A 57434-nucleotide genomic window follows, 5' to 3' on the forward strand; every position below is an offset into this window, starting at 1 on the left:
GCCGCCATCAGCGCTACGTCAGGGTCGGCGCTCCTGGAGAGTTCCTCGAGCCGGTGGTGGAAATCGGCGCCTTCGGATGGGTCGGATGCGAGCATCACCGTAGCCATCGCCGCCATGCGGGTGTCCGTTGTGTCACGGACGGGCAGCCTGCTGAGCAGGGTGGTCAGGCCCTCGTCGCGATTGTCGGTGAGGACCATGATGTTCATGAGAGTGACCAGCAGGGCCACTCGGGTCACGTCTTCGAGCTCTGGCGGTGGATACCAGCCGGTGACCGCCTGCGTGATCGCGTCTCTGAGGGCGATGATCCTGGGGTGGTCGCCGCGGACGGTCCACAGCGCACCTACTCCGGCCAGCAGTTGGACCGCCGTGGCCGGGTGGGGCTCAGCGAGCGCCTGGCGGAGCAGCTCGGCCAGGTTGCTCTCCTCGGCCCGCAGCGCGTCGACGGCCGCGAACTGGGAAGTGCCGAACAGCACGGCGGCGTTCTCCAGGGCGTAAGCGGTTGCCCAAGCCCGTTGCGCCGCCCGTGCTGCCTCATCCTCGCCGGTCTCCACCAGTCGCATCCGGCCGAACTCCCTGACGGTCTCCAGCATCCGGTAGCGAAGGCCGTACCTGGTCTCCCGGACGCTGAGCAGGGACTGCTCGGTCAGCGCGTGTACGGCATGCAGAGCGTCGGCCCCGAGCACGTGCTCGGCAGCGGCCAGCGTGAAGCCGTCACCGAAGAGCGAGAGCCGGCGCAGGGCCCGCCGTTCCGGCTCGTTCAACAGATTCCAGGACCAGTCGATGACCGCGAGGAGCGTCTGGTGCCGGTCGGGAGCGCTGCGATTCCCGCCGCGCAGCAGGGCGAACCGGTCCGCCAGGCGCCGCGCGATCTCCTCCACGGACATCACTCGCACCTTGGCCGCGGCCAGCTCGATCGCGAGCGGCAGCCCGTCGAGCCGGGTGACGATCTCGACGGCCGCCTTCTCATCGATCCGCACATCGGGGCGTGCGGCTGCGGCGCGCTGCCAGAACAGCTCCGCAGCGTCGCCGGGCCTCAGCTCGCCGAGAAGGTAGACCTGCTCGGCGGGGATCGACAAGGGGGCGCGGGAGGTGGTGAGCACCCGCAGGTCACGGGTGGTCGCGGTGAGGAAGGCGACCAGGTCGGCGACGGCCTCGATCACGTGCTCGCAGTTGTCCAGGATGAGCAGCGCCGGCGACTGGTTGAGGTGCTGGGCGATCCGGGCGCGAACGTCGGCGCGTTGCCCGGGGGTGAGGACGCGCCGCCCGCTGACCGAGTCGCGAACCCCGAGCGCCGAGCCGACCTCGCCGACCACGCCCTCGGGTGAGGAGACGCCGACGAGCTCGACGAAGTGGGCGATGGGCTGCGCGGCGTTCCTGCCGGCGACGTGGGCCAGCCGCGTCTTGCCCAGTCCACCCGGACCGATGATGGAGAGCACCCGGTTGTTCTGTAACAAGGCCTGGATCGCGCGGATGTCGTCGTCGCGACCGAGCAGTGAGGAGCCGTCGAACAGGATGCCCTCGCGCACCGGCCGATCCGCGGCCAGCAGTCCGGCATGTACGCGGGCGAGCTCGGGTCCGGGATCTGTGCCGAGGCGCTCGGCCACGCCGGCGCGATATCGCCCGTAGCGTTCCAGCGCCGCGGCCGCGCCGCGCACCGCGGCCTCGCTGCGCAGCAGGCATGCGAGCAGTTCTTCATCGTACGGGCGTACAGCCGCGGCCTCCTCCAGCAGGGGCAGCGCACCCGTGTGGTCGCCGCTCCGGCCTCGCGCGACGGCAAGTACGTGGCGCGCCTCGGCCAGCTGCCCGGCCGCGACGGCCACCACGTCTGCCAGCGGGCCGGTGGACGTCACCAGGCCGTTCGCTCCGAGGTCCATCGCCTCCTCGGCGAGACGCTGGGCGACGGCGGCTTCGCCCTCGCCCAGCGCTCTACGCGCTCGCTGCACCAGATCGCCGAGCAGGAGCGCGTCCACGTGCTCATCCGCGAGCCCGAGCCGGTAACCGCCCACCGTCCGCACAACGGCGTCGGCACAGGTTGCCGCCCGGGTCCGGGAGACCACCACCTGCAACGCCTTCGTGGGGTTGGCCGGCGGTTCGTCACGCCACAACTCCTCGATCAACCCCTGGTCACTGGCGCCTGATCGTCCGTGCAGCGCGAGCATCGCTAGCAGGGTCTGCGCGCGGTCGCCGATCACGCGCGAGCCTCGCCAGCGGACGCCGTCGAGCAGGGTCAGGACTGGATCCACACACCCCACCTTACGGGGCGGCTTCCGAAGGCATGATCGCCCGCCGCCGCGCGCGCCGGCCTGTTACCGACCCGGATGGAGCCCCGGCCATCCGGGGGTCGGTTCGCCCTTGACCTCGCCGAAGTACAGGGCGAAGGTCTGCTTCAGCTGCTCGACCCGAGCGCGGTCCTCCATGAAACAGGGGAACCCGGTCATCCGGGTCTCCGTTCACGATGGGTGAGGCGTCGAGCGGCACTACTGGCGGCTTGTCATTGAAGGGGCGGAACGCGGACAGCGGTACCGCAGCCTGGCCTGTACGGGATGGCGCCGAGCATGACGTGTCAAATGATGTGTCATCGACACTAGCGCAGACGATGTATGACATGTCAAGAGCTTGGGTGGACTCGCCGCATATGAATGAGCGGAACCCTGGGTGGCTGAGCCCGGCAGGCACGCACGCCTGGCGCAGCTTCATCCGCCTGCAGGGAACGCTCGCCGACGTCCCGGATGGCCGGGCAGCGATTCCAGGACCGCTCTCGACGCCGGCCAGACCGGCCACATGTTCGGCAAGATCCTGTGATCGCAGGCCAAAGGGTTTCTGGCCTGCGATTTCTTCCCCGTGGACACGATCGTTCTGAAGTTTTTGTACGTGTTTTGTTTTTTGCAACAAAAAAGGTCCCCCGCAGATGAATCCGCAGGGGGGACCCAAGGTTGCACGTGCTGGTTGGCTAGGCCGTGCGAACCCGCGCCGGCCGGCCGCACGGTGCCGCAGGTGGTGACGAGGTCGGCGTTTCGGCCCATGGCCGGCTGTGGCGGCGACTCGCGGTGATGCTTTCTCCTTTTCGGGTGGTTGTCGAGCTCGGATTACTGGATGGGTGCCTCAGCGAGTGACAGGCTGTTGCCGTCGGGGTCGAGGACTTCCACGTGGCGCACGCCGTTGCCGTAGGTTTCCATGGGCTCGTGCTCGATGCCGTGCGCGGCCAGCCGGGCCACGATGTCATCGAGGTCGGTCACGCCGAGCGTGATCATGGTGCCGCCCACCCGTGCGGCCCGCACGTGCCGGTCGTCGATGACGACCCACGCGTTCTCGCCGACCTGCCACAGGTACTCCTCGCCGATGATCTCGTCCGCCGGCCGCCCGAAGAACACCTCGAACCACTTCAGCGATGTCGCCCGGTCACGCACGCACACGACGCTGTACAGGTCCACCCGGAATCTCTCCTTCCAGTCGTTTCAAGAGTGAGACCACTCAAGCGACTGAAACTCATCGGCGTCAGGCTTGGGCCATCCCGGGGTGCTGAGCGGGCGGCGGCGTACGTCTCCTCGGGGCTGCGTTGCGGGGCGTTCCGTCCGGTGGTGGACCGGCTGTTCGCGTCAGGAGATTGCGCGGGCGCATCCGCACATGGAGTCCGGCCCGCGGTTCGGCAGATCGTGGTCGCGGTCTGATCAGCAGCGGGCGGGCGGCGTCGCCGGAGGCAGGGGAGTGGCGCCGTCCGGGCGGAGGGCGTCCAGCAGGAGCACCAGGGAACGGCGCCAGCCCCCATCCGGGCCCTTGGCCGGCCGCAGCGTGCTGAGCAGCATCACGAGCATCTGCTTCAGGTCATCCGGTTCCAGGTCCGCGCGGACCTGGCCGGCCGCCTGGGCGTTCCGCATGAGCTGGATGAGCGGCTGGACGAACCGGGGTGTCAGGTCGGCGGCGAGCGCCCCGGCGTCCCTGGCCGTGGCGAGGATGCCCGGTTGCCCCGACGCCAGGGCCAGCACCGTCTCCAGCATGATCGACATGCCGCGCAGCGGATCCTGCTCGGCGAGCGCACGGGTGATCGCCGGCTCGATCTCCTCGCGCATCAGCTCCTCGACGACCTCGCGGACGAGCCTGTCCTTGCTCGGGAAGTGGCGGTAGAGCGTGGCCAGCCCCACCCCGGCCCGCTGGGCGATCTCCTCCAGCGTGATGCCGCCGCCGGCCTCGGCGAACGCCGCCCGGGCCGCGCGCATGATCCGCTCCGCGTTGCGGGCGGCGTCGGCGCGCCGGCGGCGAGGCGCATCGGTACTCGTCACTCACCCAGCGTAACAGGTGAGAGTAGGGTCTCACTTCGTGTGTTACGGTGGGAAATGAGAGGTTGATATCAGTTAAGTGGACAAGGAGCCGGCTGATGACCGAGATCCCGACCATTCCGTTGCCGCCGCTGCACAGCGACCCGACCCCGTACCACGCCGAGGACTATCGGCGGCTGCGCGCCGAAGGGCCGGTCGTCCGCCTGCCCATCGCCACGGGGGGCCCGGACGTGTGGCTCGTCACCCAGTACGCCGAAGTCCGCAAGGTGCTCAGCGACCCGGCGCACTTCAGCAACGCCGCCCTCCAGCCGCAGGGCGGGCCGGCCGACCGCTCCGACGAGTCGTTGAAAGGCTTCGTCATCGGCAACCCGCTGATGTACGACCCTCCGGAGCACACCCGGCTGCGCCGCCTGCTGACCGGCCAGTTCACCGTGGCCAGGATGCGGCACCTGCGGCCGCGCATCGAGCAGATCGTGACCGAGCACCTGGACGCCATGGAGGCCGCCGGGCCGCCCGCCGATCTGGTGCAGGCGTTCTCGTTGCCGGTCCCCTCGCTGGTGATCTGCGAGCTGCTCGGTGTGCCGTACGCCGACCGGGAGGACTTCCAGCGGCGCAGCACCCGGCTCCTGGACATGACGCTGGACCGGGAGGCGCATGCCGCCAACACCGCCGAGATGAACGCGTACATGTCGGAGCTGATCCGCCGCGAGCGCGCGGAGCCGGGGGAGGAACTGCTCGGCCTGCTCGTGCGTGAGCACGGCGGCGAGCTGACCGACGACGAGCTGCTCGGCATCGGCAACACGCTGCTGGTGGCCGGGCACGAGACGACCGCCAACATGCTCAGCCTGGGCACGTTGCTGCTGCTGCACCGGCCGGACCAGGCCGCCGTCATCCGCGACGAGCCCGACGCCGTCACCCCGGCCGTGGAGGAGCTGCTGCGCTACCTGTCCGTGGCGCACCGTGGCGGGCCGCCCCGGCACGCGACCGAGGACATCATGCTCGGCGGATGCCAGATCAAGGCCGGTGACCTGGTGATCCCCTCGCTGCTGGCGGCCAACCGCGACGAGGCGTTCGTCAAGGAGTCCGACGAACTCGACGTCACCCGCGATGCCGGCGGGCACATCGCCTTCGGGCACGGCGTCCACCACTGCCTGGGCGCGCCGCTGGCCAGGGTGGAGATGCAGGTGGCCTTCCCCGCGCTGCTGCAGCGGTTCCCCGGGCTGAAGCTCGCGGCGCCGTTCGAGAGCCTCCGCTTCCGGCTGCAGTCGACCGTTTACGGGGTGGAGTCCCTGCCTGTGACCTGGTGATCAATGGGTGTTCGAGCAGGCGGCGTGGAGAGTCCAGGCGTGCCGTCGTCCCCCGCGGCCGGATGGTCGTCGATCACGCCGGACAGCCTGGTCGGGCGGGCCAGAGGTCAGGGGAGTGAGCGGCCCAGGCGGAGACGGACGCGGTCGCCGTGCCGCGCGGCCTCGCGTACCGTCCAGACGCGCTCGTCGATGACCGTGCCCCGGGCCGTCATGTACCCGCCCAGCCGGAGCACCGGCCGCCCCGTGTCGTCGCGCAGCAGTTTGGCCCGCGACTCGGAGTCGTCGCCGAAGAGCACGAGGAAGTCGTCGGTGTCCGCCGGAGCGTCCAGGATCAGTCCGGGATGGAGGTGCGAGTAGGGGACCTCGATGACGTATTGGCTCACATGATCACTTCTACCCAGACGTCGCGCTTTAAGCGATCACGCCGGAAGGCGGGCCGGGATAGCGCTTTCCGAGGTGATGAGGTGAAATATCACCATCGTTCTACACGTTTGGAGAGCCCGTGCCACTGTTCGACTTGCCGCTTGAGAAGCTCCGCAGCTACCTCCCCGACCGCGACGAGCCCGCCGACTTCGACGACTTCTGGGCCCGCACCCTGGCCGAGGCCAGGCAGTTCGACCTGGCCGCCGAGTACGTCCCGTACGACCTGCCCTTCGCCGCCGTGGACGTGTACGACGTCTCCTTCGCCGGCTGGGGCGGTCACCGGATCAACGGCTGGTTCCTGCTGCCGCGCGGCCTGGAGGGGCCGGTGCCGTGCGTGATGCACTACATCGGCTACAGCGGCGGGCGCGGGTTCCCCAAGGACCACCTGATGTGGCCCGCGGCCGGGTACGCGGTGTTCGTGATGGAGACGCGCGGCCACGGCGGCGGCAACGCCAACAGCCCCGGCACCACGGGCGACCCGCACGGCAGCGCCGGCCCGCAGGCTCCCGGCATGATGACGCGCGGCATCCTCGACCCCGACGACTACTACTACCGGCGCGTCTTCACCGACGCCGTCCGGGCCGTGGACGCGGCGCTCGAGCACCCGGCGGTGGACGGGGGCCGCATCGTCGTGGCCGGCGGCAGTCAGGGCGGCGGTATCGCCCAGGCCACGGCGGCGCTGCATCCGGCCGTCAAGGCGGCCCTCATCGACGTGCCGTTCCTGACCCACTTCCGGCGCGCCGTCGAGATCACCGGGCGCGACCCGTACCAGGAGCTGGTCCGGTTCCTGTCCACCCGCAGGGACAGCGCCGAGCAGGTGTTCCGCACGCTGTCATACTTCGACGGCATGAACTTCGCGGCCCGCGGCCGGGTGCCCGCGTTGTACTCCGTCGCGTTGATGGACGACGTCTGCCCGCCGTCCACGGTGTTCGCCGGCTACAACCACTGGCAGGGCCCCAAGGAGATCACCGTCTGGCCCTGGAACAACCACGAGGGCGGCGGCGGCTTCCAGTCCGAGGAGCAGCTGCGCTACCTGCACAAGCTGCTGGCCGGCAGCTGAGCGACGCTCCCCGCCGCGGCCGGGCCTGGCCGGCCCGGGCCGCGGCGGGTGCGCGTCAAGCCGGCTGCTCGGTCACCAGGAAGGACACGCTTCCCTGGTCGTCGGCTCCGGCGTCGAGAGACTTGTCCTCCAGTACGGTGGCGGCCACAGGGTCGAGGTAGACGCGAGCGCCCTCCGATTCCACGATCGCGTCTGCCGGTTCCGGTGCGGTGGCCAGGGAAAGGGTGAGCGAGGTCGCGCCCTCGCCCTGAGACGAGATGCGGATCCCGCTCTGGGTCGGCTCGGGCGCGGACGCGGTCAGGTCGCGAATCGCCTGAGCTGCGTTGGCTGTCAGGGTGAGCACTACGGCTCCTCCTCACGGTCGACGTTCAGGAGTTGCCTGCCCTTCCCCCTTAATCTCACCCCAACCCTTTCTGACTGTTTCTTTACCAAGAATTCCCGCGATCTCGTACGGCACTGGACGTGTGCCGCCCGCGTGGACAATGGGGTCATGGACTTCGCGACGCAGAGGGAAACCATGGTGGCGCTGCTGCGGCAGCGTCACGACGTCAGCGAGCCTGTGGCGGAGGCGCTGCGCACGGTGCCGCGCCACCTGTTCGTGCCCGGCGCCGACCCAGATGAGGCGTACCAGGACGGGCCCATCGTCACCAAACGCGACGCCGAGGGCCGGCCGATCAGCTCGTCGTCGCAGCCCGCCATCATGGCCATCATGCTCGACCAGCTCGGCGTGGAGCCGGGGCACCGGGTGCTGGAGATCGGCGCGGGCACCGGCTACAACGCCGCGCTGCTCGCCCGCCTCGCCGGGCCGGAGGGGCGCGTCGTGAGCATCGACATCGACGAGGACCTGGCCGCCCAGGCCAGAGAGCACCTGGCGGCCGCGGGGGAGTCCCGGGTCGAGGTGGTGTGCGCGGACGGCGCCGGGGGTCACCCCGAGCTCGCCCCGTACGACCGGCTGATCGCCACGGTCGGCGTGTGGGACCTGGCTCCCGCCTGGCTGGAGCAGCTGAAGCCGGACGGGCGGCTGGTCGTGCCGCTCGACCTGCGCGGCGTGCAGGTGTCGGTGGCCATGGAGCGCGAGGACGGGCACTGGGTCAGCCGTTCCGTGGCGCCGTGCGGGTTCATGCGGATGCGGGGCCCGTACGCCGGGCCCGAGGTGCTCACGGTGCTGCGGCGGGATCCCGAGCTGATGCTGGGACTGCCCGAACGGCGCGAGGTCGGCGACGTGGTCGCCGCGCTCGACGCCGTGCCCACCGAGATCACCACCAAGGTGGAGGAACCCGCGCCGGGGCCCGTGATCGGCATGGACATGTCGCTGTGGCTGGCCCTGCACGAGCCGCGCTGGTGTGTGCTGAGCCGGCAGGGGCCCGGCGGGCCGGCCATCACCGCGGGCATCGTCGAGGGAGACAGCATCGCCGTGCTCGCCGCCGAGGGTTTCCTGATCACCCGCGGTCACGGGGCCGGCGGCGCCAGGCTCGCGGCCGAGCTGGCCGGGCACGTCACGGCGTGGGACGAGGCGGGCCGCCCGCACGCCGGAGGCCTGCGCGTGGAGGCGTACCCGGGGCAGGTGGACGCCGAGGGGATCGTCATCCGCAAGCGCCACACCACCTTGGTGCTGAGCTTCCGCTAGGGGAGCACCACGTGGCGGGACGCGCCCGGGCGGCCCGAATACCGGTACGTCCCCTCATTCGCGACTACCCTGCGTAGTGGATCAGTGTCGCCATGTCATAGGAATGCCCATGCGTACTCGCCTGACCCTCTTGCTGGCCACCGCCGCCCTCGCCGGCTGCGCCCAGGCCCCGACGAACACCGCCGCCCTCGAGCCGAAGCCCGACACGCCGCCGTCCGAGCAGGACCAGGCCTGGCTGCGGACCATCCACGAGGGCAATCTGGCCGAGATCCAGGCGGGGCGGCTGGCGCGGGGCAAGGGCATGACGAAGCGGATCAAGGCGATCGGCAAGATGCTCGTCCAGGATCACGCCAAGCTGGACGTCCAGGTCACCGGCACGGCCACGCGGCTCGGCGTCCGGCTCCCCGCCTCTCCGTCCGCCGAGCAGCGCGCCGAGATCGCCCGGCTGCGGGACTCGACGGGCAAGGACTTCGACCAGGACTTCCTCGCCGCCATGACCAACGAGCACATGGCCGCGATCGCCGCCACCAAGACCGAGATCTCCGGCGGATCGTCCCAGACGGTCGTGGCCCTGGCCAAGGCGGCGGCGCCCAAGCTCCAGGAGCACCTGGACGCCCTGCGGAATGCCCACGGCGAGTGACGCGCCGAGCCGAAATCCCGCCCCGGCGAGGTGTACTCAGGCGGGCATATGGGGTATTTGTCCCTTTTGGGGAGGAATGTCGACGCGTCGGGGGATCGTCATGGCCACGCAGGCGGAGATTCGCAACCTGCTCGAATGCCATGTCGTCGGAGAGGACGGACGCCTGATCGGGAAGGTCGGCCAGGTCTACCTCGACGACCGCTCCGGCGAGCCGGAGTGGGTGACTGTGCGCACGGGGTTCTCCGGCATGAGGCAGACCTTCGTGCCGCTGACCGGCAGCCGGCGCTCCGCCGAGGAGATCCGGGTCCCCTTCGACCAGGAGAAGATCAAGGGTGCTCCGAGCATCGACGTGGACGGCCGCCTGACCGCGGAGGAGGAGATCGGCCTTTATCGGTATTACGGAATGTTGCCGATCGTCCCCGCCCAGCGCACCGGCGACCATGACGCCGACCGCCCGTGAGTGGCCGGTCATTTCCATTTTCACCTTCCCCGAACGGGAAATTCATCCGGCCGGTTGAAACAGCTCCACGAGGTTTCCCGAGGGATCCTCCAGCAGAATCTGAATGCCGCCCCGGCCTGTGACGAGGTCGCCGCGGAATCGTGCGCCGCTCTCGCGCAGCCGCGCCGCCTCGGCGGCGACGTCGGCCACTTCCATCTGGATGCGGTTCCATCCGCCGGGCTCGGGAACGCTGCCGTCCGGCATCGGCCGGGCCGCCCCACCTGGGCCGCGAGGGGCGCTGAGCAGCAGGCGCAGCCCGTCGCGGGCCACGATCGCGAACGCGGGGGACTGGTCCGCAACGGCCTCGAAACCGAGAAGGCCGGTATAGAAATCGACGGCGGCGGTGACGTCGTCGACGATGTATCGGACGCTGGGCGGGGCCATTGACGCCTCCGGTGGTTGACTCGTCATCTTCCACATGAAGGATATTTCTCAGTTCAACGGACTTGGGGTCCAATCGCTGATTTTTCCTGAAATAAAGGAATAGAGCTCGCCCCTGAGCATGGCGCAGGTAGGCCTTTTTCCGGACCGCAATCGGCGCGGGCTCCAAGGCGATCTTGACGTGCCCGGCCGGTCCGGGAGGCGCGGCCGGTGCGGGCCGGACGGCCGCCAGGCCGGTGCGGCCGGACAGGCCGTGGACCTGTGACCAGGCCCGCCCAGCCGCCGCGAGGCCGCCGGCCCTGTGCGGCGGGAGGCGGATCGGGATGAATCGAGTCTAGTGACGAATCACTATCGATCGGGTAAGGCACGGACTGCTGGGAGTGATCTGGTAGCGGTCAGTAGCGGGCCTCCGGCCTGTCCCGTGCCGGGCGCCGCGGGCGGTCCGGAGACCGGCGACAGGGCCGCGACCACGGCTCCGGGCATCGGCGGGGCCTGCTTTCCTCGCCTGTCCCTCGCCGTTCGCCGGACGGTGCGGACTCTAGATCATCCACGCTCCGTGACGCGGCATTCATCTGCGGGAAGCCCCCCGTTCACGCCGCCGCCCGCCTTCGCGGCAAGGGATCCATGCTCTATCTGTTAAGTGCCAGTTGACAGAAAACCGCCCGCTGCGCACGATCGGAGCGGCAGTATTAAGTGTGAATTTACGAAGATCGCATACGGCCCACGGGTCAGGAGGTGGCCTCAGATGAGCATCGAGCCAAGGGCGAAAGTGGCCCCAGAGCGAGTGCCGCCTGCCTGGGAGGTCCCGGTGCCGGTGGCGCCGGAGACGGCGGCTCAGCAGCGCGTGGTGCAGCGGATCTGCGCCAGGGTCGCGCCCGAGGGCATCGACGTCGGCGTCGGCGAGCTGCCCCCCGGCGGCCTGCAGGTGTGGATCGACACCCCGGCGCCGCCCGGCGAGCAGGAGGGCTGGGTCCTCTACCACCGCATGGCCCGCGAGGTGTCGCTGGTCGGCTGGCACTGCGAGGCCGACAAGGACCGCCTGCTGGTGCTCGGCTGGAGCGCCGCCTGCCTGCACAACCGCGTACGCCTGCTGCAGAGCGGCCTGCGCCGCCTGGCCGGCTTCGAGCACACCGCCCAGCGGGCCGTGCAGCTCGAAGGACGAAGCCCGGACGACGGGCCCGCCCCGGAGATCGTGGCCACCACGTGCGCCTCGATCGAGCGGCGCCTGCGCTGGCCCGAGCGCCTGGCCGAGCTCGACGGGTTCGAGCGCAGCTCGGAGCTGCCCCACCTGCAGCTGCTCCTGGCCCAGGTCATCGGGCTGGAGTCGAAGGTCGCCGCGGCCTGCCAAGAGCACCTGGTCATGGCCCGGGTGCTCGCGCGGGCCGTCTGCGAGCAGTACGCGCGGCACTGCGACCTGCGCCGTGCGCAACGAGACGTGCTGGCCGAGTCACGCCGATGGGTGCACGCCAGCTCCTTGATCCGTGGCTCGGCCGCACGGCCGAGCTCCACCGGCGGCGGCCGTCCCCACATGGGACTGGCGGAACGCCGGATCGCCGCGAGCGTCATCAACCACGGCGTGCCGCGGGCCACCCCCGCGGCCGTCACTCCACGGGCCGGACACACCGGCCACGAGGAGGGCCGAGCTCCGGCGCGCTGACCACAAGCCGCTCAACGGCGAGTGGCCACCCGGAAAACCCCATTTACATCCGGTAGGAGAGCTCCCGTCATGCGAACCCCCCCGCACCTGCCCGGCCGCACCAGGCACGAGTCCCGCGACACCGGCACCGCCGTACATCCGCACAGGCCCCGGCGGCACCCCTACGGCCTGCACGAGGTCCCCGTGCAGTCCCCGCCGCGCACGAGCTCAGGCACGCTCGATTTCCCCGACGCCGTTCCCGAGACGGACCTTCCCGAGACCGACCTGTACGTCGAGCAGCGGCTGCTCGGCATCAGGGAGATGTCCAACCAGGCCATCGGCTCCATCGACGACCTGCTCCAGCACACCGCCTGAGAAAGCCAGAGGAGAACCATGCAGGAGCTAACGCGAGTGGAGCTGATGCCGCGTGACGTCGGGGGTCACCAGCCTCGCTCCATAGTGGGCACCGAGACGCCGCGCACCCTCGACGAGGTACGCGCCCTCGTACGGCGTGCCATGACGACCAGACGCCGCCTCTACCCGATCAGCACCGGCAGGAACTGGGGGATGGGCTCGGCCATGCCGGTCACCGATGACAACGTCGTCGTCGACCTCAGCGGCATGAACCGGATCCGCAGCCTCGACCTGGAGGCCGGGTTCGCCGTCATCGAGCCCGGCGTGACGCAGGCGCAACTGGCCGCCGTGCTGCGCGACACCCCGTGGATGCTGAACGTCACCGCCTCGTGCGCCGACACCTCGGTCGTCGGCAACGCCCTCGACCGCGGCGACGGCTGCATCCGCTCCCGCGTCCATGACGTGGCCGGGCTGGAGGCCGTGCTGGCCGACGGCAGCGTGGTCACCACCGGCGGGCTCGACCCGTCCGGCCGTTACCACGGCCGGGTCGCCGGGCCCGACCTGACGCCCGCGTTCGTCCAGCACAACCTGGGCGTCGTCACCGCCATGGCGATCGCGCTGGTGCCGCGCCCCCAGACCGTCGGGCTCGTGCACGGGCGCATCCCGCGCGACCAGGTCGCCGTCGCGCTCGACGCGGTCGCCGGCTTCCTGCGCCGCGGCAACCCGGCCGAGGGGCTGCTGCGCGTACGCGAACTGTCGCTCTTCCCGAGCCACGGCGACTGGCTGCTGCCCGCGGGCGTCGACCCGAGCCTGTTCACCATCATGGGACCGCTGATGGGCAGCGACGCCACGGTGGAGCTGGCCGAGGAGCTGCTGCGCAAGGCGCTGGTCGAGGTCGAGGGCGCCGAGGCCCTGCGCGTCCTCGACGCCGCCGAGGTGCGGCCCGACGACCCGCTGTACCCCAGAGCGCTCATGGCCCAGGGCATCCCCACCTGCCTGGGCGTGCGCAACGCGCTCGGCGTGGCCTCCTGCGACGGGATCGACGAGGGCCCGATCGGCTTCCTCGCGCTGCTGCCGCTCATGCCCACCCACGCGCGCAAGACCGAGCACCTCCTGGCCGCCCTGCAGACGGCCGTGGACGCCCACACCACCGCCCTCATGGTCGAGTGGAACCTCGTCAGCAGGCACATGGCCAACGGCGTCATCCAGATCTTCTTCGAGCGCGGCGCTCCCGACGGGCCGTACCGGGCGCACCAGCTCCGCAACGACGGCAACTGCGTGCTGCGCGGCCACGGCTGCGCGATCTACCGCTCCGACATCGACCACGCCGCGGCCGACGTCTGGTCCGAGACCAGCACCGCCAGCCTAGGCATGCTCCACCGGCTCAAGACGGCGCTCGACCCCGACGGCCTGCTCTCGCCCGGCCGGTACGGCGCCTGATCACTTGAACCTGACGACACGTCCCTCTTCGCCGGCCGCACAGCCGGAGTGTGCCCGGCCGGCGGAGACCACTCATAGCTTGGAGGTGACCACGTGCGTTCGTCACCAGCGCGGGGGACGGGCACGCCCGGCCTGAACCGCCGCCAGGGAGTCATGCTGCGGCTGGTCGGCGCCGGCGTCATGCTGACCGTGATGGCCGACACCACGGCCACCACCCTGGCGGTCGGCGTGCTGCGGTACACACCGGCGGGCGCCGGCATGCCACTCGGCGACCTGGTCTGGCTGACCAGCGCGGCGTTCATCCCGATCGCGGCGCTGCTGGCCTCGGCCGGCCGCTGGGCCGACCTGTTCGGCCGCCGGCGGGTGCTGGCCGTCGGGCTGGTGGTGTTCGTGCTGGGCGGCATCGCCACCGTCACCGTCGAGTCCTGGTCGCTCGTGCTGGGCGCGCGGGCCATCCAGGGCGTCGGCGCCGCGGCGATGATCCCCGCCAGCCTCGGGCTGCTGCTCGGAGAGCTGCCGGAGTCGCAGCGGCGCGGCGCGATCGCGCTGTGGAGCTCCGCCTCCGGGCTCGGCTGCCTGCTCATGCAGGCGGGCGGCGGCTGGCTGGCCGCCACCGTCGACTGGCGGGCGCTGTTCGTCCCCGACGTCGTCATGGGCGTCGCGCTCCTGATCGCCTGCGTCGCGCTTCCGCCGGGTAAGCGCGCCGGCGCCAGGGGCCTGCCCGACGTGCTCGGCGCGTGGCTGCTCGCCGCCGGGATCGCGGTCGTCGTACTGGCCATCTCCAAGGCCATGGCCTGGGGCATGGACGTGGTATGGCTGGCGCTGGCCGCGCTCCTCCTCATCGGCGGGGCGCTCGCCCAGGCCAGGCACCACCGCCTGCCCGCCATCGACCTGGCGCTGTGGCGCCGGCCCAAGTTCGTCTGGGGATGGCTGGCCACGTGGTGCTTCGGCGCGCTGTCGTACGGCCTGCTGACCGTGCAGCCGCTGTACCTGCTCCACCTCGGCTACCCCATGATCGAGGTGGCCATGTGGCTGACGCCCACGTCGGTGGCCGTCGTCGTGACGAGCTTCCTGGCCGGAAAGATCGTCAAGCGGATCGGCGCGTACGGCCTGATCTACGCCGGCTCGCTGCTCTGCGGCGGCGCGTGCGTGCTCGTCCTCACCCAGGTCGGGCCCACCGTGTGGGGCCTGGTAGCCAGCGTCGTGGTCGGCGTCGGAGTGGGCGCGCTGGCGCCCGGCACCTCCGTGGCCACCACCCTGGCCGCCCGCCCCCACCAGTACGCCTCCGCCGTCGGCGCGGCCACCATGGCGCGCATGGTCGGCGGCGCCGTGGGCATCGCCGTCGTCTCCGTGGTCATCGACCACCCGTTCATGACCGGCCCCTTCGAGGGCCTGGCCGGCGCCATCGCGATCTGCGTCGCCATCTCGGTGCTGATCGGCGCGCTGGCCCTCACCAAGATCACCCGGCTGCGGCCCGACCCCGGCGACGTCATGATCAAGGTGCCGCGCCGGATGCTGCTGGAGTTGCGCATGACCCTCGCCACCGTCGCGGCGGAGGCCGACGCCTTGCTGCCTGTCGAGACCCGCACACCCCCCATGGACCATATCCCGCGGCCCCGGACGGCCGAATCCGGCCCGCTCGCCGGCACCCGCGGGCCTGCGAACTAGTTCAACCACCGAAAGGGCTCTCGTCATGGCAACCACATCGTGCGACGTAGCCATCGTCGGCGCCGGGCTCGGCGGCTGCTTCCTGGCGTTACTCCTGGGCCGCCGCGGCCAGAACGTCGTCGTCATCGAGCAGGGACCCTCCATCCCCAGCGCGGGCGCCGACTTCCTCAAGCCCCCCGGGTTGCGGGTGCTCGCCCGCCACGGGCTGGCGGACCTCGTCGAACGCCACGGCCTCAGGCGCGACCTCATCCGCTACTACCACGACGGCGACCCGATCAGGGAATGCCGCTTCCCCGACGGCGGCTTCCTCATCCGCCCCTACAAGGAGCTGGTCGAGCTCATCTACGCGAGCTGCGCGATGGAGGGCGTGGACTTCTGGTTCGACGCCGAGATCGACGACATCGCGACCGGCGACGGCCGGGTCGAGGAGCTGACGCTCTGCGACGGGCGCCGGCTGCGGGCCGACGTCGTCATCGGCGCCGACGGCACCAAGTCCGCCGTACGCCAGGCGCTCGGCATCGACCAGGTCACCATGCCGTACGAGCGGCTGCTCATGCGGGTGGCCACCGTGCCGCTGACCGCCAGCGTCGCCCGGCTCAACCGGCTCTACTTCAGCTCCGACGGCTGGCTCGCCTACCTGTACCCGCTCAACAGGGACCAGGCCAGGGTGTTCGTCGGCCTTCCCCCGGAGGATGACAAGGAGGTCTTCCAGGACGGCATCCCCACCCTGATCGACGAGCTCAAGAAGTTCGTCACCGAGAGCTCCGACGCCTTCGACTCCCTCCAGCCGGCCACCTGGCAGCGGATCAAGGTCTCGTCGCTGCGCGTGTCGGCGTACCACCAGGGCAACGCCGCGCTGCTCGGCTCGGCCGCGTTCGCCTGCCACCCGATGACGGGCATGGGGATGAGCTACACGCTGCACGACGCGGAGATCCTGGCCGACGTCATCTGCGCGGCGGGAGGCGACGGAGAACTGCTTGACCGGCTGCTGTACGCCCGCTACGAGCCGCGCAGGCACGCGCACCGGCAACTGATCGACTACGGCGACGCCCTGGCCGCGACCTTCCACGACCGGGACGCCTACCTGGCCGCCTTCCGCCCGGAGCTGCACGTCTACGGGGTGGCCGCCGCGCCGGCCGAGCCGCCGGCCCTGCAGCTCGTCTAGAGCCGCGCCCCCGCCGTCCGCCATTCCGAACCGGTGCGGTCGTCCTCATTTCCCACGCTGAGTGCGGTACGCCGGCCCGATCACCCAGGCGGCGGGGGCGCTCTTCTGTGGTAGGGCCTGCCCTACCACAAGGACGGGTGACTGCGGGGGTTCGCATAGACTCCGGCACAGCGATGCTGATGGGTATTCGCACACGACTCACCGGCATCGGAGAACAATGTGACCGTAGTCGACACGGCCCGCGCCAGGACATCGGGGGAGCGGGGGAGCGACTTCGCCAAGCTGTCACGCCGCGTCGCCCAGGCCGGGCTGCTGGACAAGCGGCCAGGCTACTACACCGCCAGGATCGGCCTCGTGGCGGGCCTGTTCGCGGGGACCTGGGCGTTGTTCGCCGCGGTCGGGGACTCCTGGTGGCAGGTGGCGGTCGCGGTCCTGCTGGCCGTGGCGTTCGCCCAGGTGACGCTGCTGGCCCACGACCTGGCGCACGGGCAGATCTCCCGGTCGCGGCGCTCGTCCAGGGCGGCCGGCCTGCTGGTGGGCAACCTGGCCATCGGGCTCAGCTACGGCTGGTGGATGGACAAGCACACGCGCCATCACGCCAACCCCAACCACGAGGACCACGACCCCGACGTCTCGCCCGACGTGCTGCTCTGGTCGGACAACCAGACGGAGTCCGCGGGCGCGGTGGCCAGGATCATCGGCCGCTGGCAGGCGTTTCTGTTCTTCCCCCTGCTCACCCTCGAAGGACTGAACCTCAAGGTCGCCAGCTTCCGCGCGCTGCGCCGCGAGTCGCTCAAGAGCCGGAAGGTCGAGGGGCTGCTGCTGGTCGCGCACAATGTGGCGTACCTGGGCGCGCTGTTCCTGGTGCTCTCACCCGGCAAGGCGCTGGTGTTCCTGGCCGTGCACATGGCCTGCTACGGCGTCTACCTGGGGTGCACGTTCGCGCCCAACCACAAGGGGATGCCCGTGCTCACCGCCGAGGACGAGCTGGACTTCCTGCGCAAGCAGGTCCTGACCTCCAGGAACGTGCGCGGCGGGCACCTGGTCACCACCGCGCTCGGCGGGCTGAACTACCAGATCGAGCACCACCTGTTCCCCAGCATGCCCACGGCGAACCTGCGCAGGGCCCGGCCCATCGTGCGCGAATACTGCGCGTCGATCGACGTCGACTACGCCGAGTGCGGGCTGTTCGAGTCGTGGGCCCAGGCCATGCGGCACCTGCACGAGGTCGGCCGGCCGCTGCGCCGGGTCAGGACGTGATGATCAGCTCCAGCCCGTCGAACTCCACCTTCACCTGATGGCCGGCCCGGACCAGGACCGTCCGCAGCGCTAGCTGGACCGCGTTGCGGACGGTCGCGTGCTTCACCAGCTGCTCGGCCGTATTGCCCCAGGTGACGATCACCCCCCGCAGGGGATCGTGCCAGACGCCGAGCCCGCCGTCGGCCGGCAACAGCGAAGGCTCGACGGTGAAACCCGCGGCCGTCAGCTCCCGGCGGACCAGCTCTTCCAGGTCCCGGCCGGCGCTCGAGGCGGTGTCCATCACGGTCCGCTGCCCCGCCCACGGGGGCGCGAACCCGGGGTGACGCAGGTGTCTCGTGCGAGGATGTGGGTTGTGTCCTTCGCGTCATCAGCGCCCCGCCGCCGACGGTGATCCGGCTGCTCGTCACCGCCCCGGTTCGCGTCGCGACGCCGTCGTGGCGGCCGGCAACCCCTCCAGAGATCCCCGCATGGGCGGGAAGGACCGTCTCCAGCGCGGTCGGCAGGCGAGGACCGCCCGGGTGCTTCCGCTGAAGCACGTCCCGGCGCGCCGGCTCCATCGGCGCGCGTCCTCACCTGTCCACCACATTCCGGAGATCCACCCGTGAAGTCCTTCCTGTGGCCGGCGCCGGCCTGCGTCGCCCTCCTCGCCCTCCTCGCCTTGATCGCCTCGCCCGCGTACGCCCACGACGCGCTCAAACGCAGCTCCCCGGCCAAGGACGCGGAGGTCTCCGCGGCCTCCGTCGAGGAGATCGAGCTCGAATACAACGCGAGCGTCAAGTTCCCGGTCGTCGTGCTGCACGACGCGGCGGGCGATCAGGTCCCGCTGGACAAGCCGCGGCTCGCCGGGCCGAAGGTGTTCGCCGAGGTCACCGAGCCGCTCGCGCCGGGCGCGTACGTGATCGGCTGGCGGGTCGTCTCATCGGACGGGCATCCCATCGAGGGAGAAATCCCCTTCCGCGTGAAAGGATCGGCATCTCCGCCGGTTTCGTCCACTCCCACCGGGGAGGGGCCAGCGGAGGGCGGCCCGCCGGCCTCGGCCGGGGCGGCCGAGCCGTCGCCGGTCGGCGGCGCGTCGGCGGGCGTGCCCGGCTGGCTCTGGGGCGGGCTGGCGGCCCTGGTCGCGCTCGGCGCGTTCGTCCTGGTCAGGGCCGCGCGCCGAGGTCCGGACGGAAAGGACGTGCATGCGGATTGAGCAGGCCAGGCAGGCCGCGCGGCGGTGGGTGCTGGAGGAGGGGGTGGCGCTGCCCGGGTTCGGCGGCGCGTTCCTGACCGGGTCCGCGTTGTGGGCGGACCCCGGCGCGGAGCTGGCCCCGAGCTCCGACGTGGACGTGATGGTGATCGCCGACCCGCCCGCCCGGATCGGGAAGTTCCGGTATGAAGGGGTGCTGCTGGAGGTCTCCTGGCTTCCCCGGCTCGGGTCCGCGCACGAGGTGCTCAGCGACTACCACCTGGCCGGCAGCTTCCACCTGCCCTGCGTGCTCGCCGACCCCACGGGGCGGCTCACCGAGCTGCAGCGGATCGTCGCCCGCGACTTCGCCGAACGGCCGTGGATCCTGGCCCGCTGCACCGACGCCATGGACCGGGTGCGCGGGTGGATCAACGCCATGGACGAGTCCGCGCCGCTGCACGACCAGGTCAACTCATGGCTGTTCGGCACCGGGGTCACCACGCACGTGCTGCTGGTGGCCGGGCTGCGCAACCCCACCGTCCGCAAGCGGTACGCCGCCGTGCGGGAGCTGCTGGCCGAGCGCGGGCGGCACGACTACCACGAGGTGCTGCTCGACCTGCTGGGGTGCGCGGAGATGAGCCGGGAGCGGGTGGAGCGGCACCTGGACGCCTTGGAGATCGTTTTCGACGCGGCCGCGCCGGTGGCGGCGCCGTCGTACCGGTTCGCCTCCGACATCAGCGCGGTGGCGCGGCCGCCGGCCATCGACGGGAGCCGGGAGCTCATCGGGTGCGGCCTGCACCGGGAGGCGGTCTTCTGGGTGGCGGCCACCTACGCGCGGTGTCTGGCCAAGCGGGCGGTGGCGGGGCTGGCGGGTTACGAGGACGGGTTCCTGGAGTTGCTGGGCGACCTGGGCGCGGCGACGTTCGCCGACCGGCGCCGCCGCGGCGACCGCGTCCTGGCCTCCCTGCCCGGCCTGTGGCAAACGGCCATGTCCCTCTGCTGACCCGCCACCCCAGCCCGGCCCGTCTGCCGGCGGCGGGAGACGTCACCCGGTGCGGGGCGGGTCAGCGGCCGTCGAGCAGGTGGACGGCGTCGCCGTAGATGTCCGGGCTGCGGTCGACCTCCTCGACGAAGTCGCGGGGGAAGCCGAGCCGGAACTCCACAGCCGACTCCAGCCGCCGCACCGCCTCCTCCGGCAGCACCGCCCCCGAGGCCCCCACGTTGTCCTTGAGCTGCTCGACGGTGCTCGCCCCGACGATCGGATGCACGCCCCGCCGCATCATCCACGCCAGCGCCACCTGCGACGCCGTGAGGCCCAGCTCGCCGGCGACCTCCGTCACCGCCCGCGCCATCGTCAGCTCCCGCTCGGTGAGGGAGCCGGGCGACACCCGCGAGCCCGCCGCCCCCGGCTCGTTGTAGCGGCCGGACAGGATGCCGCGCTCCAGCGTCCCCCACGCCGCCACGCTCACCCCGAGCGCCTGCGCCATCGGCAGCAGCTCACGCTCCACGTCCCGCCGCAGCAGGCTGTACGGCACCTGCAATCCCGCGAACGCCGTCCACCCGCGCTCCTCAGCGAGCGTGTTGGCGCGGCTGACCAGCCACGCCGGAGCGTCCGAGATGCCGACGTAGAGCACCTTCCCGGCCCGGACCACGTCATCCAGCGCCCGCATCGTCTCCTCGATCGGCGTGTGCCGGTCCCATACGTGCACCCAGAAGAGGTCGATGTAGTCGGTCCGCAGCCGCCGCAGGCTCTGCTCCAGCGACTTCACCAGGTTCTTGCGGTGGTTGCCGCCCGCGTTGAGGTCGGTGCGGTCGCGGGTGCCGGTGTACTTGGTGGCCAGCACGAACCGATCGCGGCGGCCCTCCAGCAGCTCGCCGACGACGCTCTCGCTCTCGCCGTACATCGAGGCCGTGTCCACGACGTTGCCGCCCGCGTCGGCGTACGTGTCGAAGATCCGCCGCACCTCCGGCGACGCCGACCCGTACGTCATCGCACCCAGGAACAGCTCGGACACCCGTAGCCCGGTACGGCCGAGCAGCCGGTAACGCATCATTCTTCCCTTTCCTCCGGAGAAAATCAGGCCTGGTACGGCGTGGTCAGGCGGGCGTCCCGCAGGACCCTGCTCCACCAGCCGAGCTGATCGAGCATGGCCTTCGCCGCGCCGTCCGGCCCTTCGGGATCCACCAGCCTGCCCTCGGCGTCGAACCGGGTCCAGTGCTGGTCGAAGCTGATCCAGTTGCGGATCGTGACGGCGTGCAGCTCGCCGAAGACCTGCCGCAGGTGCTCGGCCGCGCGCAGGCCGCCGCCCTGGCCGCCGTACGACACCAGCGCGACCGCCTTGGCCGCCCACTGGACGGGGTGCCAGTCGATGGCGTGCTTGAGCGAGGCGGGAAAGCTGTGGTTGTACTCGGGCGTCACCACCACGAACGCGTCCGCCCCGGCCAGCCGCGCGGCCAGCCGCCTGAGCCCCTCGGGACGGCCGTCCACGTCGGCCAGGTCCTCGAACGAGGGAGGCAGCGCGGCCGGCAGCGGCGTCTCCGCCAGATCGATCACGTCGAGGTCGAAGAGCCCGTGCCGGTCCGCCTGCTCGGTGAACCACCGCGTGACCGTGGGGCCGTACCGGCCCTCGCGAACGCTGGCGGTGATCACCGCGAGTTTCATGTTCGTCATGGTGTCCAACCTGCTGCGGTTCGCGAGCCGGAGGAAGGCCGGGCGGAGACTGGCCCCGGCAGGGCCACGATGAGGGCGCCGCGGCCTCGTACACTCGGGGCGTGAGTGACAACGAACTGGGGGCGTTCCTGCGCGCGCGCCGCGAGGCACTCAAGCCCTCCGACGTCGGCCTGCCGGACGGGCCCCGGCGGCGCACGCCCGGGCTGCGCAGGTCGGAGCTGGCCACGGTGGCCGGGGTGAGCGTCGAATACCTGACCAGGCTGGAGCAGGGCCGCGACCGCAACCCGTCGATGCAGGTCCTCGCCGCGCTCGCCGACGCCCTGCGCATGACGCCCGAGGAGCGGATCCACCTCCGCCACCTGAACAAGATCAACAGCGGCGCCATCGGACTGTGCCCGTCGGCCGAGCAAGGGCCGAGCCGCACGGTGCGGCCCACCGTGCGGGCGATGCTCGACCGGCTGGAGCCCGCGCCCGCCGCCGTCCTCAACCGGCTCGGCGACGTGATCGCCCGCACCTCCGGCTACGAGCGGATCTTCGGCCCCATCGGGCTGCTGGACGGCGATCCGCCCAATGTGATCAAGTACGTCTTCGCCGACGTGCGGGCCAGGATCGCCTACCCGGAATGGGACCGCGTCGCCGACGAGCACGCCGCCGCGCTGCGGCTGGAGTCGAGCCAGGGCGATCAGTACGCCGCCGAGATCGTCGCCGAGCTGACCTTCGCCGCGGGCGACGCCTTCGCCGAGCGGCTGGCGGCGCCGCCGTCGCCGCCCCGGACGGCGCCCGCGGAGCGGCTCGCGCACCCGGAGGCCGGCGAGCTGCGGCTGGCCCGCGAGGTGCTCGACCTCGACGGCGGCGAGCTGCGGGTGCTCGTCTACCTGCCGGGCGACGCCGCCACGTCGGCCGCCCTCGACCGCCTCACCGGCCGCCACCCCGGCGCCCTGCGCGCCGTGACGGCGTAGTCACTCGCGGACGACGAAGCCCAGCGCGGCGGCGACGACCGTCGCCTGGAACGGATCGATGATCGCGTCCTTGAGCGTGACCTCGTGCGGGTCCAGCGTGCTCAGGTCACTGCCGCGCAGGTCGCACCCGGTGAGGTCGGCCTCGCGCAGCGACGCCCCCGACAGGTCCGCCCGCCGCAGCTTCGCGCCCTCGAGCCGGACCCCGCTCAGGTCGGCCTCGCGCAGCCGGGCGCCGTCGACGGAGCTGCCGCGCAGGTCCGCGCCGGCCATGGTGACGTACGACCAGTCGCCGCCCTCCACCTTCAGCAGCCCGTACGAGCAGTCGTCGAACACGCTGCCGGTCAGCTTGCAGCCCCTGAACGTCGCGTCGAAGAAGGAGCAGCGCACGAACAGGCAGTTGAGGAACTGGGCGTCGTCGTGCTCCGACACGTTGAACCGCACGTTCCCGAACGTGCACTCCTCGAACGACGAGCCCCGGTCGATCAGCTCCATCATGTCCACGTCCTGGAACAGGACCCGCCGGTAGCTCTCGCCCGAGATCTCCAGGCTGTCCCAGTCCGCGGCGCCGATCGTCTTGTCGATGGGATGCGCGGGTCTCCTGTTGGCCATGCGAACAAGCTAGCGGATCAGGACCGCTTGGCTATGGCCTCGATGAGCGGTTGCACGAGCTTCGCCGTCAAGGGGCCGAACGCCGCCAGGATGAGGACGTGCGCGGCCGCCGGCGCCCCCAGGTCGGGATGGACGCTCGGCCACCTTGAGCAGCAGCACCTCGGAGTTCGGGCTGGAGACGAACGCCTCGATGAACCGCCCGAACCGCAGCGCCACGACCAGCACCACGCTCGGTCGCCAGCGCGATGCCCACGGAGATCGCCCCGCTCACCAGGCTCAGCCCGGCGAGCATGGTGGTCAGGACCGGCAGGTAGAGCGGGATGGGGGAGATGCCGGCGCGCAACGCCAGCGCGCCCAGCAGGCCCAGACCGAGGAGTACAGCACCGAATTCGAGAAAGAGGATCGCGGTTTCGTGCACCCGCGTCCTACCCGCCGGCCAGGATGTGGGCCACCTCGTCGTTCAGCTTGACCGTGTGGCACGCGCGGTCGGGGTCGTCCTTGTCCCCACCTGTTCGTCCGCCTATGTCCGGATAACCCTGCCAATGGGGTTGTCAGTCAGAAGTAGGTGCGGATCAGGTCCACGACGGTGTGGTCGTCCGTGACCACCGGGATCACCTGCCACTTGTCGAAGGCGGTGCAGGGATGCGAGATGCCGAAGCAGACCAGCTCGCCCGGGGCCACCTCGGCGCCGGGGGCCACCTCGACGTACGCGTGGTGGTCGTTGACCGACCTGACGCGCAGCCCGGCGGGGGAGCGGAGTGTGCCGTCCAGCGCGCGTACCCGGCGCGGCACCGGCAGGCCCTCGTCGTACGACACCTCGCGCTTGCCCATGCCGACGATCGCCAGGCCGTCCTCCGGCGCCGAGATCACCTGCGCCCACACCTCGAGCGCCGCCTCCAGCGAGCCCTCACCGGGGATCCGCCGGAAGAACGGCGTCCACTCCCGGTAGATCCCGTCGTCATGCGAGACGTACGCGCCGCTGCGCAGGATGGTCCGCAGCCGGTGGCCGGGCAGCCACGAGCCGGCCAGCCGGTCGGCGACGGCGTCGAAGTACTTGCTGCCGCCCGCGGTGACGATCACCTCCGCGCCCAGCAGGCCCTGGGCCGCCAGCTCGTGGACGGCCGCGCGCACGCCGTCCAGATACCGGCCGGCCGCGGTCACGTCGGGCAGCCCACCCTCGTACGCGGCCACGCCGGCCAGCTCGATCCCCTGGGCTTCCGCCACCGCCCGCGCCACCTCGGCCAGCTCGGCGACGTCGCGGCACCCGGTGCGCCCGCCGGGGTGGCCCAGCTCGGCGAGCACCCGTACGGGCCGCTCGCCCGGCACGGACCCGGCCGCGTCGGCCATCGCCCGCACCCCGGCCACCGAGTCGACGAAGCACAGGAAGCCGAACCCCTGCCGCACCTGCTCGGCCGCCCAGCGCAACGGGCCCGGGTCGAGCAGCTCGTTGGCGAGCATGACGCTCGGCACGCCCATCTCGCGGCAGGCGAGTGCCTGGTTGGCGGTGGCCACGCTGATCGCCGTGGCGCCCGCGCGCAGCTGGGCGTCGAACAGCGACGGCGCCATGGTGGTCTTGCCGTGCGGGGCGAACTCCAGGCCGTGCCGGGCGCAGAAGCGGGCCATCGTGTCGATGTTGTGCACGATGGCGGCCTGGTTCGCGACCATGACCGGCCAGGTGAACGCCCCGCCGAACAGGCTGGGCCGGCTCGCGGCGAACTCGTCCAGGGAGATCGCCGGGCCGGGCCGCCAGATTCCCTTCGTACGCCAGTCGATGTGCTCTGCCAGGGCGGTGAGGCTCATGTCGTGCTTTCTGGTAGCAGCCCGCGGGCCAGGACGTCACGCGCGATGGTGAGGTGCCGGCGGGCCCGGTTCAGTGAGATCTCGTGGTGGCCGGGGAAGAGCGCGTCCACCTCCAGCTCCGCCAGGCGGGCCAGGCTGGCGGCGTACTCGGGGATCCGGCAGTCGTGCAGGTTCTGCAGCGACACCCGGCCACCGGTGAAGACGCAGTCGCCGGAGAACAGCGCCCGGTGTCCCGGGGCCTCCAGCAGGTAGCAGGTGTGGCCGTCGGCGTGGCCCGGCGTCGCGATCGCGCGCAGCGTCACCCCGCCCAGGTCGATCCGGGCGCCGTCGGCGATCGGTGCCGCCTGCGGGCAGGCGGGGAAGGCGTAGTCGGGGGGATACGTGCCGCCCGCGCGGGCCCGGTCGAGGCTGATCATGGCTTCGTCGCCGGTCGCGATCCACAGGTCGGCGGGCGGGCCGGCGAGCACGCGCATCCCCGGCCAGCGGCGCGCCAGGCCGGCGGCGCCGCCGGCGTGGTCGGCGTGGCCGTGGGTGAGCAGCAGGTAGTCCGGGACCGCGCCGCCCATGTGGCCTGCGATCGCCTCGGCGCCGTACCCCGCCCCGGCGTCGATCAGCGCGCACGCGCGCTCGCCGCGTACGAGGTAGACGTGGCAGTCCAGGGGGTCGGTGAGATCGAATCCGGCGGCGCCGCTGCCGACCAGGTCCACGTGCTCGGTCAGGCGCACGGGCCCGCCTCGCCCCGATGGGTCAGGCGCACGGGCCCGCCTCGACGCGCCGTACCAGGTCGGCGACGACCTCGGCGGCGAAGCCCACGTCGGCCAGCGCGACCGACTCGTCGGCGGAGTGCGCGTCCAGGATCGACCCCGGCCCGAAGACCACCGCCGGGATGCCGGCCCGCGCGAGCTTGCTGGCGTCCGTGCAGAACGGCATCCCCCGCACGCTCGCGTCCCGCCCGCGAGCGGCGAGCGCGCCGCACAGCGCGGCCGCGATGGGGCTGTCCGCCGGGGTGTCCAGTGCGTAGTCCACGTTGAACGGCGGGTCGAGCTCGACCTGGCCGGGCAGCAGCCGCGCCAGCTCCTCACCCTCGCGCCGCCACACGTCCATCGGGTCCTCGCCGGGCAGCGTGCGCCGGTCGACGTCGATCTCGCAGCGCCCGGGGACGATGTTCGGGCCGGTGCCGCCGTGGACGCGGGTGACGCACCGGGTGGCCGGGCCGAGCAGCGGATGGCCGGCGATCTCCGGCGGGGTGGCGTCGAGGTGGCCGAGCACGCGGGCCATCAGCGACACGGCGTTGACCGCCTCCGACGGGCGCGAGGTGTGCCCCGCCCGGCCCAGCGTGCGCACCGTGTACCGCACCACGCCCTTGTGCGCGGTGGCCGCCGCCAGCCCGGTCGGCTCGCCCACGATCGCGCCGACGACCTCGGGCAGGGCGTCGAGCAGGCCCAGCACCCCCCGGTAGCGGTACTCCTCGTCCACGACGGCGGCGAGCACCACCGTGCACGGCGGCACCGGGCCCGCGGCCAGCTCCGCGGCGGCCAGCATGAACGCGGCCAGCGGCCCCTTCGCGTCGCAGGCGCCCCGCCCGTACAGCCGCCCGCCGCGCACCTCGCCCGCGTACGGGTCCACGGTCATGCCGTCGACCTCCACGGTGTCCAGATGCGACTCCAGCAGGATGGCGCGGGGATCGCGGCCGGGCACCACCGCCACGACGTTGGGCCGCCCGGGCAGCACCTCCTGCGACTCCGCCGCGATGCCGTGATCGGCGAGCCACAGCCGTACGACCGCGGCCAGCGCCGCCTCGCCCGGCCCCGACCCGTCGCGCGGGTTGACGCTGGGGGTGCGCACCAGCTCGCGCAGCAGCGCTTCGGCGCGGGCCGTCACGTCGTCCGCCGTTCACGGGCGTAGACGAGCAGCAGGGCGATGATCAGCAGCCCGAGGGCGACCTGACGCAGTCCCTCGCCGAGGTTCCACGCCACCAGCAGCGCGGTCAGCAACGTCAGCAGCAGCGCGCCGGCGACCGTGCCGAGCACGTGCCCGCGCCCGCCCAGGATGGACGTGCCGCCGAGCACGACCGACGCGATCGACAACAACTGGTACGGGTTCCCCATCGTCAGCGAGCTGGTGCCGGTGAAGCCCAGCAGCACCAGCCCGGCGACCCCGGCCAGCAGCGCGCACACGGCGTACATCGCGAACGTGGTGACCGGGACCGGCACCCCGGAGGCGCGCGAGGCGGGCTCGCTGGTGCCCAGCGCGAACGCGTAGCGCCCCAGCCGCGACAGGTGCAGCAGCCAGACGGCGACGGCCACGATGGCCAGCCACAGGATCGTGGCCAGCGGGATCCCCGCCACGCCGCCGTTGGCCAGCGCGTCCAGCAGCGGGATGCGCGCCGAACGGGGCGAGCCGTTGGTGTAGATGAGCAGCACGCCGGAGATCACCGTCCCGGTCGCCAGCGTCATCACCATGGGCGGCAGCCGCAGCCAGATCAGCCCCGCGGCGTTGACCAGCCCGACCAGCGCGCTGACCGCCAGCGCCACCACGATGGCCACCGTGCCGCCCGACCCCGCGGCGACCTGCGCGCACACCACCGCCGACAACGCCACGACCGCCGAGACCGACAGGTCGATGCCGCTCATCATGACCACGAGCGTCTGCCCGACGGCCACGATGCCGAGGAACGAGGCCGTCTGGACCAGATAGCGCACGCTCGCGACGCTGTCGAACCCGCCGGCGAACAGGATCGCCGCCAGCCACGTCACCGCGAGCACGCCGAACGCCCACAGGGCCCGGTTGCCGCGCACCGCCGCGATCGACGCCATCATGCCACCCTCTCTCTCGCCGCCAGCGTCTTCACCGCGACCGCGACGACGAGCACGACACCCTGCAGGATCAGCTGGTAGAACGTCGAGATCCCGGTGAACAGCAGCAGGTTGGACAGCAGGCCGAGCAGGAGCGCGCCGAGCAGCGTGCCCCGCATCCGCCCGACGCCGCCGAAGAAGCTGATGCCGCCCAGCACCGCGACCGCGATGGAGTTCAGCGTGTACGGGGTCCCGATCGTCGGATCTCCCGAGCCGGTCTGGATCGCCAGGCCGATGCCCGCCAGACCGGTGAACAGGCCCGCGAAGCCGTACGCGGCGATCTTGACGCGGCGGGTGTCGATGCCGTTGGCGTACGCGCCGTGCTCGTTGCCGCCGACCGCGTAGAGCGCCAGCCCGAACCGCGTCGTCTTGACCAGCTTCCAGACCGCCAGCGCCACGCCGACGGCGATCGCCGGCAGCGCGAGGCCGTAGAAGCCCAGGTTGTAGGCCCGCACCAGCTCCGCCGGCACCTGCCCGCCCGGCTGGGGCAGCACGATCAGGGTCACCCCGGCCCACAGGAAGGACGCGGCGAGCGTGACGATGATGGGCGGCAGCCCGGCGTAGGCGACCAGCGCGCCGTTCGCGGCGCCGGCCAGCACGGTGACGCCCAGGGCGATCACCATGGAGATCAGCACGTTGCCGGCGGGGTCCATCACGAACACCGCCATGCCGAGCGACAGCACGGCGCCCAGCGACAGGTCGATGCCGCCGGTGAGCATGACGATGGTCTGGCCGGCCGCGGCCAGGATCAGCGGCAGGAACTGCGCGGACAGGATGGTGATCGTGGCCGGCCGGAGCAGCGTGGGGTCGAGCCGCCAGTAGACGGCGAGCACCACGACCAGCAGCGCGCCCAGCCAGATCAGGTCCCAGTGAGAGGGCGCCCCGCCGTGGGCGGCGCGCCCGCGCGGCCGGTCACGCATGCGACACCTCCCCGGCCGCGGCCCGGCCCGCCACCGAGGCGTGGACCAGGCGTTCCTCGGTCAGCTCCGGCCCGGTCAGCCGCTCCACGACCGCGCCCTCGTACATCACGAGGACCTCGTCGCACAGTCCGACGAGCTCCATGGTGTCGCCGGAGGTGACGAGCACCGCCATGCCGTCATCGGCCAGCTCCCGCAGCAGGTGGTAGATCTCGCGCTTGGTGCCGACGTCGATGCCGCGGGTGGGCTCGGCCAGCAGGAGCACCTTCGGCCGGTTCGGCAGCCACTTGGCCAGGGCCACCTTCTGCTGGTTGCCGCCGGACAGCCGGCGCGTCTCCTGTGCGGGCGAGGCGGCCTTGATCCGCATCCGCCTGATCAGGTCGGCGACCAGCTCGCTCTCGCGCCGCCGGGACACGGTCGCCAGGGCGCGGGCAGGAGCGAGCACGCGCAGGCTGGTCAGCGCGAGGTTGTCGCGGACGCTGCGTACCACGTGCAGTCCCTCGGTCTTGCGGTCCTCCGGCACGTAGCCGACGCCCCGGCGGATCGCCTCCCTGGGCGAGGCAAGGCGGCAGGGCCGTCCGTCCAGCTCGATCCGCCCGCCGTGGTGGCGCAGCCCGAACAGGGCCCGCAGCACCTCGCGCTGCCCCTGGCCCTGCAGCCCGCCCAGCCCGACGATCCGGCCGGGCGCCAGCTCCAGGTCGACGCCGGCGGGCGAGCCGGGGACGGACAGGCCGGTGGCGCGCAGCACGGGATCGGCCGGCGGCGCGTCGGGCGGGGTCTTCGCCGGGAACATGTCCGACAGCTCGCGCCCCACCATCAGCCGGACGAGGTCGTCGTGGCCGGTCTCCTCCCGCGCGCGGGTGGCCATCACCTCACCGTCCTTGAGCACGGTCAGCCGGTCGCTGACGGCGAGCAGCTCGCCCATCCGGTGGCTGACGATCACGACGGAGCCGCCCCGCTCGCGCAGCTCGCCGACCACCCCGAAGACGGCGCGGACCTGGTCGTCGTCGAGCGCGGAGGTCGCCTCGTCGAGGATCAGCAGGCGCGGGTCCGCGGCCAGCGCCTTGGCCAGCTCCACCAGCTGCTGCGCGCCGAGCGGCAGCCGCCCGGCGAGGGTCCTGGGGTCGACGTCGAGGCCGACCCGGTCCAGCAGCGGGCGGGCGCGGGCCACCAGGTCGCGGTGGCGCACCAGGCCGCGGCGGGCGGGCCAGGCGCCGAGGAACACGTTCTGCGCCACGCTCTGGTGCGGGTTGAGGCTCAGCTCCTGGTGCACCGAGGCGATCCCGGCGGCCCGGGCGCGGTGGGGGGACCACGCCCGGACCGGCTCGCCGCCGTACCTGATCGTCCCGGAATCGGGCGCGAGCAGGCCGGTGATCAGCGACAGGACGGTGCTCTTGCCGGCGCCGTTCTCGCCCACCAGGGCCAGCACCTCTCCGGGCAGGATGTCGAAACTGACCTCGCGCAGGACGGTGACCCCGGCGAAGGACTTCGACACCCGCTCGACGTTCAGCAGGGTCATCCGCGGTTTCCTCCGCTACTTGCCGGCGATGAGCTTGTCGATCTCGCCCTGCGGGAGCGGCTGGATCGGGTACGAGTCGTCGGGCTGGTCGGGCTTGACGAACTGGTCGAGGTTGTCGTCGGTGATCTCGGGGAGGGGGACGGTGATGTTCATCGGGACGTTCGCGCCGCCGGCCTTGGCCACGGCCGCCTGGAGCGCGATCACGGAGAGGTAGTTGGGCTGTGCGGTGGCGATGGAGGAGAACCCGTCCTTGCGCTTGTCGGCCCACATCTTGAGGAAGCCGTTGTAGTTCTCCCCGGTGATCGGGACGAGCTTCTTGTCCTGCTTCACCAGGGTCTGCAGGGCCGCCGCGGACAGCGCGCCGCCCTGGGAGAACACCCCGGTGATGTCCGGGTGGGCGGAGTAGGCGGAGGCGAACGCCTGCGCCGCGGGCGCCAGGTTGTACTCGCTGTGCACGTTCGCCGCGATCTTGATGTCCGGGTACTTCTTGAAGACCTCCTCGGCCCCCTTCCAGCGCTCCTCGCTGACGGACACGCCGGCCGGGCCGTTCATCGCGATGATCTGCCCCTTGCCGCCGAGCTTGTCGGCCAGCCACTGGGCGGTCATCCTGCCCCACTCGACCTGGTCGGTGCCGACCCTGATGACCTTCTCACTGGTCACCAGGCTGTCGAAGTTGGCCACCACGATGCCCGAGGCCGCCGCCTGCTCCATCACCGGATTGAGCGCCGTGGAGGAGCCGGCGTCGACGAGAATGACGTCGTACTTCTGGGTGATCATCGCCTGGATCTGGGCGATCTGCTGGGAGGTGTCGCCGTTGGCGTTGAACGTCTCGTAGCCGGCGATCTTGCCTTCGCCCTTCAGCCGGGCGACGTCCTCCTCGAGCATCTTCAGCGTCTGCTGCATCCACGACGGCGCCAGGTAGATCGTGGACCAGCCGACCTTGAGCGCCTTGGGCGCGGCGCTCGCCGTACCCGCGGCGGCGGGGGTCGCGGCGGTGCCGCCCGAGTCGACGTTGCAGGCCGCTGTGGCGAGCAGCGCGCCGGCCGCGGCGGCGATCAGAGCTCGCCGGGTCATTCCTTCCATTGCCTCTCCTTAACGCACTATGTTCATAAGTGGTTCGTAGTAAGGTGGCATCAGGATGCTCCTGCTGGGAGCCTGCGTCAACAGGGCAGTTCGTTAAAAGGCTGTTTCCGGGGAAGATGTGAACTACTTTCGGACATGGGTCGTATAGGGGGAACATGGCGATCGTGATCGGACTCGTCGTCCACGCGAGTCACCGCGCCGTCTTCGAGGAGGCGGCCCGCACCCTCTCCGGCGTGCGGCTGGAGTGGGTCTTCTACGAGCACGAGGACGAGATCCGCCCGCGGGTCCGGGAGCTCCTCGGCCGCGAGCGGCTGAACGGGCTCCTGCTCGGCAAGGTCCCCTTCGCCAAGTCCCGCGACCTGCTGCCGGCCGACCTGTCGGTCACGGTCACCAAGTCCGCCGGACTCGACCTGTCGATCGCGTTCTTCCGCGCGGTGGCGCGCGGGTGGCGGCCGACCCCGGTCAGCGTCGACACCTTCGACCCGGAGACGGTCGACGAGGTCGTCCAGGCGCTCGAGCTCGACCGCGACCAGGTCGCCTGCCTGCCGTACGATCCGGGGCAGAGCGTCGAGGAGATCGTCGCCTTCCACCGCGGCTTCAGGGAGCGCACCGGCGCCGCCTACGCCATCAGCCTGCGCACCGCGGTCACCGCGCGGCTGGCCGGCTCGGTCCCCGTGCTCAACGCGCTCCCAGGAGCGGCCACGATCCGGGCCAACCTGCACGAGCTCGCGCTGCGCATCCAGTCACGGCAGGCCAGCGGCCAGCGCTTCGCCGCGGGCGTCTTCCTCCTGGTCACCCAGGACTCCCAGGCCGACCTGGACCGGGCCCGCATCGGGCTGATGAACCTGCTGGTCAACACCCCCGAGTTCAGCGACGCCTGGATCGAGGACCGCGACCGCCGGGGTGTCGTGGTCTTCGCGCACAAGGCGCTGTTCGAGCACGTCACCCACAACTGGGTCTCCCTGCCGATCCTCGCCCGGGCCCAGGAGTCGCTCGGCATCCGCCTGGCCGCCGGGTTCGGCGTCGGCGCCTCCGCCCGCACCTGCGTCCAGCTCGCCGAATGGGCGGCGTCGCGGGCCGAGCAGGAGAGCGTGCCCTCGGCGTACCTGGTCGAGGACAGCGGCGTCATCATCGGCCCGATGAGCGGCCCGGTGAGTGACAACGGTTCCCCGCTCGCCTTCACCTACCGCGACCACGGCGGCGACCTCGAAGGGCTCGCCCGCCGCGCCGGCCTGAGCCCGGCCACCCTGTCGCGGCTGGCCGCGCTCGAACGCAGCCTCGAGGGGCGGCTCGTCTCGCCCAGCGACCTCGCCGCCGCGCTCGGCATCACCGACCCCAGCGGGCGCCGGCTGATCCGCAAGCTCAGCGAGTCCGGCCTGGTCACCGAGGAAGGCACCGAGCAGGTGCACCGCAAGGGCCGGCCGACGCGGCTCTACCGCCTCGGCATCGGCAGCGCTCTCACCGGCGAATCCTCGCCTTCCCTGTAGAGGAGAAGCATGTCCTACGATCTGCTGCTGGCCGGTGGCGAGGTCATCGACGTCGGCGGCGGGCACGTCGGCCGGCTCGACGTCGGCGTGCGGGGCGGCCGGATCGCCGCGGTCGCCCCAGCCCTGCCCCGGCACGCCGCCCGCGAGGTGATCGACGCCGGCGGCAAGCTGATCACGCCCGGCCTGGTCGACCTGCACACGCACGTTCATCCCGGCGCCACCTACTGGGGGATCGACCCCGACTCCGTGGCCTGGTACTCCGGGGTCACGACCTGGATCGACGCCGGCTCGGCCGGCGCGTACGCCATCGACTCCCTGCGCGCGGCCGTCAGCGGCTCCCAGGTGCGCGTCGCGGCGCTGCTCAACGTGTCCGCGGTCGGACTGACCGCGCCCGACGGGGAGAGCAGGGAGCTGGCCAACTGCGACGTCGACCTCGCCGCGGCGACCCTCGCCGCCAACCGCGACCTGATCTACGGCGTGAAGGTCCGCATGGACCGCAAGACGGTCGGCGAGAACGGGCTGGAGCCACTGCGCCGGGCCATCACGGTGGCCGAGGCCGCCGGTGTCCCGGTGATGGTGCACATCGGCGTCGCCCCGCCCGCCGTGGACGAGGTGCTCCGCCTGCTGCGCCCCGGCGACGTCGTCACGCACTGCGCCAGCGGGCTGGCGGAGGGCATGTTCGACGGCACCTCGATCGCTCCGGCCGTGGCCGGGGCGCACGCGGCGGGCGTGCTGTTCGACATCGGGCACGGGTCGGGCGGCTTCTCCTTCGACGTGCTCGAAGCCCAGCTGAAGGCCGGTGTCACGCCGCACACGATCTCCTCGGACCTGCACGCGCGCTGCCTGTACGGGCCCGTCTTCGACCTCCCCACCACGATGACGAAACTGCTGGCCGTCGGCATGCCCCTCGAGGAGGTGGTCGCGGCGGCGACCGTACGCCCGGCCAGGGCGCTGAACCTGCCCGGCGGGATCGGCACGCTGGCCGTCGGCGCCCGCGCCGACCTCGCCGTGTTCGCGCTGGAGGAAGGCGCCTTCGAACTGGTGGACTCGCATCGGCGCGGCCGCGTCGCCGACCGGCGCCTGGTCAACGAGATGACCTACGTCGCCGGGCGGGCCCTGCCGCCGCGGCTGCCCCCGCACCCGAAGCCGTGGATCCCGCTCACCGGCGCGCAGCGCGAGGCGCTGCTCGAGCGCGACCGCCGCGTCCGCGAGCTGCTGTCCGCGCCGCTCATCGGGGTCGACGGGCTGGCCGAGCAATATCCCCGCTCCACCGACTGAGCGGGCGCTACACCGGGATCCCGGCCAGAGCGGCGGGGATCCTGGCCAGCACCGGCCACGGGTACATCCCATAATTGTAGAAGTCGACCGCGTGCGCGCCGAGCGCCGCGCAGGCGGCCACCTTCTCCGCCAGGTCGGCGGTGCCGGCAGTGTCCGGATGCCCCGGCCGCAGCACCACGCGCACCGGGCACCGCCCGGCCGCCGCGACGACCGAGGCGACGTCGGCGCGCAGGCGATCCACGTCCCGCACGTATCCCAGGCACGCGTAGCCGTCGACGAGCGGCGCCAGGGCCGCGACGTCCACCCCGATCCGCCAGCCCTGCCCGGCCGCCGGCGGCCCCTGCGGCGTGCCGTCGCCGTAGCCGAGCAGTGCCCCGGTCAGGTCGAGGTAGACCAGCCGGCCGCCGTCCGCGTGCACCGCGTCCGCGACCCGGCGGGTGAGCTCCGTGACCACGCCCTGGCGGGCGGCGAGGAACCCGGCCAGGTCCTCGCCCACGGCGGCGCGCAGCGAGGCGGGATCGTCGGGCGTGGGCGGCGCCTCGCCGTTCAGCGCCCGCTCGAGATGCCCGGCGACGGCGGCGCGCAGGCGGCCGGCGTCCACGCCGGCCGCCTCGGCGGCCCGGCCGCAGTGCGCGCAGAAGCAGAGGCCGAGCAGCAGCCGCTCGCCGGGGCCCAGCGGCACGAAACTGCGCTCGTGGTGGTGGCCGTGGTCGAACGTGCCGTACGAGAGCGACTCGGCGATCACCGGCCCGGCCCCGGCCGCCGTCCGCGCGAGCGCCACCGCGTAGTCCGCGACGTCGGGATGGGCCGGGCAGAGGTCGGCGAGCAGCCGGTCGCCGAAGCAGTTCTCGGCGCACACGTCCGGATGCGCGGCGCCCAGCGTCGTGTTGTGCAGGAACACCGTCCACGCCTGCACGCCGCCGGGCCCGGCCCGCTCGACGAGCCGCTCCACGGCGGCCGCCTCCGCCGCGCCCTGCACCGGCGGGCGCAGCCGCACCCCTGCCCAGACGTCCGGCGGCAGCGGCAGGAACACGCCGTCGTGCCGGTGCGCCACCTTCCCGGCCCTGCCCCGCGGCATCACGTCCCGCGCCTGGTGGTAGGCCACGGCGATGGTCACCGCGGCGGCGCCGTGGTCGCGCACGCGGGCCAGGACCTCGTCCACGCCCTCGGCGACGAGGTCGGACGGGAAGGCGAAGAGGCTGGAGCTGCTGAACATGGGAAGAATGGTGACATGCCGTCATCCGCCGGCGGGACGCGGCCGCATGATCCCGTGTTCAGGACGAGAACGCGGCCGGCCAGGTCCACGTGCTGATCTCCGCGGGGTCCTCGCCGTGCTCGCGCGTGTGGGCCCGGGCGCGCAGCCGGGCGTCGCTCATCCGCTGCCGCAGGTGCGCCGCCTTGGATCCGAGGCCGGGCACGCGGTCGATGACGTCCATGACCAGGTGGTAACGGTCGATGTCGTTGAGCATGGCCATGTCGAACGGCGTCGTGGTCGTGCCCTCCTCCTTGTAGCCGCGTACGTGGAGGTTGGCGTGCCCGTGCCGGCGGTAGGCGAGCTGGTGGATGAGCGACGGGTAGCCGTGGAAGTCGAAGATGATCGGCTTGTCGGCGGTGAACAGCGTGTCGAACTCGGCGTCCGGCATGCCGTGCGGGTGCTCCGACGGCGGCTGCAGCCGCATCAGGTCGACGACGTTCACCACGCGCACCCTCAGCTCGGGCAGGTGCTCGCGCAGCAGCGCGGCGGCGGCCAGCGTCTCCATGGTGGGCACGTCCCCGGCGCAGGCCAGCACCACGTCGGGTTCGGCGCCCTCGTCGGTGGAGGCCCACGGCAGGATGCCGAGCCCGCGCGTGTTGTGCGCGACGGCCTCGTCCATCGTGAACAGGTCGAGCACCGGCTGCTTGCCCGCCACGATCACGTTGACGTAGTCGCGCGAGCGGAGGCAGTGGTCGGTGACGGACAGCAGCGTGTTGGCGTCCGGCGGCAGGTAGACGCGCACCACCGACGCCTTCTTGTTCACCACGACGTCGAGGAAGCCCGGGTCCTGGTGGCTGAAGCCGTTGTGGTCCTGCCGCCACACGTGCGACGACAGCAGGTAGTTCAGCGAGGCGACCGGCCGCCGCCATGGGATCTTCCGCGCCGACTCCAGCCACTTGGCGTGCTGGTTGAACATGGCGTCCACGATGTGGATGAACGCCTCGTAGCAGTTGAACAGCCCGTGCCGGCCGGTCAGCAGATAGCCCTCCAGCCAGCCCTGGCACAGGTGCTCGCTCAGCACCTCCATCACGCGGCCGCCCGCGCCCAGGTGCTCGTCGGTCGGCAGCAGCTCGGCGTTCCACGCCCGGTCCGTGGCCTCGAACACGGCCTGCAGCCGGTTGGAGGCGGTCTCGTCCGGCCCCATCAGCCGGAAGGTGCGCGGGTTGGCCGCGATCAGGTCGCGCAGGAATTCGCCGAGCACCCGGGTCGGCTCGCTCGCCTGGGCGGCCGGCGACTTGACCTCCACGGCGTGCCTGCGGAAGTCCGGCAGCCGCAGCGGCTCCAGCAGCTCGCCGCCGTTGGCGTGCGGGTTCGCGCTCATCCTGCGCGTGCCGCGCGGCACCGTACCGAGGAGGTCCTGGTTCGGCCGCCCGCCGCTGTCGAACAGCTCCTCGGGACGGTACGAGCGCATCCACTCCTCCAGCATGGCCAGATGCGCCGGGTTCTCGCGGACCTTGGCCAGCGGCACCTGGTGCGCGCGCCACGTGCCCTCCACGGGCTTGCCGTCCACCTCGCGCGGCCCGGTCCAGCCCTTCGGCGTGCGCAGGATGATCATCGGCAGCCGGTCGGCGTCGCCGTTCTTGTAGGCGGCCAGCTCGTCGAACGCCGTGTCCAGGGCGGCCGCCATCTCCGCGTGGTCGGGTCCGACCAGGTGGGGGCGGTGGCCGTACCCCTCCATGAGCTTGAGCAGTTCCGCCTCGGGGATGCGGGCGAGCACGGCCGGGTTGGCGATCTTGTAGCCGTTCAGGTGAAGAATCGGCAGGACGACGCCGTCGCGGCGGCGGTCAAGGAACTTGTTGGAATGCCAGCTCGCGGCCAGGGGGCCCGTCTCGGCCTCGCCGTCGCCGATGACGCACGCCACGACCAGGTCCGGGTTGTCGAAGGCGGCGCCGTAGGCGTGGGCCAGTGCGTACCCCAGCTCCCCGCCCTCGTGGATCGACCCGGGCGTCTCCGGCGCGATGTGGCTGGGCACGCCGCCGGGGAAGGAGAACTGCCGGAACAGCCGCCGCATCCCCTCGACGTCCTGCGAGAGGTCCGGATAGCGCTCGGTGTACGAGCCCTCCAGCCACGCGTGCGCCACCGCCGCGGGACCGCCGTGCCCGGGACCGCAGATGTAGATCATGTCCTGATCGCGTTCGCGGATCACCCGGTTGAGGTGCGCGAAGCAGAAGTTCAGCCCGGGGGTGGTGCCCCAGTGGCCGAGCAGACGCGGCTTGACGTGCTCGGGCCGCAGGGGCTCGGCCAGCAGCGGATTGTCCAGTAGGTAGATCTGCCCGACGGACAGGTAGTTCGCCGCCCGCCAGTACGCGTCTATGTGCTCCATGCTCTGCCCCTTCCTCCGCAGCGGGCGCTGAACCCCCGATATGGTGTCCCACCATGAAATTGCGGAGTTCGCGCTGGTATTCGGGGGACGACCGGAACGGCTACATCCATCGGGCGTGGATGCGGCGCGGACTGCCGCGCGAGGCGTTCGAGGGGGACCGGCCGCACATCGCGATCGCCAACACCGCCTCCGACCTCACCCCCTGCAACTCCCACCTCGACGAGGTCGCGCAGAGTGTCATGCACGGCGTGTGGGAGGCCGGCGGCGTGCCGCTCAACCTGCCCGTCGTCTCGCTCGGTGAGACGAACGTCCGCCCCACCGCGATGCTCTGGCGCAACCTGGCCGCCATGGCCACCGAGGAGATGCTGCGCGCCAACCCCATCGACGGGGTGGTGCTGCTCGGCGGCTGCGACAAGACCATCCCGTCGCTGCTCATGGCCGCCGCCTCCGTGGACCTGCCCGCCGTCGTGGTGCCCGGCGGCCCCATGCTGACCGGCCACTTCCGCGGCGCGCCGCTCGGCTGCGGTACCGACGTGTGGCGGCTCAGCGAGGAGGTACGCGCGGGAACGCTCTCCCGCGAGGCGTTCCTGGAGTCCGAGTCGTCCATGATCCGCAGCCGCGGCCACTGCAACACGATGGGCACCGCTTCCACCATGGCCTGCATGGCCGAGGCCCTGGGAATGACGCTGCCCGGCACCGCCGGCACCCCCGCCCCCGACAGCCGCCTGCTCGAACGCTCCCACGAGAGCGGCCGCCTCGCCGTGGACCTCGTCAAGCAGGGCCGCCGGCCGAGCCAGGTCATGACCAGGGGGTCGTTCCTCAACGCCATCGTGACGCTGGCCGCCGTCGGCGGCTCCACCAACGCCGTCGTCCACCTGCTGGCCATCGCCGGGCGGCTCGGCGTCGACCTCGCCCTGGACGACTTCGACCGCACCGGCGCCGGGGTGCCGCTGCTCGTCGACCTCCAGCCCGCCGGGCGGCACCTCATGGACGACCTCTTCCGCGCTGGCGGACTGGCCGCCGTCATGAAGGAGGTCGAGGACCTCCTCGACCCGGACGCGATCGCCGTCACCGGGCGGCCGCTGGTCGAGCACCTGGCCGGAGCGGAGATCTGGGACGAGACCGTCATCAGGCGCCGCGCCGACCCGGTGCTGCCCGACGCGGGCATCGCCGTCCTGCGCGGCAACCTCGCCCCCGGCGGTGCGGTGATCAAGCCCGCCGCCGCCTCGCCCGAGCTGCTGCGGCACCGCGGCCGGGCCGTCGTCTTCGACAGCGTCGAGGACGTGTACGCCCGCCTCGACTCGCCCGAACTGGACGTGGACGAGACGTCGGTGCTGGTGCTGCGCGGCTGCGGCCCCAAGGGCTACCCCGGCATGCCGGAGGTCGGCAACCTGCCGCTGCCGCGGAAGCTGCTGGCCAAGGGCGTTCGCGACATGGTCCGCATCAGCGACGCCCGCATGAGCGGCACCGCGTACGGCACGGTCGTGCTGCACACCGCGCCCGAGGCGGCCGCCGGCGGGCCGCTGTCGAAGGTGCGCACCGGCGACCCGATCGTGCTCGACGTGGCCGCGCGGCGGCTCGACGTGGACGTCCCGGACGCCGAGCTGGCGGCCCGGCCGCCGGTCCTGAGCGGCCACGCCCGGCCCGTACGCGGCTGGGAACGCCTCTACGTGGATCACGTCACCCAGGCCGACCGCGGCGCCGACCTCGACTTCCTCGCCGGCTCCAGCGGCGACCACGTGGGCCGCGAATCTCATTGAGCCGCCAAAGACTCCGCTCCGCCGTGCGCGGAATCCGCCTCGCGGGGTACACGGTTACGGGACTATGGGACCGGTCGGCTTGATCGGCTTGGCGACGCGAGGAGGAAACGGCGTGAACGGCGACATCACCCAGAGCCAGGAGTGGGCCGCACTGTCCAAGCACCACGAGGAGCTGGCGGGCAGGCAGCTGCGCGAGCTGTTCGCGACGGACCCCGGCCGGGCCGACCGCATGACGGTGACCGCCGGCGACCTCTACCTCGACTACGCCAAGCACCGCGCCACCCAGGAGACCGTCGGCCTGCTGGTGGCGCTGGCCGAGCGGGCGGGCCTGCGCGACCGGATCACCGCCATGTTCGGCGGCGAGCACATCAACGTCAGCGAGGACCGCGCCGTCCTGCACGTCGCGCTGCGCATGCCCCGTGACGCCGAGCTCGTGGTGGACGGGCAGGACGTGCCGGCCGACGTGCACGCCGTGCTCGACAAGATGAGCGCCTTCGCCGATCGCGTCAGGTCCCAGGAGTGGAAGGGCGCCACCGGCCGGCCCATCGAGACCGTGGTCAACATCGGCATCGGCGGCTCCGACCTGGGCCCCGCCATGGCCTACGAGGCGCTGCGCGACTACGCCGACGCCGGCATCGCCGCCCGCTTCGTCTCCAACATCGACCCGGCCGACATCACCGGCAACCTCGCCGGGCTCGACCCCGCGACCACGCTGTTCGTCGTCAGCTCCAAGACCTTCACCACGCTCGAGACGCTCACCAACGCCCGGGTCGCGCGCCGCTGGCTGGTCGAGGCGCTCGGCGACGAGGCCGTGGCCAAGCACTTCGTGGCCGTCTCCACCAACGCCGGGAAGGTCGCCGAGTTCGGCATCGACACCGACAACATGTTCGGCTTCTGGGACTGGGTGGGCGGCCGCTACTCCTACGACGGCGCCATCGGGCTGTCCCTGATGATCGCCATCGGGCCGGAGCGGTTCCGCGAGATGCTCGCCGGTTTCCACACCATGGACGAGCACTTCCGCACCGCGCCGTTCGAGGCCAACATGCCGGTGCTGATGGCCCTGCTCGGGATCTGGTATACCGATTTCTTCGGCGCCGAGACCCGCGCCGTCCTGCCCTACAGTCAGCGGCTGCACCGCTTCCCCGCCTACCTGCAGCAGCTCACGATGGAGTCCAACGGCAAGTCCGTACGCGCCGACGGCTCCCCGGTCACGGTCAACACCGGCGAGATCTTCTGGGGCGAGCCGGGCACCAACGGCCAGCACGCCTTCTACCAGCTCCTCCACCAGGGCACCCGGCTCGTCCCCGCCGACTTCATCGGCTTCGCCGAGCCCTTCGAGGACCGCGAGGGCATGCACGACCAGCTCACCGCCAACCTGCTCGCGCAGACGTCGGCGCTGGCGTTCGGCAAGACGGCCGAGGAGATCGCGGCCGAGGGCACCGCGCCCGACATCGTCGCGCACAAGGTGATGCCCGGCAACCGGCCCACCTCCACCATCCTCGCCCCCAAGCTGACCCCGTCCACGCTCGGCCAGCTCGTCGCCCTCTACGAGCACATCGTCTTCGCCGAGGGCACGATCTGGGGGGTCGACTCCTTCGACCAGTGGGGGGTTGAGCTGGGCAAGAAGATGGCCCTGGACCTGGCCCCCGCCCTCACCTCCGCCGAGCCGCCCACGACGTTCCCCGACACGTCCACGGAGCGCCTGGTACGCCGATACCGCCGGCTGCGCGGGCGTCGCGTCTGAGGGGTTCCCAGGCGGCCTCGAGACACGGGATCCCCGTCCGGCGCACCCGGCGCCGGTCCGCGTGCGCCACATGTGAGGTGGTGCGGCGGCCGTTCCGGGGTGACGATGGGGCCATGGACATCATGGAGATGGTGGAACGCACGAAGGACACCGCGACCGTCAAGCGTGTCTTCGGTGAGCCGATCCAGCACGGCGACGTCGTGGTCATCCCCGTCGCCAGGGTCGCCCAAGGGGGCGGCGGCGGGCAGGGGCAGGGCAAGAACGAGGAGGGGGAGGGCGGAGGCAGCGGCCTCGGGTTCGGCCTGGGCGCGACGCCCGCCGGGGTGTTCGTGATCAAGGACGGCGACGTGCAGTGGCGGCCCGCCGTCGACGTCAACCGCATCGTGCTCGGCGGCCAGATCGTCGCCATCGTGCTGCTGCTGACCGTGCGCACCATTTTCAAGAAGCGCCGCCGCAGGCGCTGACGTTCCGCGTCATAGGGTGAACGCCATGAGCTCTGTGACGCAGTTCGTGGCTTTCGGCGGTGTCGTGTTGCTCGGGGCCATGTCCCCCGGTCCGGACTTCGCGGTGGTCGTACGCCGCTCCGCCGTCTCCGGCCGGGGGTACGGCATGGCCGCCGCGCTCGGGATCTCGGTGGGCGTGTTCGCCTGGGTGGTGGCCGCCGCCACCGGCGTCGCGGCGCTGCTGGCCGCCTCGGCGATGGCGTTCACCGTGGTCAAGGTGGTCGGCGCGGCCTACCTGCTGTATCTCGGGGTCAAGTCGCTGCGCTCGGCCCTGCGCGGGGGCGGGGAGGCGGAGCTGGACCTGCCCGATCCCGGCCGGCGCAGCTCGTGGGCGGCGTTCGCCGAAGGGCTGCTCACGAACGTGCTCAACCCCAAGGCAGCGCTGTTCTTCGTGGCCCTCGTGCCGCAGTTCGTCAGCTCGGGCGCGTCCATGGCCGACACGCTCGTGTTGTCGCTGATCGCGCTGGCCGGGACGGTCGTGTGGTTCCTGGTGGTCGCCAACATCGTCGGCGCGCTGCGCAGGGTCTTCGCCAGGTCCGCCGTGCGCCGGGCCGTGGACGGCCTGACCGGGGCCGCCCTCATCGGCCTCGGCGTCAAGCTGGCCGCCACCAGCCGCCCGTAAGCCGGACCCCGGCCCCACGCCCTCCTGCGGCTCCTACGACACCGTGACGCCGAGCAGGCTGCCCAGGCCGAACGTCACGGTGGCGGCTCCCACGCCCAGCGCGAGTTGCCGCAGGCCGCCGAGCCACCACGGCCGCGAGGTCATCACCGCCACCGCCGCGCCGAACCCGAACAGCCCCAGCACGCTCAGCACCACGGCCAGGACCATCCCGGACGCCCCGAACAGGAACGGCGCCAGCGGGACCAGCGCCCCCGCCGCGAACGCGCCGAACGACGACGCGGCGGCCATGTACGGCGAGGGCAGGTCGTCGGGATCCACCCCCAGCTCCTCGCGCACGTGCACCCGCAGCGCCTGCTCGGGATCGGCCGACAGCCCTTCGGCGACCCGCCGCGCCAGGTCGGCGTCGAGGCCGCGCGACCGGTAGAGCGCGGCCAGCTCGGCCCGCTCGCCCTCCGGGTTGCGGATCAGCTCCCGCCGCTCCACGGCGATCTCCGCCCGCATCAGCTCGGTCTGGGACCTCACCGACGTGTACTCGCCCGCCGCCATGGAGAACGCGCCGGCGGCCAGCCCGGCGAATCCGGCGAGCACCGCGGCCCGCCCGGCGCCCGCAGCCCCCACGACCCCGGCGATCAACGCGAAGTTGGACACGAGCCCGTCCATGGCTCCGAACACCGCCGGACGCAGCCAGCCGCCGGTGACGTCCCGGTGGCTGTGGTGCTGCTCGGGAGAGTGCGGCCGGTCGAGCTCGATCGTCATGTAATTCCTCCGCTTACGGATGCCTCGTCCAGAAATGTAGGCATATGTCGCCAAGATCCGCAACGAAGGAGAGGCTTCCCTGAACTGCGAGAAAGCCGCTGTGAACGGGATTTGTCGCCCTCCGTGACCGGTCTCAGGCAGGACGGGAGATGCGAAATCCCCCGCCGTCCTCGGCAGGGGATCTCGGCGGTCCGGTCAGACGCGGGCCGGCGCGGCGGCCACCGTCGTCGTCTCCGTCTCGGGGCCGCGGATCAAGGCGGCGCAGTCCGCGATCGTCTCCTCCAGCAGCCCCCGCAGCAGCGCGTCCGGATCGGGGATGCAGGCCTGGACGATGCCGACCACCGACAGCTGCACCGCGTTCGGCGCGGCGTACCTGCGGAACCCCTTCGGGGTGATCCTGGCCGCCCGGCTGAAGCGCCTGGCCTGCTCGGCCGCGTGCGGCACCTCCTCCATCGCCCGGCGGCTCCGCTCGCTCAGCCGGCCGGACGGGAGCCCGTCGAGCCGGGCCAGCATTTCCTCGGCCGCCAGCACCGACACCGCCAGCGCGAGCTGGCGCTCGGCCGCCGCCACCGGCAGGGCCGTCGTGGCGCAGCGCAGCGCGATCCGCGCGTCCACGCGCAGGTCGTCGCTGGACAGGCCGATGATCGACGGTACGAGCCCGACCAGCTTGGCCCGGCTCTCGTCGCCGACGTTGTCGTTGACCAGGCGGGCGAGCGCGGCCAGCAGCGGATGCGTGCAGGCCGGATGGTCGCTCCACCGCTCCCCGGCAAGGTAGGAGGCCAGTTCCATGAAACAGGCACCGCGTTTCGGGTTGCGATGCCTGCCGCGGGACAGGACCGGCATGTGATCAAGATGATTGTCCACGGATGCTCCACTGCTCCACGGGATCGCCGTCTATCCAGTCTGCGCTGTCGTGCGCCGTAACGCCAGAGATTTACTTCCGGCTGCCCGGATGGGCGATGCCGAAACCCACGAAGACCGCGACCGTGCGAGCCGGGACCATCAGGGTGCGGGTGGCGCGGTCGAACGCCGATTCGCGCACGACCGGGTCGCCGGACGCGGCCTGAACGGGATGCAACGTCACGTCCCGCCCGGCGGGCAGATCCATCCCCTGGTCCATCCCCTGGTCCATCCCCTGGGCCGTCATCTGTGCCATCGCCTGGGCGCACGCCGACGGGGTGGCGTTGAAGACGACGGTCACGGACGTCCAGCGCGGATCGAGGCCGCTCGTGTCCACGTGCATGGTGATCACGCCGTCGGCCGATTCCGGGAACGACAGCCGCCTGCGCACCTCCTCCGCCGACCCCAGCGCGAAGGCCGGCGTCGAGTGCCTGATCCGCAGCAACTCGCCGAAGCGGGCCCGGCAGGCGTTGATCGCGTCGCAGCCGGGCCGCAGGGACGCGTCGCCCAGCAGCGCTCTCGCATACGGCCACCTGGCCTCGTTCTCGGCCCTTGGCGGCAGGCCGGCGCCGAACCCGTTGCCCGCCGAGCAGTCCCACAGCAGCCGGTTGAACCAGTCGCCGGAGTCGTAGGAGTTGCGGTCGAAGGACTTCGAGCGCAGCCGCTCGCTGCCCGCGTGCACGAACGCCGTCCCCTGCGACAGCACCACCGTGGCCAGCGACAACACCTGCATCCGCACCCGGTCGTCCATCGGCGTGGCCGGCGGCAGCTTGTACGCCAGCGCGTCGAACAACGTCTCGTTGTCGTGCGCGTCCACGTACGTCACCGCCTCGCCCGGCGCGTCCGTGTACCCCGCCGGCGTGCCGTTGTGCATGATCTCCGAGCCCTTCCGGCCCGACGGCAGCACGTAGTCCCGCAGGCTCCCGGTCAGCCCGATCCTGATCACGTCGGCGTAGGCGGCCAGCCGGGCCCGCTGCTCCTCGGCCGTGCCGTTGGCGGGCGCGCCGTTGGGCGCTCCCGCCAGGCCGGAGCCGAAGCCCTGCACGCGGGGATCGGCGTCGAACGGGCCGCCGCCGCGCACCGCGTCCCGCAGCCCGTCGGCGAACGTGCCGATGCCGGTCCCCGCCAGGTTGACCTGCGTGGCCTGCTCGAAACGGGCGTCGTTCGCGACCTCGCCGAAGTTCCAGCCCTCGCCGTACAGGATGACCGACTTTCCGTCCACGCCGTCCTTCGCCACCGTCAGCGCGTCCAGGGCCTGCCGTACGGCCAGGATGTTCGCCTTCGGATGGTGGCCCATGAGGTCGAAGCGGAAGCCGTCCACCTTGTAGTGCTTCGCCCAGGTGACGATGGAGTCGGTCACGAGCTTGCCCATCATCGTGTGCTCGGGAGCGGTGTTGGCGCAGCAGGTGGAGGTGGCCACGGAGCCGTCCTCGAGCAGCCGGTGGTAGTAGCCGGGGACGATCGGGTCGAGCACGCCGGTGGAGTGGGCGTGGTTGTAGACCACGTCCATGACCACGCGCAGCCCGGCCCGGTTGAGCCCGGCGACCATGGCGCGGAACTCCTTGATCCGGTCGTCGGGATCGGTCGCGTACGAGCCTTCCGGCACCGTGTAGTGCAGCGGGTCGTACCCCCAGTTGAAGGAGTCCCGCGCGGCCGTGCGCGCGACGCACTCCTGCTGCCGGTCGGAGTCGGCGGGCAGCGCGGCCAGGTCGCAGCCGGGCTCGGCCCGGTCGGCCCGGCGCTCGGGGACCGTGGCGAAGTCGAACACGGGCAGCAGGTGCACGTGCGTCAGCCCGTCCGCGGCCAGCGCCCGCAGCTCCCGCATCCCGGCCGTGTCGTCCGCGAAGGCCAGGTACGTGCCGCGACGCTCCTCCGGGAGCGTGGCGTCGGAGGCGGAGAAGTCGCGCACGTGCAGCTCGTAGATCGACGCCTGGTCCTGCGGCACGGCCGGGGGCTTGGCCGTCCGGTCCCAGCCGGGCGGCTTGTGCGCGGCCGCGTCCAGGTTGACGAGCCTGCTGCGCACGCCGTCCGGGGCCACGGCCAGGCTGTACGGGTCGGTCACCTCGTGGGTGACCACCTCGCCGCGCCCGGGGGAGTAGACGGTGACCAGGAACGTGTAGTCGCGGCCCCACCACGTCGGCGGCCCGTGCACGGACCAGACGCCCGTCTCGTCGTCGCGGCGCATCCGGTGCACGGTGCGGTCGCGCCCGGACAGCACGGTGCGGCCGCGTCCGTACAGCGCCAGCTCGACCTTCTGCGCGGTCGGCGCCCACAGCGCCAGCTTCGGCACGATCCGGCCGGTGGGGCCGAGGGCGGCGGTGGCGGCCCCGGCGTACAGGTCGTCCAGCACGCCGGGGATCTGCACGCCCGTCGCCGCGACCACCGTGCCCGAGGCGTCCCGCGCCGCGGCCACGACCTGGCCGCGCAGCGCCTCCCGTGCCAGGCCGGCGTCACGCGGGTCCACCTTCAGCGCGGTGGACGAGGTCAGGTGCGGCCACCCGCGCCGCTGCTCCCCGGTCAGCGTGCCGGGGGTCAGGCGGATGAGCCGCGGGCCGCCGGTCAGCTCGCCGTCGTCCCAGGCGATGCCGCCCTCCGTGCTGAAGGCCAGGACGTGCCGCAGCGACGGATCCACCTGCCACGCCACCGTGTCCCGGTCGATCCAGTGGGCTCTGGCCTCGGTCAGCAGCACCCCGTCATGGTTCCCGTTCGCCCCGGGGACTACCCATGGGCCCGAGCTGCGCCCGTCACCCCACGAGGGTCACCATATCGTCATCGAATGACTACTGTACGTAACTGATCGCCGCACCGGATCCTGGTGGCATGGACGGACTTCTCGATGAGACCTGCGGCGGCGTGACCGAGCTGCGCGTGCACGGCGTCTCCGGCACGCCGCCGGAGACGATGCTCAACCACCCCCATCCGCGGCGCGTCGCCGGCGACGGCGCCACCGGCTTCTACCGGCGCTGGTGGCCGGACGGGCGGCCGGGCGGCGACGACGCGGACGTGCCCGGCGCCCGTCACCGCGAGGCGTACGCGTGGGGCGGCCTCACCTCCGGCGGCCGCGCGATCGCGCTCTGGCTGCCGCTGCTGCCGTTCTCGCTGGCGAACCTGTCCTACTTCATGCTTCCCAGGCCCCCGCGCGGCACCCGGCTGCGGCACGCCACGGAGGCGGCCCAGCGGCTGTTCGCGCTGCTGCTCACCGGCACACTGGTCGGCGCTTTCATCCGGGCCGCCGTCGACCTCGTCGGCTGGCAGTGCACGGCCGCGGGGCGGGCCTGCACCCGCGAGACCGCGCCGTTCTGGGCGCACTGGCTCGGCGACGTGTGGGGGAGTGAGCCGTCGAAGCGGCTGGCCGTCACCGCCCTCGCACCGCTCCTGGTCGTCGTGCTGCTGTGGTGGCTCGGGCGGCGCACCTGGCGGCGCGACGAGCAGGCCGTCGTCCCGCCCGGCGGGGGTCACCGCACCGATGTGCTGCTGGCGCGGCCGCGGTTGTGGCACGGTGGCGCGCCGGTGTGGCGGCTGCGGGTCGCGCACGTCGCCTTCTCCCTGGCCGCCGTCGGGGTGGCCGTGTCGGCGCCGTTCGCGGGCACCCCGCAGGGACGCGCGCTGACCGTCGCCAACGCCGGGGTGCAACTGGCCGCCGCGGTGCTGGTGGTGCTGCCGCAGACCGCCAGGCGGCTGGACCGGCACTCCGGCGCCCGCACCCCGGCGTGGCTCACGGGCTCGTGCCTGGCCCTGCGGGCGGCCGCGCCGCTGGTCTTCGCGGCCACGATCGTGCTCGCCCTGGCCGGGATGGGCCCCGGCACGCCCGGCGCGCAACTGCCCGGAGTCGGTATTGGAACGCTCCAATTCGCGCTCATGGCCGGGATCGGGCTGTTCGTCCTGGTCACCACCTGCGTGCTCGCCGGCATGGACCGGCCGCGCGGCAGGCGGGATCCGATCGAGCGGCGGGCACTGGGCGGCCTGGCGGGCTGGTTCACGCTGATGGCCGCCGCCGGCGCGGCGAACGTGCTGGCGCTCGGCGTGCTGTTCTGGACCGCCACGCTCCTCGGCGTGCCGGCCACCTCGGCCGCGCCCGGACCGCTCGGCCGCGAGATCGTCCTCGACGACGCCGTCTGGTGGACGGCCGCCCTCGTGCCCCTCCTGCTGCTGGGCGCCCTCGTCGTCGTGGCCGTCCTGCACCTGATCCGCAAGGCTGAGGCGGCCAGGCTCGCGCCGCGGCTGACGCACTACTACGGCCAGCGCCACAGCGGCACGGTGGCGGCCACGTGGGCGCTCGCCGCCCTCACCGACCGCGTCGGCCTCGTGCTGGGAATGATCACCGGCCTCGGCGTGGCCGGGTTCACCGTGGTGACCGTGATCCACCGGTTGCGGCTGCTCACCCCCGACGGCGGTCCGGCGGGGCTGGCGGCCTCGATCGGCGGCTGGGCCGTGATCGCGGTCGTCGCAGGCCTGCTGCTGCTCGGCCGCCGCACGTACACCGACTCCCGGCTGCGCAGGACCGTCGGGATCCTGTGGGACGTGTGCACGTTCTGGCCCCGGGCCGTCCACCCGCTCGCCCCACCCTGCTACACCGAGCGCGTCATCCCCGAACTGGCCGCCCGCGTCGGCCGGCTCGCCAGGACCGAGCGCGACCAGGTGATCCTCTCCGGTCACAGCCAGGGCAGCGTCATCGCCGCCGCCCTCGTGCCGCAGCTCAGGCCCGAGCTGCGCCGGCGCGTCGGCCTGCTCACCCACGGGTCGCCGCTGCGCCGCCTGTACGCCGCGTTCTTCCCCGCCTACTTCGGCACCCCCGGGCTCGCCGCCGTACGCGACTCGGTGGCCTGGTACAACCTCTACCGGCTCAGCGACCCCATCGGCGGGCCCGTCTTCCGGCGCGTCGACCCGCTCGGCCCCGGTCCCGTCGCGGGCGGCGATCCCGTCGACCGATTCTGCTGGGACCCGCTCCGGCCCGGGCCCGGGCAGCCGCTGCCCGAGGCGCGCCGGCACTCCGGCTACTGGCTCGACGCGCCCTATGACGAGGCCCTCGACCGGCTGACCGGCGTCAAGCGCGGCGCGCGAGCCCCGTCGATCTGAAATTATCTTTTAGTTCATCCCTTGGTCTTGAAAGTTATATCCATGAGCGATTGAGTTCGGTCGTGCAGACCCTCCGATTGCTGGCCGCCGCCGCGCTTCTGTTAGGCCCCGTCGCCCTGACCGCCGCGCCCGCGCAGGCCGACCCCGCACCACTCGCAGAGGACGCGCTCGAGGCGTCGTCCTATCCGCCGCCGTCGACGCTGCTGGCCCGGGCCGCCGCCGGGCAGCAGCGGCTGGAGACGGCCAAGAGGACCCGGCCGGTGGCGCCGGGGATCTCGCTGACCTCGTTCGACACCTACGACGCGCTCGGCTGGCTGCGCGCGGACGCGATCACCGCCGACCTCGGCGGCGCCAAGGCCGACTATGTGTTCTCCGGCGAGGTGTCCAGGACCGAGCCGCTGTCCGGGCCCGCCCAGCGCTCCCGCGCCGTCGCCGCCGTCAACGGCGACTTCTTCGACATCAACCGCTCCGGCGCCGCCCAGGGCATCGGCGTGCAGAACGGCGACCTCATCCAGTCGCCCGTCGCCGGGCACGAGAACGCGGTCGCGATCACCGGCGACGGCGTCGGGCGCGTGCTGAAGATGTACTTCGAGGGCACCGCCACCCCGGCCGGCGGCTCGCCCATCGCGCTCACCCAGTTCAACCAGATCGTGCAGGGCGGCGGCGTCGGGCTGTTCACGCCGCTGTGGGGCTCGTACGACCGGGCCCGCGCCGTCGACGGCGCGGCGTCCGTCGCCGAGGTCGTCCTGGTCAACGGGGTGGTCACAGAGGTACGCACCTCCGCCGGGACCGGGGCGATCCCGGCCGGGACCACGATCCTGCTGGGCCGCGACGCCGGGGCGGCCGCTCTGGCCGCGCTGAAGGCGGGCGACCGCGTGGACGTGAAATACCGGCCCAAGCCGTCCGACGGCAGCACGGTCAAGGCGGCCGTCGGCGGCAACTGGGTGCTGGTCAAGGACGGCGTCGCGCAGAACTCCGCCGACCCGGCCGCACACCCGCGCACCGCCGTCGGATTCTCCGCCGACGGCAGGAAGATGTACCTGCTGACGGTGGACGGCCGCCAGGCCGACAGCCGCGGCGTGACGCTCAACGAGCTCGCCGCGATGATGGCCGGCCTCGGCGCCGCGAACGCGCTCAACCTCGACGGCGGCGGCTCCTCCACCCTGCTGGCCCGCGAACCCGGCGCCGCCGGCGTGCAGGTCGAGAACAGCCCCTCCGACGGCGGCGAGCGCCCCGTCCCCAACGGCCTGGCGCTCTACGCCCCCGAGGGCAGCGGCAGGCTCAAGGGCTTCTGGCTGGAGACCGCGGGCGACCCCGCCAAGGCGCCCGGCGCCGGCCCCGTCGCGGGCGGACGTCCTGACCGCGTCTTCCCCGGCCTCACCAGGCGGCTGACCGCCGCCGGATACGACGAGACGTACGGCCCCGCCGCCGGGACCCCGTCGTGGCGGGCGGCCCCCGCGGCCCACGGCGTGGTCCGGAACGGGAGATTTCATGCTCTGGTGCCCGGCCGGACCACCGTCACCGCCGCGCGCGGCCGCGCCACGGGCACCATCGACCTGACCGTGCTGCAGCCGCTCCAGCGGCTCGGCACCACCGCCGACCGGCTCGGCATGCCGGGCGCCGGCGGCGCCGCCACGTTCGGCGTGGTCGGCTACGACCGCAACGGCAACTCCGCGCCCATCGAGCCCGCCGACCTGACGCTCGACTACGACAAGAACCTCGTCGAGGTCACCGCGGCCGAGCACGGCTCCTTCACCGTCAAGGCGAAGCAGGCCACCGGGTCCGGGCTCATCACCGCCCGGGTCGGCAAGATCAGCACGGCCGTGCCGGTGACCATCGGGTTCGAGGAGAAGCCGGTCGCCGACTTCGAGGACGCCGCCAAGTGGACGTTCGCCGCCGCCCGCGCCACCGGCTCCCTGTCGGCCGCGCCCGGGCAGAGCGGGGGCGGGCTCAAGCTCTCGTACGACTTCACCACCTCCACCGCCACCCGCGCCGCGTACGCCAGTCCGCCGCAGCAGATCGTGGTGGACGGGCAGCCGCAGGGGTTCGGGCTGTGGATCCACTCCACCGGCAAGGGGGAGTGGCCCAGTCTGGAGTTCTACGACGGGCTCGGCCAGTCGCAGATCCTGCGCGGTCCGTACATGACGTGGACCGGGTGGAAGTTCGTGGAGTTCGCCGTGCCCGCGGGCGTGAACTACCCGCTCAAGCTGCGGCGCTTCTACGTGGCCGAGACCAGGGCCGACGCGAAGTACACCGGCGAGATCCTCATCGACGGACTGGTCGCCAAGGTGCCGCCGGCGGTGTCCGCGCCCGCCGCCCCCAAGGTCGCCGACCCCGTGGTCAAGTCCTCGGTGGCGCAGATGCCGTGGCGGTTCGCGGTCATGTCCGACGCGCAGTTCGTGGCCAGGGACCCCGGTAGCGACATCGTCAAGAACGCCCGCCGCACGCTGCGTGAGATCAAGGCGGCCAAGCCGGACTTCCTGCTGATCAACGGCGACCTGGTGGACGAGGCGTCGCCGGAGGACTTCGCGCTGGCCAAGAAGATCCTCGACGAGGAACTCGGCGGTGAGCTGAAATATCACTACATCCCTGGCAATCATGAGGTCATGGGCGGCAAGATCGACAACTTCAAGGCCGCCTTCGGCGACACGTACCGGACGTTCGACCACAAGGGCACCCGCTTCATCACCCTGGACACCTCGCGCCTGAACCTCAGGGGCGGCGGCTACGACCAGGTGGCGATGCTCAGGTCCGAGCTGGACGAGGCCGCCGAGGACGCCTCGGTCGGGTCCGTCGCGGTGCTGTTCCACGTGCCGCCGCGCGACCCGACGCCCGGCAAGGGCAGCCAGCTCGGCGACCGCAAGGAGGCCGCGCTGGTGGAGGACTGGCTGGCCGGCTTCCAGCGCGACACCGGCAAGGGTGCCGCCTACATCGGGGCGCACGTGGGGACCTTCCACGCGGCGCGGGTGGACGCGGTGCCGTACTTCATCAACGGCAATTCCGGCAAGAACCCCGCCACCGCGCCCGACGACGGCGGTTTCACCGGCTGGTCGCTGTGGGGCGTGGACCCGGTGACGCGGGCCGAGGCCGAGCACGTCAGGCGCAACTGGTTCGCGGACGCGCCGGACTGGATCGGTACGCAGGTCCGCCCGCACGTGGACGACCTCGTGCTCACCGCCCCGGACACGATCGCCCTCGGCGCTCCCGTCCCGGTGTCGGCGGCGGTCAAGCAGGGGAGCAGGACGGTGCCCGCCGCTTACCCGGTCTCGGCGGCCTGGTCCGGCTCGCCGAACCTGCACGTCGGCACCCGCAAGACGGCCAAGCCGTGGCACGCCGCCGTGCTCGACCCGGGCGCCGGCACGCTGACCGCCCTGCGGGAGGGGCGGGTGACGGTCGCCGTCACGGTCAGCGGCGTCACCCGCCAGGCCACGGTGGCGCTGACCGCCAAGGCCGCGGCCTGACCTTCGGGCGGCCGGCTCGAACGGCCGCCCTCGCGTGAGCCCGGCGGGAGGAGGCGCCTGCGGACGCCGCTCCCGCCGGGTGCGTCAGCCGGCGCCGAGGCAGAGGAACGACCACGCGGTGGCCGTCGCGACGGGGTCGCCGCCGGTGGCGCGGCCGGCGTCGCGCAGCGCGGCCGGCAGGCTCGCCCCGGCACGCAGCTCGCGATGGAGAGCGATCATGAGCGGGACGACCGCGACGTCGTTCACCGGGACGACGCTCGCCACGATGCCCGTCGTGCCGAGCCGCATGAGGGAGACGGCCAGGCCCAGCAGCTCGTCCGCCCCGGCCGGGTGGGCCCGGCCGGAGTCGCAGCTCGACAACACCACCTGCCGGGGCGCACGGTGGATGCGTTCGAGGTCGTAGACGGTCAGCGGTCCGTCGTCGACGCGCAGCGAGGACAACAGCGGGCTGTCGGTGCGGAAGTCGCCGTGGGCCGCGATGTGCGCCAGCCGCGCCCCGTCCATGGCCTCCAGGACACGGGCGACGGTCGCGGTGCCTCCGCCGAGCACCACCGGGGGCCGGGCGTCACCGGAGAGGGAGTCCGGCTCGCGGGCGAGGTGCGCCACCTCGGCTCCCTCCGACGGCAGCCCGGGGCCGCGGATGAGCGCCACGCCCGTGCCCTGCGCCCGCGTCCCGCGTGCCCGCAGCCAGAACGCCGCCGAGGGCGCCACGCTCACCACCCGCCCGCGCAGGCCCGGCAGCAGCGCCCACGGCACGGCCTGCAGGCGGCCGGGCGGCACGATCACCACCTCGCGGTCGCCGAGCAGCCGCACCGCGTCCCCGAGCAGGAGCCGTTCGAGCTCCTGCCCCGCGGCGTCGAGCTGGCCGAGCAGCTGTGCGGGGGTCAGCGTCGAGCGCCCGTGCGCCAGCCGGGTCAGGGAGAACCTGACCAGGTCGACCTGCCGGCCCGCCTGCTCCGTACGGCCCGCCGCGACCATCCTGACGGGACCCGCACCCCCGCAGACCAGGACGTGCAGCTCACCGGCCACGTCGACGAGTTCCAGGAGCAGGCGGTCGCCCAGCTCGTCGCGGAGCCTGGGCAGGTCGAAGGAGAACGGCACGATACGGTCGCCGCCGTGGGCACGCCGCGCCCGGTCCCTGGCCGCCCGCTCCAGGCGTAGCTGCTCACGCCGCAGCGCGGCGGTCGGCAGCCCCTGCGCCTGAGCCTCGGCCAGCCGGCTGGTCACCATGCGCATGGCGGCGAGGTCGGCCTGCAGCTCCTCGTCGTCGGGCGGCCGTACGGGCGGGATGACGAGCGCGCCGGCCCGCCACCGCTCGCTCCAGGACAGCAGCAGCCGCGGCCGGTTCAGCCGCAGCGCGTGCCGCTGCGCCAGCCCGGCCAGTTCGGCGCCGTGCGCGCCGGCCTGCGCCCGCAGCTCCGACGAGCCCAGCGTGGCCCGATACTCGTTGATCAGCTCCAGGCCGCGCCGGCACGCGCGCATGAGGCGGCGATGGTCGCCGGCCGCCTCCGCCCGCAGCGCCTCGGCCAGCCAGCCCGCCGTGCGGGAGAGCGCCGGCCCGCCGCGCCGCGCCCCTGCCGCCACGCCGAGGTGCTCTTCGGCCTCCCCGGTCCTGCCCAGCGCGAGCGCGATCTGCCCGGCCACCAGCCGGCTCAGCGGCAGGCGCGAGGAGGACAGTGCGGCCAGTTCGCGTGCGCATCTGGCGGCGTCCCTGAGCAGGGCCTCGTTCGGCGGCCCGGCGGCGAACTGGGCCTGCGCCAGCACCAGCCGGGCGTGCACGCGCCACCAGGGCCGCCGTTGCCGCTCGAAGAGCCGGACGGCGGCGCGGGCCCGGTCGAGCGCGGCCGGGGCCCGGCCGGCCGCCAGCGCGCACTCGGCCGCCGTCAGGAGCAGCTCGGCCCGCTTCAGCGGCGCCCCGTGGACGCGTTCCAGCCGGTCGATCTCGGCGTCGGCCTCGCCCAGCGCCTCCTCGGCCAGCCCGGCCGCGAGCAGCGCCGCGCACCGGTGGACGCTCAGGGCCGGGTCCGCGGCGCCGAGCCGGGCGTAGCGCTCGGCGGCGGTGTCGAAACAGGACAGGGCGGCCGGCAGATCGCCGATGCGGTGCGCCAGCACACCCCGGTGCACGATGGCGTCCACGGACTCAAGCTCCTGGCCGGTGCGGGCGAACAGCTCCTCCGCGCGGCCCAGGTCGGTGACCGCCGACCGCACGGAACCGAGCGCGAGGGCGCAGAACGCCCGCTCGGTGCGCGCCCTGGCCTCCCAGAGCAGGTCCCCTTCCAGGCGTAGCACGGCGATCGCGGTGTTGAGGTCGGACAGGGCCGCGCGGTGTTCGCCGAGCGCGAGCAGGACACCGCCGCGCCGCAGCAGGATCCGGCCGCGCAGCAGGCCGGCCGAGCGCTGCGCGGCGGCGTTGAGCGCGTTGCGGCCGGAGGCCGTACGCCCGGCGAACACGAGCGCCACGCCGAGGGTGGCCAGCACGTCGGCCTCCCGTTCGGGCGATCCGGAGGCACGCGCGAGCCCTCTGGCCGCACGCAGCTCCTCCACGGCGGCGCCGATGTCGCCGAACTCGCGCAGCACGATGCCGATCGCCTGCCGCGCGACCGACGCCTCCGCGGGCGGAAGGCCCGCGGCCAGCAGGTCCCGCGCCCGCTCCAGCGCCTCGTACGGGCGAGAAAGCGCCAGGGAGAGCAGCTCCGTCGTCCCGGAATCCGCCGGTTCGGCAGCCATGCCCACGACTTTCGACGATTCGCTGTACCGAGTGCAAGGCCCACGTCTATGAAAGGGGTGGCAGGTGTGACCGAGGAGAAAGGACAGGCATGGACGCCGTCTTCGCCGCGCAGTACCGCCTCCTGCAAAGGACGTTCGCCAGGGAGGGCATCGAGATCAACGTCGCCCTCGCCCCCGGCGGCGCCGTCGACTACGTCTACCGGTCGCGCCGGCTGCTCACCAGGGACCGCGGCCGCAACGTGGAGCAGATCAGCGAGCTGCTCCCCGGCGTCACACGCGTGGACGAACGAGCCCACGGCGACCTGGCCGTACTGTCCATCGAAGGCGTCGAGCGAGGCTCGCTCACCGTTCCCGAGGCGCTGGACCTGCTGGACGAGCGGCTCGGCGACGACAACCCGGCGCGCCGCGGCGAGCCTCCGCTGGCCACCCCGGACCACGTGGTGACCATCGCCAGGCTCTGCCCGGCCACCGAGCCCGAGGTGCCCAGCGGGAACCCGGCCGAGCCCTGGCCGGCCCAGCGCCCGCCCGCGCAGGAGGCGAAGCCCGTCCTGATCGGGGTCGCGGACACCGGCATGCTGGACGGCCCCCTGCCCGCCTGGCTGGCCGGGATCGGCGGAGACATCGACGAGCTCGGGCCGATCCTGCCCAGCGGCCTGGCGCGCATCCCGCCGTTCACCGGGCACGGGACGTTCGCCGCGGGCGTCGCGCGGTGCATGGCCCCGCAGGCCGGCGTGTTCGTGGCCGATCACTTCTCGCTGTCGGGCGGCGAGCTCGAGAGCGCGATCGCCGCCCGGCTCGACGACCTGATCCGGCAGCAGGGCCCGGCCGTCGTAAACCTCTCCGCGGGCACGTACACGCGCGACAACTGGACCTCGCTCGGCTTCGAGACCTTCCACGAGACGCATCCCGATGTCGTGCTGGTCGCCGCCGCGGGCAACGACTCCACCGACCGCCCGTTCTACCCCGCGGCCTACACATGGGCCGTGTCCGTCGGGGCACTGGGCCCGGACCAGGCGCACCGCGCCTGGTTCAGCAACTACGGCGACTGGGTGGACGTGTACGCGCTGGGCGAGGGCATGGTCAACGCCTACGCGAACGGCGAGTACCTCTACCAGGAGCCGCCCAAGGCCCCCGCCGTCCAGATCTTCGAGGGCATGAGCAGGTGGGACGGCACCTCGTTCGCCGCCCCTCTGGTGGCGGGGATGATCGCCGACCACCTGGCCAGGAACGGCGGAGGGCCGCAGGAGGCCAAGGACGCCGTGCTGAGCCAGGCGACCGCCCTGCCGGGCGTGGGGCAGGCCCTCATCCTGCAGTGACGTCCAGGGCCGCGTATCAGCGGCAAGGTCACCCGCTCCGAAGGAGATGAGGACCCGGACGAGCGCCACTGCCCGCTTCCCGCGCGAGCCCCTCCCGTAGGAGGATTGCGGGGGGTGCGGGCCGGACGCACCGGCGGGCCACCAAGCCGACGACCGGAACAGGATGAGTGACATGGCCACCTCACCGTGGGCCGATGACGATCGGCTCCTGGCCGCGCTGCGAGACGCCGCCCAAGCCGCGGGGTCGGTGCCGCCCGGACTCGTCGAAGCCGGCAAGGCCGTCTTCACCTGGCACGATCCCGACGCCGAGCTCGCCGCCCTGGTCTACGACTCCGCGTACGACCACGACCTCGTACAGGTCACCAGAGGGGGGCCGCGCACCCTGATCTTCAACGCGGGCGGCGAGCTGACGATCGAGGTCGAGGTGGGCCCCGACGTGCTGGTCGGGCAGCTCCTGCCGCCGCGCCCCGGCACGGTGGAGCGTCAGCTGCCCGGCGGCGACGTGATCGACGCGCCGATCGACGCCGCCGGCGGGTTCGCGCTCAGACCCGCTCCCGCGGGCGCCTTCCGCCTGCGCTGCGCCTGCGGCGATCAGGTCCTCACGACCGCCTGGGTTCCGGCCGGCCCTGCGTGACCCCGGGCCTCAGCCCTCGTCCTGGCCGACGAAGCCGCTGAGATGCGGGCTGCGGCGCAACCTGGCCAGGCAGCGGGCCCGCTGCGGTCCGATGCCGCCGATCGGCACCCCCAGCCGCTCGCTGATCTGCGCGTACGACAGCGGGGTCTCGCTCAGGAAGCAGGAGAGCAGCGTCCGGCAGTACTCGGGCAGGCCGGCCAGGGCGGTCCGCAGCGCGAGATCCCGCTGGGCCCGCTCCACCTCCTCGTGCACCACGGCGGTCTCGTCCTTCAGATCG

49 protein-coding genes and 1 pseudogene (2 of these 50 cut by a window edge) are annotated in these 57434 nt (G+C 72.4%); 24 read left to right on the forward strand and 26 right to left on the reverse strand.

The features are described from left to right. The 4 genes and pseudogenes from ACIBX3_RS19095 to ACIBX3_RS19110 all read right to left on the reverse strand — a co-directional run. Positions 1 to 2159, reverse strand: a pseudogene (locus ACIBX3_RS19095) (ATP-binding protein); its annotated part reaches 469 nt to the left of the window's first position; the annotation flags it as partial. Between the two features lie 147 nt (positions 2160 to 2306). Further along, positions 2307 to 2438 (reverse strand): hypothetical protein, encoded by a 132-nt coding sequence (locus tag ACIBX3_RS19100; RefSeq protein ID WP_397118610.1) that lies wholly within the window; start codon positions 2436 to 2438, stop codon positions 2307 to 2309. Positions 2439 to 3086: 648 nt separating this feature from the next. Next, positions 3087 to 3431 carry a VOC family protein gene (locus ACIBX3_RS19105; protein WP_397118612.1) on the reverse strand — a complete coding sequence of 115 codons (345 nt, stop codon included), beginning with the start codon at positions 3429 to 3431 and terminating at the stop codon, positions 3087 to 3089. Positions 3432 to 3668: 237 nt separating this feature from the next. Then, positions 3669 to 4277: a TetR/AcrR family transcriptional regulator gene (locus tag ACIBX3_RS19110; RefSeq protein WP_397118614.1), complete on the reverse strand. Its 609-nt coding sequence runs from the start codon at positions 4275 to 4277 to the stop codon at positions 3669 to 3671. Positions 4278 to 4372: 95 nt separating this feature from the next. Here ACIBX3_RS19110 and ACIBX3_RS19115 point away from each other — a divergent pair, with 95 nt between their 5' ends. After that, entirely contained in the window at positions 4373 to 5581 is a 1209-nt protein-coding gene (locus ACIBX3_RS19115; RefSeq protein ID WP_397118616.1) for a cytochrome P450, read from the forward strand. Positions 5582 to 5688: 107 nt separating this feature from the next. On the opposite strand, the gene ACIBX3_RS19120 is transcribed toward ACIBX3_RS19115, so the two are convergent. Then, on the reverse strand, positions 5689 to 5964 hold the full coding sequence (locus ACIBX3_RS19120; RefSeq protein WP_397118618.1) for a hypothetical protein: 276 nt from the start codon (positions 5962 to 5964) through the stop codon (positions 5689 to 5691). Positions 5965 to 6083: 119 nt separating this feature from the next. Here ACIBX3_RS19120 and ACIBX3_RS19125 point away from each other — a divergent pair, with 119 nt between their 5' ends. Further along, positions 6084 to 7064: an acetylxylan esterase gene (locus ACIBX3_RS19125; protein WP_397118620.1), complete on the forward strand. Its 981-nt coding sequence runs from the start codon at positions 6084 to 6086 to the stop codon at positions 7062 to 7064. A gap of 55 nt (positions 7065 to 7119) precedes the next feature. Here the strand turns inward: ACIBX3_RS19125 and ACIBX3_RS19130 are convergent, their stop codons facing one another. Beyond that, entirely contained in the window at positions 7120 to 7407 is a 288-nt protein-coding gene (locus ACIBX3_RS19130) for a Fe-S cluster assembly protein HesB (RefSeq protein ID WP_397118622.1), read from the reverse strand. 147 nt (positions 7408 to 7554) lie between these two features. Here ACIBX3_RS19130 and fxlM point away from each other — a divergent pair, with 147 nt between their 5' ends. The 3 genes from fxlM to ACIBX3_RS19145 all read left to right on the forward strand — a co-directional run bounded on the left by fxlM (position 7555) and on the right by ACIBX3_RS19145 (position 9791). After that, complete coding sequence (gene fxlM, locus ACIBX3_RS19135; protein WP_397118624.1) at positions 7555 to 8691, forward strand: methyltransferase, FxLD system; 1137 nt, start codon at positions 7555 to 7557, stop codon at positions 8689 to 8691. A 109-nt stretch (positions 8692 to 8800) separates the two neighbouring features. After that, positions 8801 to 9331: a DUF4142 domain-containing protein gene (locus tag ACIBX3_RS19140; protein ID WP_397118626.1), complete on the forward strand. Its 531-nt coding sequence runs from the start codon at positions 8801 to 8803 to the stop codon at positions 9329 to 9331. A gap of 76 nt (positions 9332 to 9407) precedes the next feature. Then, the gene (locus ACIBX3_RS19145) at positions 9408 to 9791 is read left to right on the forward strand and encodes a PRC-barrel domain-containing protein (RefSeq protein ID WP_397118628.1); all 384 of its coding nucleotides are present in this window, start codon (positions 9408 to 9410) and stop codon (positions 9789 to 9791) included. A 42-nt stretch (positions 9792 to 9833) separates the two neighbouring features. Here the strand turns inward: ACIBX3_RS19145 and ACIBX3_RS19150 are convergent, their stop codons facing one another. After that, positions 9834 to 10214 (reverse strand): VOC family protein, encoded by a 381-nt coding sequence (locus ACIBX3_RS19150; protein ID WP_397118630.1) that lies wholly within the window; start codon positions 10212 to 10214, stop codon positions 9834 to 9836. A gap of 742 nt (positions 10215 to 10956) precedes the next feature. Here ACIBX3_RS19150 and ACIBX3_RS19155 point away from each other — a divergent pair. From ACIBX3_RS19155 to ACIBX3_RS19180, 6 genes are all read left to right on the forward strand, one after another. After that, positions 10957 to 11868 (forward strand): hypothetical protein, encoded by a 912-nt coding sequence (locus tag ACIBX3_RS19155; RefSeq protein ID WP_397118632.1) that lies wholly within the window; start codon positions 10957 to 10959, stop codon positions 11866 to 11868. A 69-nt stretch (positions 11869 to 11937) separates the two neighbouring features. Beyond that, complete coding sequence (locus ACIBX3_RS19160; protein ID WP_397118634.1) at positions 11938 to 12222, forward strand: hypothetical protein; 285 nt, start codon at positions 11938 to 11940, stop codon at positions 12220 to 12222. An 18-nt stretch (positions 12223 to 12240) separates the two neighbouring features. After that, on the forward strand, positions 12241 to 13641 hold the full coding sequence (locus ACIBX3_RS19165; RefSeq protein WP_397118636.1) for an FAD-binding oxidoreductase: 1401 nt from the start codon (positions 12241 to 12243) through the stop codon (positions 13639 to 13641). A 93-nt stretch (positions 13642 to 13734) separates the two neighbouring features. Further along, a complete protein-coding gene (locus ACIBX3_RS19170; protein WP_397118638.1) occupies positions 13735 to 15309 on the forward strand; it encodes an MFS transporter in 1575 nt (524 codons plus the stop codon). A 25-nt stretch (positions 15310 to 15334) separates the two neighbouring features. Next, positions 15335 to 16474, forward strand: a complete 1140-nt coding sequence (locus ACIBX3_RS19175) for an FAD-dependent monooxygenase (RefSeq protein WP_397118640.1) — start codon at positions 15335 to 15337, stop codon at positions 16472 to 16474. Positions 16475 to 16693: 219 nt separating this feature from the next. Next, complete coding sequence (locus ACIBX3_RS19180; protein WP_397118642.1) at positions 16694 to 17734, forward strand: fatty acid desaturase family protein; 1041 nt, start codon at positions 16694 to 16696, stop codon at positions 17732 to 17734. On the opposite strand, the gene ACIBX3_RS19185 is transcribed toward ACIBX3_RS19180, so the two are convergent. Beyond that, positions 17724 to 18014, reverse strand: a complete 291-nt coding sequence (locus ACIBX3_RS19185) for a hypothetical protein (RefSeq protein WP_397118644.1) — start codon at positions 18012 to 18014, stop codon at positions 17724 to 17726. The two genes, ACIBX3_RS19180 and ACIBX3_RS19185, sit on opposite strands and share 11 nt — an antisense overlap. Before the next feature lie 321 nt (positions 18015 to 18335). Here ACIBX3_RS19185 and ACIBX3_RS19190 point away from each other — a divergent pair, with 321 nt between their 5' ends. Beyond that, on the forward strand, positions 18336 to 18926 hold the full coding sequence (locus ACIBX3_RS19190) for a copper resistance protein CopC (protein WP_397118646.1): 591 nt from the start codon (positions 18336 to 18338) through the stop codon (positions 18924 to 18926). Further along, complete coding sequence (locus tag ACIBX3_RS19195) at positions 18916 to 19905, forward strand: hypothetical protein (protein WP_397118647.1); 990 nt, start codon at positions 18916 to 18918, stop codon at positions 19903 to 19905. The genes ACIBX3_RS19190 and ACIBX3_RS19195 overlap by 11 nt, the downstream gene beginning before the upstream one ends. A gap of 61 nt (positions 19906 to 19966) precedes the next feature. Here the strand turns inward: ACIBX3_RS19195 and ACIBX3_RS19200 are convergent, their stop codons facing one another. Together ACIBX3_RS19200 and ACIBX3_RS19205 are read right to left on the reverse strand one after the other, a co-directional pair. Beyond that, on the reverse strand, positions 19967 to 20953 hold the full coding sequence (locus ACIBX3_RS19200; RefSeq protein ID WP_397119324.1) for an aldo/keto reductase: 987 nt from the start codon (positions 20951 to 20953) through the stop codon (positions 19967 to 19969). Positions 20954 to 20979: 26 nt separating this feature from the next. After that, a complete protein-coding gene (locus tag ACIBX3_RS19205; RefSeq protein ID WP_397118649.1) occupies positions 20980 to 21564 on the reverse strand; it encodes an NADPH-dependent FMN reductase in 585 nt (194 codons plus the stop codon). Positions 21565 to 21674: 110 nt separating this feature from the next. Here ACIBX3_RS19205 and ACIBX3_RS19210 point away from each other — a divergent pair, with 110 nt between their 5' ends. After that, positions 21675 to 22532 (forward strand): helix-turn-helix domain-containing protein, encoded by an 858-nt coding sequence (locus tag ACIBX3_RS19210; protein WP_397118651.1) that lies wholly within the window; start codon positions 21675 to 21677, stop codon positions 22530 to 22532. Here the strand turns inward: ACIBX3_RS19210 and ACIBX3_RS19215 are convergent, their stop codons facing one another. The 9 genes from ACIBX3_RS19215 to ACIBX3_RS19255 all read right to left on the reverse strand — a co-directional run bounded on the left by ACIBX3_RS19215 (position 22533) and on the right by ACIBX3_RS19255 (position 31315). Then, positions 22533 to 23141, reverse strand: coding sequence for a pentapeptide repeat-containing protein (locus ACIBX3_RS19215; RefSeq protein WP_397118653.1), 609 nt, complete (start codon positions 23139 to 23141; stop codon positions 22533 to 22535). It lies immediately after the preceding gene. A 67-nt stretch (positions 23142 to 23208) separates the two neighbouring features. Further along, positions 23209 to 23559, reverse strand: a complete 351-nt coding sequence (locus ACIBX3_RS19220) for a hypothetical protein (RefSeq protein ID WP_397118655.1) — start codon at positions 23557 to 23559, stop codon at positions 23209 to 23211. A 137-nt stretch (positions 23560 to 23696) separates the two neighbouring features. Continuing rightward, positions 23697 to 24941: an alanine racemase gene (locus ACIBX3_RS19225; RefSeq protein WP_397118657.1), complete on the reverse strand. Its 1245-nt coding sequence runs from the start codon at positions 24939 to 24941 to the stop codon at positions 23697 to 23699. Next, a complete protein-coding gene (locus tag ACIBX3_RS19230) occupies positions 24938 to 25666 on the reverse strand; it encodes an MBL fold metallo-hydrolase (protein ID WP_397118659.1) in 729 nt (242 codons plus the stop codon). The genes ACIBX3_RS19225 and ACIBX3_RS19230 overlap by 4 nt, the downstream gene beginning before the upstream one ends. 22 nt (positions 25667 to 25688) lie before the next feature. After that, the gene (locus ACIBX3_RS19235; protein ID WP_397118661.1) at positions 25689 to 26822 is read right to left on the reverse strand and encodes a M20 family metallopeptidase; all 1134 of its coding nucleotides are present in this window, start codon (positions 26820 to 26822) and stop codon (positions 25689 to 25691) included. Further along, positions 26819 to 27760 carry an ABC transporter permease gene (locus tag ACIBX3_RS19240; protein ID WP_397118663.1) on the reverse strand — a complete coding sequence of 314 codons (942 nt, stop codon included), beginning with the start codon at positions 27758 to 27760 and terminating at the stop codon, positions 26819 to 26821. The genes ACIBX3_RS19235 and ACIBX3_RS19240 overlap by 4 nt, the downstream gene beginning before the upstream one ends. Next, complete coding sequence (locus ACIBX3_RS19245; protein ID WP_397118665.1) at positions 27757 to 28716, reverse strand: ABC transporter permease; 960 nt, start codon at positions 28714 to 28716, stop codon at positions 27757 to 27759. Before ACIBX3_RS19245 ends, ACIBX3_RS19240 begins: the two co-directional genes overlap by 4 nt. Beyond that, positions 28709 to 30232, reverse strand: a complete 1524-nt coding sequence (locus ACIBX3_RS19250; protein WP_397118667.1) for a sugar ABC transporter ATP-binding protein — start codon at positions 30230 to 30232, stop codon at positions 28709 to 28711. The genes ACIBX3_RS19245 and ACIBX3_RS19250 overlap by 8 nt, the downstream gene beginning before the upstream one ends. Before the next feature lie 15 nt (positions 30233 to 30247). Further along, entirely contained in the window at positions 30248 to 31315 is a 1068-nt protein-coding gene (locus ACIBX3_RS19255; RefSeq protein WP_397118669.1) for an ABC transporter substrate-binding protein, read from the reverse strand. A 155-nt stretch (positions 31316 to 31470) separates the two neighbouring features. On the opposite strand from ACIBX3_RS19255, the gene ACIBX3_RS19260 reads away from it, so the two are divergent. Next, complete coding sequence (locus tag ACIBX3_RS19260; protein WP_397118671.1) at positions 31471 to 32802, forward strand: MarR family transcriptional regulator; 1332 nt, start codon at positions 31471 to 31473, stop codon at positions 32800 to 32802. Between the two features lie 9 nt (positions 32803 to 32811). Continuing rightward, positions 32812 to 34080, forward strand: a complete 1269-nt coding sequence (locus tag ACIBX3_RS19265) for an amidohydrolase/deacetylase family metallohydrolase (RefSeq protein WP_397118673.1) — start codon at positions 32812 to 32814, stop codon at positions 34078 to 34080. A gap of 7 nt (positions 34081 to 34087) precedes the next feature. Here the strand turns inward: ACIBX3_RS19265 and ACIBX3_RS19270 are convergent, their stop codons facing one another. After that, positions 34088 to 35296 carry a hypothetical protein gene (locus ACIBX3_RS19270; RefSeq protein ID WP_397118675.1) on the reverse strand — a complete coding sequence of 403 codons (1209 nt, stop codon included), beginning with the start codon at positions 35294 to 35296 and terminating at the stop codon, positions 34088 to 34090. Between the two features lie 58 nt (positions 35297 to 35354). After that, positions 35355 to 37658 (reverse strand): phosphoketolase, encoded by a 2304-nt coding sequence (locus tag ACIBX3_RS19275; protein ID WP_397118677.1) that lies wholly within the window; start codon positions 37656 to 37658, stop codon positions 35355 to 35357. 53 nt (positions 37659 to 37711) lie between these two features. On the opposite strand from ACIBX3_RS19275, the gene ACIBX3_RS19280 reads away from it, so the two are divergent. From ACIBX3_RS19280 to ACIBX3_RS19295, 4 genes are all read left to right on the forward strand, one after another. Next, a complete protein-coding gene (locus tag ACIBX3_RS19280; protein WP_397118679.1) occupies positions 37712 to 39418 on the forward strand; it encodes an IlvD/Edd family dehydratase in 1707 nt (568 codons plus the stop codon). A gap of 64 nt (positions 39419 to 39482) precedes the next feature. Next, a complete protein-coding gene (gene pgi, locus ACIBX3_RS19285) occupies positions 39483 to 41162 on the forward strand; it encodes a glucose-6-phosphate isomerase (protein WP_397118681.1) in 1680 nt (559 codons plus the stop codon). Between the two features lie 113 nt (positions 41163 to 41275). Continuing rightward, a complete protein-coding gene (locus ACIBX3_RS19290; protein ID WP_397118683.1) occupies positions 41276 to 41626 on the forward strand; it encodes a spore germination protein GerW family protein in 351 nt (116 codons plus the stop codon). A gap of 25 nt (positions 41627 to 41651) precedes the next feature. Further along, a complete protein-coding gene (locus ACIBX3_RS19295; protein ID WP_397118685.1) occupies positions 41652 to 42287 on the forward strand; it encodes a LysE family translocator in 636 nt (211 codons plus the stop codon). Between the two features lie 33 nt (positions 42288 to 42320). Here ACIBX3_RS19295 and ACIBX3_RS19300 read toward each other — a convergent pair whose 3' ends face one another. From ACIBX3_RS19300 to pulA, 3 genes are all read right to left on the reverse strand, one after another. Then, complete coding sequence (locus ACIBX3_RS19300) at positions 42321 to 43043, reverse strand: VIT1/CCC1 transporter family protein (RefSeq protein ID WP_397118687.1); 723 nt, start codon at positions 43041 to 43043, stop codon at positions 42321 to 42323. Between the two features lie 195 nt (positions 43044 to 43238). Continuing rightward, positions 43239 to 43907: a hypothetical protein gene (locus ACIBX3_RS19305; RefSeq protein WP_397118689.1), complete on the reverse strand. Its 669-nt coding sequence runs from the start codon at positions 43905 to 43907 to the stop codon at positions 43239 to 43241. Between the two features lie 70 nt (positions 43908 to 43977). Next, positions 43978 to 46632: a pullulanase-type alpha-1,6-glucosidase gene (pulA, locus tag ACIBX3_RS19310; protein WP_397118691.1), complete on the reverse strand. Its 2655-nt coding sequence runs from the start codon at positions 46630 to 46632 to the stop codon at positions 43978 to 43980. 131 nt (positions 46633 to 46763) lie between these two features. Here pulA and ACIBX3_RS19315 point away from each other — a divergent pair, with 131 nt between their 5' ends. Both ACIBX3_RS19315 and ACIBX3_RS19320 read left to right on the forward strand, forming a co-directional pair. Then, positions 46764 to 49019 carry a hypothetical protein gene (locus ACIBX3_RS19315; protein WP_397118693.1) on the forward strand — a complete coding sequence of 752 codons (2256 nt, stop codon included), beginning with the start codon at positions 46764 to 46766 and terminating at the stop codon, positions 49017 to 49019. Positions 49020 to 49081: 62 nt separating this feature from the next. Next, positions 49082 to 52480 carry a phosphodiester glycosidase family protein gene (locus ACIBX3_RS19320; protein ID WP_397118695.1) on the forward strand — a complete coding sequence of 1133 codons (3399 nt, stop codon included), beginning with the start codon at positions 49082 to 49084 and terminating at the stop codon, positions 52478 to 52480. Between the two features lie 84 nt (positions 52481 to 52564). On the opposite strand, the gene ACIBX3_RS19325 is transcribed toward ACIBX3_RS19320, so the two are convergent. Further along, the gene (locus ACIBX3_RS19325; RefSeq protein ID WP_397118697.1) at positions 52565 to 55207 is read right to left on the reverse strand and encodes a CHAT domain-containing protein; all 2643 of its coding nucleotides are present in this window, start codon (positions 55205 to 55207) and stop codon (positions 52565 to 52567) included. Positions 55208 to 55296: 89 nt separating this feature from the next. Here ACIBX3_RS19325 and ACIBX3_RS19330 point away from each other — a divergent pair, with 89 nt between their 5' ends. Together ACIBX3_RS19330 and ACIBX3_RS19335 are read left to right on the forward strand one after the other, a co-directional pair. Next, positions 55297 to 56523, forward strand: coding sequence for a S8 family peptidase (locus tag ACIBX3_RS19330; RefSeq protein WP_397118699.1), 1227 nt, complete (start codon positions 55297 to 55299; stop codon positions 56521 to 56523). Positions 56524 to 56695: 172 nt separating this feature from the next. After that, positions 56696 to 57157, forward strand: a complete 462-nt coding sequence (locus tag ACIBX3_RS19335) for a hypothetical protein (RefSeq protein ID WP_397118701.1) — start codon at positions 56696 to 56698, stop codon at positions 57155 to 57157. A gap of 9 nt (positions 57158 to 57166) precedes the next feature. On the opposite strand, the gene ACIBX3_RS19340 is transcribed toward ACIBX3_RS19335, so the two are convergent. Beyond that, positions 57167 to 57434: the 3' portion of an RNA polymerase sigma factor gene (locus ACIBX3_RS19340; protein ID WP_397118703.1), read on the reverse strand. It continues 305 nt past the right edge of the window; only the last 268 of its 573 coding nucleotides appear in the window; its start codon lies beyond the right edge, outside the window; it ends in the stop codon at positions 57167 to 57169.

The organism is Nonomuraea sp. NPDC049480 (assembly GCF_044465905.1).
Taxonomy (GTDB): domain Bacteria; phylum Actinomycetota; class Actinomycetes; order Streptosporangiales; family Streptosporangiaceae; genus Nonomuraea.

Coding starts and splice junctions, on each gene's coding strand:
- ACIBX3_RS19205 (WP_397118649.1), bottom strand. CDS start 21,564: ATGAAACTCGCGGTGATCACCGCCAGCGTTCGCGAGGGCCGGTACGGC.
- ACIBX3_RS19250 (WP_397118667.1), bottom strand. CDS start 30,232: ATGACCCTGCTGAACGTCGAGCGGGTGTCGAAGTCCTTCGCCGGGGTC.
- ACIBX3_RS19330 (WP_397118699.1), top strand. CDS start 55,297: ATGGACGCCGTCTTCGCCGCGCAGTACCGCCTCCTGCAAAGGACGTTC.
- ACIBX3_RS19245 (WP_397118665.1), bottom strand. CDS start 28,716: ATGCGTGACCGGCCGCGCGGGCGCGCCGCCCACGGCGGGGCGCCCTCT.
- ACIBX3_RS19185 (WP_397118644.1), bottom strand. CDS start 18,014: ATGGACACCGCCTCGAGCGCCGGCCGGGACCTGGAAGAGCTGGTCCGC.
- ACIBX3_RS19295 (WP_397118685.1), top strand. CDS start 41,652: ATGAGCTCTGTGACGCAGTTCGTGGCTTTCGGCGGTGTCGTGTTGCTC.
- ACIBX3_RS19300 (WP_397118687.1), bottom strand. CDS start 43,043: ATGACGATCGAGCTCGACCGGCCGCACTCTCCCGAGCAGCACCACAGC.
- ACIBX3_RS19265 (WP_397118673.1), top strand. CDS start 32,812: ATGTCCTACGATCTGCTGCTGGCCGGTGGCGAGGTCATCGACGTCGGC.
- ACIBX3_RS19260 (WP_397118671.1), top strand. CDS start 31,471: ATGGCGATCGTGATCGGACTCGTCGTCCACGCGAGTCACCGCGCCGTC.
- ACIBX3_RS19115 (WP_397118616.1), top strand. CDS start 4,373: ATGACCGAGATCCCGACCATTCCGTTGCCGCCGCTGCACAGCGACCCG.
- ACIBX3_RS19165 (WP_397118636.1), top strand. CDS start 12,241: ATGCAGGAGCTAACGCGAGTGGAGCTGATGCCGCGTGACGTCGGGGGT.
- ACIBX3_RS19240 (WP_397118663.1), bottom strand. CDS start 27,760: ATGATGGCGTCGATCGCGGCGGTGCGCGGCAACCGGGCCCTGTGGGCG.
- ACIBX3_RS19215 (WP_397118653.1), bottom strand. CDS start 23,141: ATGGCCAACAGGAGACCCGCGCATCCCATCGACAAGACGATCGGCGCC.
- ACIBX3_RS19335 (WP_397118701.1), top strand. CDS start 56,696: ATGGCCACCTCACCGTGGGCCGATGACGATCGGCTCCTGGCCGCGCTG.
- ACIBX3_RS19200 (WP_397119324.1), bottom strand. CDS start 20,953: ATGCGTTACCGGCTGCTCGGCCGTACCGGGCTACGGGTGTCCGAGCTG.
- ACIBX3_RS19325 (WP_397118697.1), bottom strand. CDS start 55,207: ATGGCTGCCGAACCGGCGGATTCCGGGACGACGGAGCTGCTCTCCCTG.
- ACIBX3_RS19280 (WP_397118679.1), top strand. CDS start 37,712: ATGAAATTGCGGAGTTCGCGCTGGTATTCGGGGGACGACCGGAACGGC.
- ACIBX3_RS19195 (WP_397118647.1), top strand. CDS start 18,916: ATGCGGATTGAGCAGGCCAGGCAGGCCGCGCGGCGGTGGGTGCTGGAG.
- ACIBX3_RS19150 (WP_397118630.1), bottom strand. CDS start 10,214: ATGGCCCCGCCCAGCGTCCGATACATCGTCGACGACGTCACCGCCGCC.
- ACIBX3_RS19290 (WP_397118683.1), top strand. CDS start 41,276: ATGGACATCATGGAGATGGTGGAACGCACGAAGGACACCGCGACCGTC.
- ACIBX3_RS19175 (WP_397118640.1), top strand. CDS start 15,335: ATGGCAACCACATCGTGCGACGTAGCCATCGTCGGCGCCGGGCTCGGC.
- ACIBX3_RS19315 (WP_397118693.1), top strand. CDS start 46,764: ATGGACGGACTTCTCGATGAGACCTGCGGCGGCGTGACCGAGCTGCGC.
- ACIBX3_RS19225 (WP_397118657.1), bottom strand. CDS start 24,941: ATGAGCCTCACCGCCCTGGCAGAGCACATCGACTGGCGTACGAAGGGA.
- ACIBX3_RS19145 (WP_397118628.1), top strand. CDS start 9,408: ATGTCGACGCGTCGGGGGATCGTCATGGCCACGCAGGCGGAGATTCGC.
- fxlM (WP_397118624.1), top strand. CDS start 7,555: ATGGACTTCGCGACGCAGAGGGAAACCATGGTGGCGCTGCTGCGGCAG.
- ACIBX3_RS19275 (WP_397118677.1), bottom strand. CDS start 37,658: ATGGAGCACATAGACGCGTACTGGCGGGCGGCGAACTACCTGTCCGTC.
- ACIBX3_RS19140 (WP_397118626.1), top strand. CDS start 8,801: ATGCGTACTCGCCTGACCCTCTTGCTGGCCACCGCCGCCCTCGCCGGC.
- pgi (WP_397118681.1), top strand. CDS start 39,483: ATGGGACCGGTCGGCTTGATCGGCTTGGCGACGCGAGGAGGAAACGGC.
- ACIBX3_RS19160 (WP_397118634.1), top strand. CDS start 11,938: ATGCGAACCCCCCCGCACCTGCCCGGCCGCACCAGGCACGAGTCCCGC.
- ACIBX3_RS19270 (WP_397118675.1), bottom strand. CDS start 35,296: ATGTTCAGCAGCTCCAGCCTCTTCGCCTTCCCGTCCGACCTCGTCGCC.
- ACIBX3_RS19255 (WP_397118669.1), bottom strand. CDS start 31,315: ATGGAAGGAATGACCCGGCGAGCTCTGATCGCCGCCGCGGCCGGCGCG.
- ACIBX3_RS19155 (WP_397118632.1), top strand. CDS start 10,957: ATGAGCATCGAGCCAAGGGCGAAAGTGGCCCCAGAGCGAGTGCCGCCT.
- ACIBX3_RS19100 (WP_397118610.1), bottom strand. CDS start 2,438: ATGACCGGGTTCCCCTGTTTCATGGAGGACCGCGCTCGGGTCGAGCAG.